At 66.7% G+C, this 54,496-nt stretch carries 47 protein-coding genes and 2 pseudogenes; 19 read left to right on the top strand and 30 right to left on the bottom strand.

The window, feature by feature from the left end; translation table 11 throughout:
• Positions 1 to 190: hypothetical protein (locus AC1DIO_RS29270; RefSeq protein WP_476854475.1), on the top strand; the 190-nt coding region annotated here is incomplete at its 5' end.
• A 353-nt stretch (positions 191 to 543) separates the two neighbouring features.
• On the opposite strand, the gene AC1DIO_RS29265 is transcribed toward AC1DIO_RS29270, so the two are convergent.
• From AC1DIO_RS29265 to AC1DIO_RS29245, 5 genes are all read right to left on the bottom strand, one after another.
• Complete coding sequence (locus AC1DIO_RS29265) at positions 544 to 1,551, bottom strand: DUF1254 domain-containing protein (RefSeq protein ID WP_476854476.1); 1,008 nt, start codon at positions 1,549 to 1,551, stop codon at positions 544 to 546.
• 634 nt (positions 1,552 to 2,185) lie between these two features.
• Positions 2,186 to 2,509 (bottom strand): DUF4387 domain-containing protein, encoded by a 324-nt coding sequence (locus AC1DIO_RS29260; protein WP_441508657.1) that lies wholly within the window; start codon positions 2,507 to 2,509, stop codon positions 2,186 to 2,188.
• A gap of 1 nt (position 2,510) precedes the next feature.
• The gene (locus AC1DIO_RS29255; protein WP_476854474.1) at positions 2,511 to 3,854 is read right to left on the bottom strand and encodes an acyclic terpene utilization AtuA family protein; all 1,344 of its coding nucleotides are present in this window, start codon (positions 3,852 to 3,854) and stop codon (positions 2,511 to 2,513) included.
• A gap of 103 nt (positions 3,855 to 3,957) precedes the next feature.
• The gene (locus tag AC1DIO_RS29250; RefSeq protein ID WP_476854473.1) at positions 3,958 to 4,881 is read right to left on the bottom strand and encodes a LysR family transcriptional regulator; all 924 of its coding nucleotides are present in this window, start codon (positions 4,879 to 4,881) and stop codon (positions 3,958 to 3,960) included.
• On the bottom strand, positions 4,878 to 5,831 hold the full coding sequence (locus AC1DIO_RS29245; RefSeq protein WP_441508660.1) for a LysR substrate-binding domain-containing protein: 954 nt from the start codon (positions 5,829 to 5,831) through the stop codon (positions 4,878 to 4,880). The genes AC1DIO_RS29250 and AC1DIO_RS29245 overlap by 4 nt, the downstream gene beginning before the upstream one ends.
• A 139-nt stretch (positions 5,832 to 5,970) precedes the next feature.
• On the opposite strand from AC1DIO_RS29245, the gene AC1DIO_RS29240 reads away from it, so the two are divergent.
• From AC1DIO_RS29240 to AC1DIO_RS29210, 7 genes are read left to right on the top strand one after another with little or no spacing between them, the layout of a single operon-like run.
• Complete coding sequence (locus tag AC1DIO_RS29240; protein WP_476854472.1) at positions 5,971 to 6,861, top strand: transporter substrate-binding domain-containing protein; 891 nt, start codon at positions 5,971 to 5,973, stop codon at positions 6,859 to 6,861.
• Positions 6,862 to 6,907: 46 nt separating this feature from the next.
• Entirely contained in the window at positions 6,908 to 8,107 is a 1,200-nt protein-coding gene (locus AC1DIO_RS29235; RefSeq protein ID WP_476854471.1) for an alpha-hydroxy acid oxidase, read from the top strand.
• Entirely contained in the window at positions 8,104 to 8,820 is a 717-nt protein-coding gene (locus AC1DIO_RS29230; RefSeq protein ID WP_476854470.1) for an amino acid ABC transporter permease, read from the top strand. Before AC1DIO_RS29235 ends, AC1DIO_RS29230 begins: the two co-directional genes overlap by 4 nt.
• Positions 8,817 to 9,614 (top strand): ABC transporter permease subunit, encoded by a 798-nt coding sequence (locus tag AC1DIO_RS29225; RefSeq protein ID WP_476854469.1) that lies wholly within the window; start codon positions 8,817 to 8,819, stop codon positions 9,612 to 9,614. Before AC1DIO_RS29230 ends, AC1DIO_RS29225 begins: the two co-directional genes overlap by 4 nt.
• Positions 9,615 to 9,616: 2 nt before the next feature.
• Positions 9,617 to 10,369 (top strand): amino acid ABC transporter ATP-binding protein, encoded by a 753-nt coding sequence (locus tag AC1DIO_RS29220; RefSeq protein WP_441493585.1) that lies wholly within the window; start codon positions 9,617 to 9,619, stop codon positions 10,367 to 10,369.
• Between the two features lie 25 nt (positions 10,370 to 10,394).
• Positions 10,395 to 11,417 carry a C-terminal binding protein gene (locus AC1DIO_RS29215; RefSeq protein WP_476854468.1) on the top strand — a complete coding sequence of 341 codons (1,023 nt, stop codon included), beginning with the start codon at positions 10,395 to 10,397 and terminating at the stop codon, positions 11,415 to 11,417.
• A gap of 37 nt (positions 11,418 to 11,454) precedes the next feature.
• Positions 11,455 to 12,108, top strand: coding sequence for an RraA family protein (locus AC1DIO_RS29210; RefSeq protein ID WP_476854467.1), 654 nt, complete (start codon positions 11,455 to 11,457; stop codon positions 12,106 to 12,108).
• A 198-nt stretch (positions 12,109 to 12,306) separates the two neighbouring features.
• Here AC1DIO_RS29210 and AC1DIO_RS29205 read toward each other — a convergent pair whose 3' ends face one another.
• Both AC1DIO_RS29205 and AC1DIO_RS29200 read right to left on the bottom strand, forming a co-directional pair.
• Positions 12,307 to 16,305: a Pls/PosA family non-ribosomal peptide synthetase gene (locus AC1DIO_RS29205; RefSeq protein ID WP_476854466.1), complete on the bottom strand. Its 3,999-nt coding sequence runs from the start codon at positions 16,303 to 16,305 to the stop codon at positions 12,307 to 12,309.
• Positions 16,306 to 16,519: 214 nt separating this feature from the next.
• Positions 16,520 to 17,935 (bottom strand): cytochrome P450, encoded by a 1,416-nt coding sequence (locus AC1DIO_RS29200; RefSeq protein WP_476854465.1) that lies wholly within the window; start codon positions 17,933 to 17,935, stop codon positions 16,520 to 16,522.
• Between the two features lie 356 nt (positions 17,936 to 18,291).
• Between AC1DIO_RS29200 and AC1DIO_RS29195 the strand changes: the two genes are divergently transcribed.
• Positions 18,292 to 19,113, top strand: coding sequence for an ATP-grasp domain-containing protein (locus AC1DIO_RS29195; RefSeq protein WP_476854464.1), 822 nt, complete (start codon positions 18,292 to 18,294; stop codon positions 19,111 to 19,113).
• Between the two features lie 422 nt (positions 19,114 to 19,535).
• Here the strand turns inward: AC1DIO_RS29195 and AC1DIO_RS29190 are convergent, their stop codons facing one another.
• The 3 genes from AC1DIO_RS29190 to AC1DIO_RS29180 form a co-directional block, all read right to left on the bottom strand.
• Positions 19,536 to 19,892 carry a hypothetical protein gene (locus AC1DIO_RS29190; RefSeq protein ID WP_476854463.1) on the bottom strand — a complete coding sequence of 119 codons (357 nt, stop codon included), beginning with the start codon at positions 19,890 to 19,892 and terminating at the stop codon, positions 19,536 to 19,538.
• Between the two features lie 425 nt (positions 19,893 to 20,317).
• Complete coding sequence (locus AC1DIO_RS29185) at positions 20,318 to 20,815, bottom strand: hypothetical protein (RefSeq protein WP_476854462.1); 498 nt, start codon at positions 20,813 to 20,815, stop codon at positions 20,318 to 20,320.
• A gap of 55 nt (positions 20,816 to 20,870) precedes the next feature.
• Positions 20,871 to 21,368 carry a c-type cytochrome gene (locus AC1DIO_RS29180; protein ID WP_441508670.1) on the bottom strand — a complete coding sequence of 166 codons (498 nt, stop codon included), beginning with the start codon at positions 21,366 to 21,368 and terminating at the stop codon, positions 20,871 to 20,873.
• 275 nt (positions 21,369 to 21,643) lie between these two features.
• Between AC1DIO_RS29180 and accD the strand changes: the two genes are divergently transcribed.
• The gene (gene accD, locus AC1DIO_RS29175) at positions 21,644 to 22,525 is read left to right on the top strand and encodes an acetyl-CoA carboxylase, carboxyltransferase subunit beta (protein ID WP_441508671.1); all 882 of its coding nucleotides are present in this window, start codon (positions 21,644 to 21,646) and stop codon (positions 22,523 to 22,525) included.
• 145 nt (positions 22,526 to 22,670) lie between these two features.
• On the opposite strand, the gene AC1DIO_RS29170 is transcribed toward accD, so the two are convergent.
• From AC1DIO_RS29170 to AC1DIO_RS29120, 11 genes and pseudogenes are all read right to left on the bottom strand, one after another.
• A complete protein-coding gene (locus AC1DIO_RS29170) occupies positions 22,671 to 23,594 on the bottom strand; it encodes a cell wall hydrolase (protein WP_476854461.1) in 924 nt (307 codons plus the stop codon).
• A gap of 322 nt (positions 23,595 to 23,916) precedes the next feature.
• Positions 23,917 to 24,186 carry a hypothetical protein gene (locus AC1DIO_RS29165; protein WP_441493575.1) on the bottom strand — a complete coding sequence of 90 codons (270 nt, stop codon included), beginning with the start codon at positions 24,184 to 24,186 and terminating at the stop codon, positions 23,917 to 23,919.
• Between the two features lie 350 nt (positions 24,187 to 24,536).
• A complete protein-coding gene (locus AC1DIO_RS29160; RefSeq protein ID WP_441508672.1) occupies positions 24,537 to 25,508 on the bottom strand; it encodes an autotransporter family protein in 972 nt (323 codons plus the stop codon).
• Positions 25,509 to 25,561: 53 nt separating this feature from the next.
• A pseudogene (locus tag AC1DIO_RS29155) lies at positions 25,562 to 26,200 on the bottom strand (autotransporter outer membrane beta-barrel domain-containing protein); the annotation flags it as partial.
• Between the two features lie 121 nt (positions 26,201 to 26,321).
• Positions 26,322 to 27,257 carry an ABC transporter permease gene (locus tag AC1DIO_RS29150; protein WP_441508673.1) on the bottom strand — a complete coding sequence of 312 codons (936 nt, stop codon included), beginning with the start codon at positions 27,255 to 27,257 and terminating at the stop codon, positions 26,322 to 26,324.
• A gap of 26 nt (positions 27,258 to 27,283) precedes the next feature.
• Complete coding sequence (locus tag AC1DIO_RS29145) at positions 27,284 to 28,252, bottom strand: ABC transporter permease (RefSeq protein WP_476854460.1); 969 nt, start codon at positions 28,250 to 28,252, stop codon at positions 27,284 to 27,286.
• A 54-nt stretch (positions 28,253 to 28,306) separates the two neighbouring features.
• Positions 28,307 to 29,884 (bottom strand): ABC transporter substrate-binding protein, encoded by a 1,578-nt coding sequence (locus AC1DIO_RS29140; RefSeq protein ID WP_476769312.1) that lies wholly within the window; start codon positions 29,882 to 29,884, stop codon positions 28,307 to 28,309.
• Between the two features lie 56 nt (positions 29,885 to 29,940).
• The gene (gene ggt, locus AC1DIO_RS29135) at positions 29,941 to 31,548 is read right to left on the bottom strand and encodes a gamma-glutamyltransferase (protein WP_476776267.1); all 1,608 of its coding nucleotides are present in this window, start codon (positions 31,546 to 31,548) and stop codon (positions 29,941 to 29,943) included.
• Positions 31,549 to 31,552: 4 nt separating this feature from the next.
• Positions 31,553 to 32,953 carry a dipeptidase gene (locus AC1DIO_RS29130; RefSeq protein ID WP_441508676.1) on the bottom strand — a complete coding sequence of 467 codons (1,401 nt, stop codon included), beginning with the start codon at positions 32,951 to 32,953 and terminating at the stop codon, positions 31,553 to 31,555.
• Positions 32,950 to 33,354 carry an AtuA-related protein gene (locus AC1DIO_RS29125; RefSeq protein ID WP_476776268.1) on the bottom strand — a complete coding sequence of 135 codons (405 nt, stop codon included), beginning with the start codon at positions 33,352 to 33,354 and terminating at the stop codon, positions 32,950 to 32,952. Before AC1DIO_RS29125 ends, AC1DIO_RS29130 begins: the two co-directional genes overlap by 4 nt.
• Positions 33,354 to 34,730: an acyclic terpene utilization AtuA family protein gene (locus AC1DIO_RS29120; RefSeq protein WP_441493560.1), complete on the bottom strand. Its 1,377-nt coding sequence runs from the start codon at positions 34,728 to 34,730 to the stop codon at positions 33,354 to 33,356. Before AC1DIO_RS29120 ends, AC1DIO_RS29125 begins: the two co-directional genes overlap by 1 nt.
• A 172-nt stretch (positions 34,731 to 34,902) precedes the next feature.
• Between AC1DIO_RS29120 and AC1DIO_RS29115 the strand changes: the two genes are divergently transcribed.
• Positions 34,903 to 35,793: a LysR substrate-binding domain-containing protein gene (locus tag AC1DIO_RS29115; protein WP_441493559.1), complete on the top strand. Its 891-nt coding sequence runs from the start codon at positions 34,903 to 34,905 to the stop codon at positions 35,791 to 35,793.
• 101 nt (positions 35,794 to 35,894) lie between these two features.
• Here the strand turns inward: AC1DIO_RS29115 and AC1DIO_RS29110 are convergent.
• Positions 35,895 to 35,996: pseudogene (locus AC1DIO_RS29110) on the bottom strand (IS481 family transposase); the annotation flags it as partial.
• Positions 35,997 to 36,056: 60 nt separating this feature from the next.
• Positions 36,057 to 37,646, bottom strand: a complete 1,590-nt coding sequence (locus tag AC1DIO_RS29105; RefSeq protein ID WP_476776269.1) for an alpha/beta fold hydrolase — start codon at positions 37,644 to 37,646, stop codon at positions 36,057 to 36,059.
• Positions 37,647 to 37,862: 216 nt separating this feature from the next.
• Here AC1DIO_RS29105 and AC1DIO_RS29100 point away from each other — a divergent pair, with 216 nt between their 5' ends.
• Entirely contained in the window at positions 37,863 to 38,459 is a 597-nt protein-coding gene (locus AC1DIO_RS29100; RefSeq protein WP_476769306.1) for an IMPACT family protein, read from the top strand.
• 152 nt (positions 38,460 to 38,611) lie between these two features.
• Positions 38,612 to 40,684: a transglycosylase domain-containing protein gene (locus AC1DIO_RS29095; RefSeq protein WP_476854459.1), complete on the top strand. Its 2,073-nt coding sequence runs from the start codon at positions 38,612 to 38,614 to the stop codon at positions 40,682 to 40,684.
• A gap of 269 nt (positions 40,685 to 40,953) precedes the next feature.
• Here AC1DIO_RS29095 and AC1DIO_RS29090 read toward each other — a convergent pair whose 3' ends face one another.
• From AC1DIO_RS29090 to AC1DIO_RS29080, 3 genes are all read right to left on the bottom strand, one after another.
• Complete coding sequence (locus tag AC1DIO_RS29090) at positions 40,954 to 41,328, bottom strand: VOC family protein (RefSeq protein ID WP_441508292.1); 375 nt, start codon at positions 41,326 to 41,328, stop codon at positions 40,954 to 40,956.
• Between the two features lie 171 nt (positions 41,329 to 41,499).
• Entirely contained in the window at positions 41,500 to 42,912 is a 1,413-nt protein-coding gene (locus tag AC1DIO_RS29085; RefSeq protein ID WP_441493832.1) for a M20 family metallopeptidase, read from the bottom strand.
• On the bottom strand, positions 42,896 to 43,231 hold the full coding sequence (locus AC1DIO_RS29080) for a hypothetical protein (protein WP_441508291.1): 336 nt from the start codon (positions 43,229 to 43,231) through the stop codon (positions 42,896 to 42,898). Before AC1DIO_RS29080 ends, AC1DIO_RS29085 begins: the two co-directional genes overlap by 17 nt.
• 161 nt (positions 43,232 to 43,392) lie before the next feature.
• On the opposite strand from AC1DIO_RS29080, the gene AC1DIO_RS29075 reads away from it, so the two are divergent.
• Both AC1DIO_RS29075 and AC1DIO_RS29070 read left to right on the top strand, forming a co-directional pair.
• A complete protein-coding gene (locus AC1DIO_RS29075) occupies positions 43,393 to 44,271 on the top strand; it encodes a helix-turn-helix domain-containing protein (protein WP_441508290.1) in 879 nt (292 codons plus the stop codon).
• A 202-nt stretch (positions 44,272 to 44,473) separates the two neighbouring features.
• Complete coding sequence (locus tag AC1DIO_RS29070) at positions 44,474 to 45,376, top strand: PhzF family phenazine biosynthesis protein (protein ID WP_476776271.1); 903 nt, start codon at positions 44,474 to 44,476, stop codon at positions 45,374 to 45,376.
• A gap of 35 nt (positions 45,377 to 45,411) precedes the next feature.
• Here AC1DIO_RS29070 and AC1DIO_RS29065 read toward each other — a convergent pair whose 3' ends face one another.
• On the bottom strand, positions 45,412 to 45,645 hold the full coding sequence (locus tag AC1DIO_RS29065; protein WP_441493829.1) for a hypothetical protein: 234 nt from the start codon (positions 45,643 to 45,645) through the stop codon (positions 45,412 to 45,414).
• Positions 45,646 to 46,016: 371 nt separating this feature from the next.
• Between AC1DIO_RS29065 and AC1DIO_RS29060 the strand changes: the two genes are divergently transcribed.
• The gene (locus AC1DIO_RS29060) at positions 46,017 to 47,819 is read left to right on the top strand and encodes a mechanosensitive ion channel family protein (RefSeq protein WP_476854458.1); all 1,803 of its coding nucleotides are present in this window, start codon (positions 46,017 to 46,019) and stop codon (positions 47,817 to 47,819) included.
• Between the two features lie 493 nt (positions 47,820 to 48,312).
• On the opposite strand, the gene rfbD is transcribed toward AC1DIO_RS29060, so the two are convergent.
• From rfbD to AC1DIO_RS29045, 3 genes are all read right to left on the bottom strand, one after another.
• Positions 48,313 to 49,206 (bottom strand): dTDP-4-dehydrorhamnose reductase, encoded by an 894-nt coding sequence (rfbD, locus tag AC1DIO_RS29055; protein ID WP_476854457.1) that lies wholly within the window; start codon positions 49,204 to 49,206, stop codon positions 48,313 to 48,315.
• Entirely contained in the window at positions 49,206 to 49,562 is a 357-nt protein-coding gene (locus tag AC1DIO_RS29050; RefSeq protein ID WP_441508286.1) for a dTDP-4-dehydrorhamnose 3,5-epimerase family protein, read from the bottom strand. The genes rfbD and AC1DIO_RS29050 overlap by 1 nt, the downstream gene beginning before the upstream one ends.
• A gap of 123 nt (positions 49,563 to 49,685) precedes the next feature.
• A complete protein-coding gene (locus AC1DIO_RS29045) occupies positions 49,686 to 50,372 on the bottom strand; it encodes a GntR family transcriptional regulator (RefSeq protein WP_476776275.1) in 687 nt (228 codons plus the stop codon).
• Positions 50,373 to 50,436: 64 nt separating this feature from the next.
• Between AC1DIO_RS29045 and AC1DIO_RS29040 the strand changes: the two genes are divergently transcribed.
• The 3 genes from AC1DIO_RS29040 to AC1DIO_RS29030 all read left to right on the top strand — a co-directional run bounded on the left by AC1DIO_RS29040 (position 50,437) and on the right by AC1DIO_RS29030 (position 54,236).
• Entirely contained in the window at positions 50,437 to 52,176 is a 1,740-nt protein-coding gene (locus AC1DIO_RS29040; RefSeq protein ID WP_476854456.1) for an IlvD/Edd family dehydratase, read from the top strand.
• Positions 52,177 to 52,255: 79 nt separating this feature from the next.
• Positions 52,256 to 53,227 (top strand): Bug family tripartite tricarboxylate transporter substrate binding protein, encoded by a 972-nt coding sequence (locus AC1DIO_RS29035; protein WP_441508283.1) that lies wholly within the window; start codon positions 52,256 to 52,258, stop codon positions 53,225 to 53,227.
• Between the two features lie 91 nt (positions 53,228 to 53,318).
• Complete coding sequence (locus AC1DIO_RS29030) at positions 53,319 to 54,236, top strand: 3-hydroxyacyl-CoA dehydrogenase NAD-binding domain-containing protein (protein ID WP_476854455.1); 918 nt, start codon at positions 53,319 to 53,321, stop codon at positions 54,234 to 54,236.
• Positions 54,237 to 54,496: the final 260 nt, after the last annotated feature.

Genomic DNA, 54,496 nt, shown 5'->3' with positions numbered 1-54,496 from the left:
CGCCTTCCTCKGCGCAGCAACGCCGTTTCAGACTTACGCCGCCCYGCTTGCCCGCAACGCCCTGGTGGCCGAGGCCGGCCTCGCCTGGCGCGCAACCGCGACCACCACGCTCGGCGTCAGCTACAGCGCCGCGATCAGCGACAAGGCCCRCGATCATGCCCTCAAGGGCAGGATCGACGTCMGGTTCTAGGGCATCGGCCCGAAAGGTGGACTGCCGTTTTCGGGAAAGCCGATGCAATCACAGATGGCTAAAGCATCGCCCCGAAAAGTGGATTGCGGCTTTCGGGGCAAAGCCGATGCAAAGACAAAGGGTTAGATCATCGGACTGGATACGATATCCGGTCCGATGATCTCGATGTGAGCTCTCGATAGGGTGTTCATCCGGTCCGGAGCGAGGACGCCGAGGTTGCGAAGCTTCAGTCTCCGTCCGAGGAGGACCGGAACGGCGGACGACCGCCGTCCCGGTTTCACCATGCGGCCAACGGCTTGAGCGGGTGGAAGGTTACCGCTGCTTGCCGGCCGGACGAACGGGGCTGATGCCGTCTACGATGCAGGCTGCGCCTCCGGCATCGTCCACTTGCCATTCAGGATCTCGGCCCGAGGACGGTAGAGCCGAAGCGTGTAATTCCACCCCTGCGTAATCGGCAGGCAATTCGCGATTTTTCCGTCGCAGCCGCCGAACTGGATGTCGATCGCGCCATCGGCACTCTTCTTGCCGGTGATGCTGTTGACCGAATAGGCGTCGTAATCGTTCTTCTGGAAGAAGCCCTTGTCGTTATAGACGCTGATCGACCAGAACGAGTCGACAGGGACATCCTTGACCTTGAGCTTGTAAACCGTTGTGCCGTCGTTCTTGGCCGGGGTGAACGAGGGGTACGATGCGTCCTTGTCGGGGTTGCCGCCCCAGCCGGCTGCCGTGCCGATCAGGTGCTTGACCGGATCGACCTTGCCCTTCGGGCCGAAAGCGTTGGTGAAGCTGCCGGATGCCGCCGACAGCGCTTCGAGCGCGTCACGGATCTTCTTCTGTTGAGCCAGGTCCCAGTTCGGGGCTTCGAACTTGCCAGCCGACTTCTGCTCGACCTTCAGCGCATCCTGCAGCGCGTGAACCTGCGCGAGGTCCTTGGCGTCGTTGGGGTCGACAAGGATACGGACCGCAACGAACACATAGCGGGTTCCGACCTTGTCCTTGGTCAGCGTCGTGCGGCCGGGCTTGTAGACCACCATCGGGGTGTAATGGTCTTCGCTGATGACCTGCATCGAGATGAAGCGCTTCCCGGCTTCGGGAAGGGTGATGGTCACCGGGCCGGCGTCGAGGTCGAAGAGCGCTTGGGAGTAGAGCGTATCCCGGTTCATCCGGACCACGGGCTGCTTGTAGATCGGTGTCGGCGTCCTGCTATGGGCGAATTTGCCGAAGCCGCCGTCAGCGGCCGTCTTTGCCATATAGAAATCGGTCTCGGCGCGCTTGAAGTTGTCGACATTGACCGGAACCGTCTGCGCATACGCCGCGCATGGCGCGAGAACCAGGAAACTCAGGCTGTAGATCGACGTCATTCGCATGGAACGGCACCTCATTGGCGTCTCTGATTCATGTGCTCATCGGGGCATGACCGAATGGGTCCGCGTCCGTGCTTCGGCTTATCGCCAGCCCAGGGGGCGGGGGAAACCCGTGATCGCCCCGCCAGGACTGTCGCCGCGGCATTTCGTGCATGGGCCGCCTGCCCGTCTTGCCATTTCGCGCCAATCGCGACCGGGTCTTCTTCACCAGCTGCGGCAACGCCGATCTGGTCGCGCCGATCCAGATGATGGCGCGGAAAGTTCATGGCGCCCGTTCGAACACGGCAGCCCCCCGCGCATCCCGCGCCGGGCTCGCGCCAAGCATGGGGCGATGATCGCAGCGCTCGAGGCCGGCGACCGGGTGAAGCTGGTCGAGCTCTGCCGCGACCATCCCGGCTCCGCGCGCGACGCCTCTATCGCCGCAGGGGAGCAGCGGTCCCGGCGTCGTCGTCGGGAAGGGCGGCGCCTGGCCCGGGGATGACGGCCCGGGCTTTCGAGGGCGGGCCAGAGCGAGATGGCGGAGACGGCGGAATCGGTCCTGTGCATGTGCGCGACCATCGCCAGGAGGCCTGGCCGTTCCACGAAAGCATCGGCCCGAAAAGTGGATCGCGGTTTTCAAGCGCAGCGTGATCTAAACTATTGGGACGAGCATGTTCATCAACGGAACGTGCTGCTGACAGCCATACATGTCGCCCTCGCCCGCGGAACCCTGGGCCCGCGGGCGCCTGATCGTGATCTTGATGGCGTTGGCCATGTCGATCTCGAAGAAGGATGAGATGTCCGAGGGGTCAAGACTGTAAGCTTTCGCGACCGTCTCCGGCGTTATCGCGCCGGAATTCCGGATGGTCTCGTAGTTCGCCTTCTCCCTGCACAGGATGTCGAAGGTGATGCGGTAGGGACCGGCATTCTTGCTGCGAACGATGTCGGCGATCTCGCGGAGCGGACGGGCGGCCATGTCACAAATCCTCCAGCGTGACTGGGAAAAGCTCGGTCGGCGACGCCACCTTCATCAGGTGATAGGCGCTGAACTCGTAGACGGGGCCGACATCGAGGTCGGACGGGGAATAGGGGAAGGCGAGGTTTCCGGAGGGGTTGATGATGCCCTCATAGTGATGGTGCAGCATGGCTCCGCTGATCTGGTGGCAGGCGGCATGCGCAAGTTCCTGCGAAGCGGCGGTGACCTCGATCACGAGGCCGATTTCCCGCGCTGGCGAATGCTCCCGCTCCAGCTCCTTCATCACGCCGTCGCGGCCATAGACATGGAACTGCACCGAAATCGGATCGGGCGCGAAATAGTCACGTGCCCGCTCTTCGAGCTGATCCAGGATGCCGTCGAGCGCCGCGATCGTGGTCGGACAGCGAATACCGGCGATCGCGATCGAGCGATAGCCGGCGAGTCGCGCGCCCTCCAGCTTGACATAGTAGTCCTCGGTCTCGGTCAGCCTGGCACCGGTGACGCGCACCTGCCTGTCGCCGAGCTGCTCGAAGGAGCAACCGGTGAGGTCGATCTCATGCCCCGGGCCGCCTTGCCTGAACGGGTTCTCGCGCTCGTAGAGCGAATGTGCGGAGACGGATTTGACGGAAGCCCGCCGCCTGATGCTGCCGGGCTCCAGCACGAAGCCGTCCTCGTCCACGGTGCCGAGCATCACATCCATGGCGAATGGCTCGGCAGAGAATGCGCCGCATTCAAGAATCTTGCCCATGTGGATGGCGAGGGCCGGATCGGCTCCCATCCAGATCGGATAGGCGGCGATGACGGAGTCGTCGCAGGCGCGGCCGGCGATGATCACGTCGGCGCCTGCGTCGAGCGCCTCACAGATCGGTTCATGCCCCATCTGCGCGACCAGGGTGACCGTTTCGTCGAGCGCGCCCTGCGTCAGGGGGTAGCCGGCCTCGAAGTCGAGCACCTCGTTCGCCGCCACCGCCTGCTTCGCGCGCTCGATCGGGATATCCGAGCGGATGGTGGCCAGCCTGAGCCGCAGCCCGTTCTCGCTGGCGATCTCGCGGACCAGAGCCGCCGTGCGATCGACCTGGACGCCGGATCCCGCGCCGCCGACGCTCCCGACGATAACCGGTATGCCAGCCGCACGCCCGGCACGGATCAGGGCGGTCAACTCGCGCTTGATGCTGACGTCCGAGACGAGGGGCTTGCCCGAGCCKAGATAATGCGGACCCGGATCGGTCGACCCGGCATCGACGGCGATCACGGCTGGGTTGAGCGACATGCCGCGCGCGAGCGCTTCCTCGCCGAAGCCATAACCTAGCGTTCCGGTGGGGGTGAGGACTGTGATGGGCGGCATTCCTGCCTCTCTTTCGCGGAGAAGTTCCTTCCATGATAGAGGCGGTCGCACGAGGTCCGCGGTCAAATCGCTTCTGCGGCCTCAGACATAACGAAAGGATATGCTAGGTCGCAGGCTCCCCGATGGCAGTCGCCATGGCGGCGAGCTTGCGGGTCAAACCGATCCTGACATGCTCGACGAGCGCGCGCGTGCCGAGCGCCGCATCGCGGAAGCTCGGCAGGGCGACCCAGATGTCGTAATCCACGGCGGGCCGGAAAGGGCGAACGACCAGTTGGCCGCTCGAAAAGCCTTCGGTGCTCAACGGATCGACGACCGACACGCCGACGCCGGCCGCGACGAATGAGCAGCAGGCCTCGGTGAGTTGTGCCGTCAGGACGACGTTGGGCCGGGCTCCGGTTTCGGCGAAGGCCTTGTCGACTTGCAACTGCGCGCGATCCTCCTCGACCATGCCGACGAAGCGTTCGCCGGTGAGATCGGTCGCATGGATCACATCCAGTCCGGCCAGCCTGTGGCCCGGCGGCAGTGCGCAGACGGCGCGCATGGTGCAAAGCTTCTCGAACCGCACGCCCGGCCTGTCAGCCGCGAACATGCCGAAGCCGACGTCGACGGCTTGCGTGGCGATGCGCTCGACCAGCAGCCAGGAATTGCGACTCGACATCTCGATCCGCAGGCCAGGCCGCGCCTCCAGGAATTCGGCCAGGATCGGCGGAAGGATGCGGGTGGCGAGCGAGGGAAAGGCCACGAGCCGGATTTCGCCATAGTCGAGCCGCTGGATCGCCCTGGCGCGCGCCTGGATCGAATCGACGCCGAGGAAGACCCGTTCGACCTCCGCATACAGCATCTGCGCCTCGGCGGTGGGGATGACGCCGTTCCTCTGACGATGGAACAGGCCGAAGCCGCATTTGCGTTCGAGCAGCAGAACGAGCTTGCTGACGGCCGGCTGAGACAGCCCGAGCCTCTCACCCGCCCGAGTGAAGCTGCCGAGTTCCATGATCGCCTTGAAGGCCTCGATCTGGCGGATGTTCATGCGCGCGGCGCCTCGGCAGGTGCAGGCATTTCATCACTCATGCCGTGTCCGTCCGCGACGTGGTCGGCGAAGCGTTCCAGCTCGGCCAGGGCATGCGCGACGAAGCTGTCGACGAGGTTGAAGGATCGCGCCGCCTTTGGGCGAATGAGCCAGATGTCGAACTCGACCGCAGGCGAGAACGGCCGGATGATGACGGCGGGGTTGGTGTTGTTGTAGGCGCTGATCGGATCGACCACCGCCACACCGGCGCCGGCCGCGACGAAGGAAAAGGCAGTCTCCGACTGGCCGACCTCGATACGCAGGCGCCGCTGGATCTTTCGCTCCTCGAAGATCCTGTCGATGACGAAACGCGAATGGTCCTGCGGCCCGAGCGAGATGAAGTCCTCGTCCGTCAGGTCGTGAGCCTCGATGGATCGGCGCGTGGCCAGGCGATGGCCGGCGGGCAGGATGCAGAGCCCGCGCAGCCGGTGAAGATGCGTGCTTTCGACTTCCGGCCGATCGCTCGGCAGGAAGCTAAAGCCAACATCGACATGCTGGGTGGCGACGGCGTCGATCAGGCTACGGGAACGCATGCTTTCGATGCGAAAACGCGTGTCGGGCCTGTCCTTGCAGAAGCCCCAAAGAATGTCGGGCACGACGCGACGGGCGATGGCGGGAAAGGCGGCGATGCTGAGCGCCCCCCAGGACTGGTCGCGCAACGCCGTCGCGACCCGGGCAATCTGACCGACGCCTACGAACATCCGTTCCACTTCAGCAAACAGCGCCTGGGCCTCTCGCGTCGGGGCCAGCTTGCTGCCCTGCCGCTCGAAGAGGCGAAAGCCGCAATGGCGTTCGAACAGGGCGATGAGCTGGCTGACTGCCGGCTGCGAGATGCTCATCCTCTCGCCGGCGCGCGTCACACTGCCCGTGGTCATGACGGCACGAAAGGCCTCGATCTGGCGGACGTTCATGTGACAGCATAAGCTCCAGTTATTCTGCAGCGATAATTTTCTATTGGAAAATTATATTCTGCAAGATGATCATCCCCTCAAGGACGCACGAGGATGTCCGAGGGACATTCCGGCAAGCGTTCGGACAACGGGGATCATCATGTTCATCGAAAACGCCCAGCGGCGCCTGCGCGCCATGATGTCCGTCTCGGCCGGCACGGTTCGCAGCGCACGCTACCTCACCGGCGCATCGCTCATCGGGCTCGGCCTCGCCGCCTCGCTCGGCGCCGCGCAAGCCGACCAACTCGACCGCGTCAAKCAGCGCGGCAAGCTCATCGTCGGCATCCGCAACGACTACATCCCCTTCGGCTATCTGGACCCCAAGGCCCAGAATGTCGGCTTCGAGGTGGATCTCGCCCGGGCCGTCGCCAAGGACCTGCTGGGCTCGGAAACTGCGATCGAATACGTCCCGGTCGTCGCCTCGAACCGCATCGAGTTCCTGAATGCCGGCCGCATCGACGTGATCTTCGCGACGCTGGGCGTCACCGCGGATCGCGGCAAGGTCATCGACTTCACGCAGCACTACTATTCCATGGCCGGTATCGTCCTGATGGCGCCGAAGGAAGCGACCTACAAGAGCTGGGACGACATTCGCGGCAAGAAGATCTGCGGCAGCCAGGGCAATCTCTACAACCGGACCCTGAGCGAGAAGATGGGCGCCGAGCTGGTGCTGTTCACCGGAACCGCCGAAATCTTCAGCGCCTTCCAGGGCGGCCGCTGCGACGCCATCGCCTTTGACGGCCCGAACCTGAACATGAAGGTCATGGAGGACGGCTGGAAGGACAAGTACAAGATCGCGCTGCAGACCTTCGAATACGTCCCGATCGCCGGCGGCGTGCGCAAGAACGAGCCCGCATTCCTCAAGGCGGTCGACACGGCCATCATCAAGGCCGAGGCCGGCGGGCTGATGGTCGAGGGCGAGAAGAAGTACAATCTCGGCGAGAGCGAATACGTCCAGAAGCGCGCTGCCGATGCGAAGAAGGCGCAGTAGCGCGAGCGCGGAGGGTCAGGCGCGAGCGAGCGGGGTTCGGCTCATCATGCATGCGTTGAAGGTCGCTCCTCGCAACAGGCGCCGCGCCATCGATGGCAACGCCGGCCTCGCCGGCCTGGATGCCGGCGTGCGACGCATGCTGCCGCCGGCGCTCTATCACTACCTCGCTGGCGCCTCCGACGACGAGGCGACGCACGCCCGCAACCTTCGTGCATTCGACGAGCTCGCCTTCCTGCCCAAGGTGCTCGTCGACGTCTCGCGGCGCTCGCTCGCCAAAACGCTGTTCGGTGTCGAAAGGCCCCTGCCCTTCGGCATCGCGCCGATGGGGCTCAGCCGGCTGATCGCCCCGGATGGCGACATTGCGCTCGCGCGGGCCGCCGCCGATGCCGACATCCCCTTCATCCTCAGCGGCGCTTCATTGACACCGATGGAAGAGGTCCGGGCGGCCGGCGCGACGAGCTGGTTCCAGGCCTATGTTCCAGGCGAAGCGGACCGCATCGCGAGGCTGATCGACCGCGTCGAGGCGGCCGGCTTCGACACTCTGGTGATCACCGCTGACACCGCCGTGCACCCCAAGCACGAGCGCGCCGCGCGGCACGGCTTCCATTCACCGGTGAAGCCGAGCCTGGGCCTCGCCTGGCAGGGCCTGTCGCGCCCGGGCTGGCTCCGGCGCGTTCTCTTGCGCGACCGCTTGGCCGCGCTGAAATTCCGCTTCGAGAACATGGATGCCGGACAGGGGCCCCCGGTCTTTTCCGCGACCCTGGTCCGCGATATCGGCCGGCGCGATGCGCTGTCCTGGCCGCATATCGAAGCGGTGCGCCGACGCTGGAAGGGCAAGCTGGTCATCAAGGGCATCATGGCGGCCGGCGATGCGGCCGTGGCCGAGAAGGCCGGGGTGGACGGCATCATCGTTTCCAATCACGGCGGTCGGCAAGTCGACTGCGCCGCCAGTTCGCTGGCGGCCCTGGAGCGTATCGCCGAGCGCGGCCTGACGCTGACCGTCATGCATGACGGCGGCATCCGGCGTGGCGCCGACGTGCTGAAGGCGCTCAAGCTCGGCGCCGATTTCGTCTTCGTCGGACGGCCGATGCTGATGGCGGCGGCCATCGGCGGCCAGCGTGGCGCCGCCGAGGCCATCGCCTTGCTGGCAGAGGAGATCGACATCGCCATGGCGCTACTCGGCATCGATGACCTGCGTGGCCTGGCGGAGGTCGAGTTGCTGCGGGATCGGAGACCTCTGTCATGAGCCTCGACTACAGCTGGCTCAGCGACGGCCTCTACCAGACCTGGCTGCTGCGCGGCCTGGGAACGACAATCCTGATGAGCCTGCTCGGCATCGCATTGATGCTGGTGATCGGCGTGGCGGGCGCGCTGTGCCTGCATTTCCGCCTGCCGGTACTGGAGACGCTGACGACCGTTCTGGTCGAGCTGTTCCGCAACACGCCGCCGCTGGTGCAGCTCTTCTTCCTCTATTTCATGCTCTCCGAAGTCGGGCTGAAGCTGACAGACCCGGCGACGGGCCGCAGCGTGCCGTTGTTCTCGGGCTTCACCTGCGTGGTGCTGTCGCTGGGTCTCTACAACGGCGCGATTGCGGTCGAGATCATCCGCTCGGGTCTGCTCGCCGTGCCGTCTCAGACCGTCGAAGGCGCGCGTTCGCTCGGATATACGCGCTTCCAGACGTTTCGACATGTCGAGCTGCCGATTGGCTTCAGGCTGTCGATGCCGGCCATGACGAACAACGTCGTCAGCCTGATCAAGACCTCGTCGCAGGCAGCGCTCGTCGCGGTTCCCGACATCATGTACGGCGCGACGCAGATCTCCCTCGAGACCTTCAGGAATCTCGAGGTCATGCTGCTGATCTGGATTCTCTACGTCGCCCTGGCGAGCCTCGCCGTCGTCATCCTGCGCCGGCTGGGCGACGTCTTCCGCATCCCCGGATACGGAGTCCAGGCGTCATGAGCCGCGAATGGCGCGCCTTCCTGCTCGGCATCATCGGCGTTCCGGCCGTGCTCGCCGMCTTGCTCTTCGCCGTGTATGGCGCCGAAACGCCGGCCATTCTCGCGAAGATCTGGCTGCGCACGCCGCTGCTGCTCTCCGGCTCGGCCGACTTCAGCGGCTCGACCGGGGGCTTCGCAGCGAACATCCTCATCAGCCTCTGGGCGATGGCGATCGCTGCAGCCGTCGGCGCCGTGCTCGGGATCGGACTGATCTCCCAGGGCAAACTCATCCGCATTCCCTCCGAATTCGTGATGAACGTGCTGCGCAACTCGCCCTGGCTGGTCGTGCTCTACGCGATGCTCTACCTGCTGCCCTTCGAGGTCACGGTCTTCGGCGCCACCGTCTTCCTGTCGCCGATGGTGAAATCGATCGTCGGGCTCGCCCTGCCGGTGACTGCGAACATCGCCGAGGTGTTTCGCGGCGGCGTCGAGGCCATCGCCAGCGGGCAGTGGGAATCGGCGCGTTCGCTCGGCTATCGCCGGCTGCAGATCCTGCGGCATATCGTGGTGCCTCAGGCGCTGCCGCTGATGACGCCGAACCTGATGACGATCTATGCGATGCTCTTCATCGGCACGAGCCTCGTCGTGGTCACCGGGACCTCCGACGTGATTTCGGTCGCGCGCACGGTCATCGGCAGCGACGGCGATCACATCGCCACGGCCGTCTACATTTTCGTGCTGCTGCTCTTCTTCCTCTTCAGCTTTCCGATCGCGATCCTGACACGCTGGCTCGAACGGCGCGTGCGAGCGAGGTGACCATGACGACCGCCATTCCGAAAACCTTCATCGAACTGCGCGACGTCCACAAGTCGTTCGGCGCCTTTCCCGTGCTCAAGGGCGTCTCGCTCTCCGTCAACGATGGCCGTGTTGTCTGCATCATCGGCCCCTCGGGCTCCGGCAAATCGACGATCCTGCGCTGCATCAACGGGTTGACGCCGATCAACAGCGGCAGCATCCGCGTCGGCGATTTCCAGGTGGAGAAACTCCGGACCGACCGCGCATTCATTCCGCTGCGTCATCAGGTTGCGATGGTGTTCCAGCAGTACAATCTCTTCCCCCATCGCACGGTACTCCAGAACCTCACCATGGCGCCCATCCAGGTGCTCGGCGAGAAACCTGCGGAGGTGACGGAGCGCGCCCGCGCCCTGCTCGCCAAGGTTCGGCTGACCGGCAAGGAGGGCGCCTATCCCGGTGAGCTTTCCGGCGGCCAGCAGCAGCGTGTCGCGATCGCGCGGGCGCTGGCCATGCAGCCCCGCGCCATCCTTTTCGACGAGGTCACCGCCGCGCTCGACCCCGAGATGGTCAGCGAGGTGCTGAGCGTCATCCGCGATCTTGCGCGCGAGGGCATGACCTGCGTGCTGGTGACTCATGAGATGCGCTTCGCGCAGGAGGTCGCCGACGAGGTGTTCTTCACCGATCGCGGCGTCATCGTCGAGCACGCGCCGCCGGCGACCCTCTTCAAGGCCCCCTCCGACCCTCGCCTAAAAGACTTTCTCGACAAGGTTCTCTGAAACGCTGCGACCAGGATTGATTGCGATGACTGCCCTCAAGGTATTGGTTCCCGACGCGCATCTGCGCGATCTCGACGTCGAGCGCGGCGTCTCGGGCGACAGGCTGGACTACATCGTTTTCGACGAGACAGATCCGGACGCGATTCCGGACGAAATCTGGCGCAGTTGTGACGCGGTGCTGGTCTGGCACCGCATGAAGATCACGGCCGACGTGGTCGCCAAGCTCGATCGCTGCAGGCTGATCGTGCGGGTAGGTGTCGGCTTCGACAATGTCGACGGCGCCGCCTGCCGCGCGCGCGGCATCCCGCTCTCGAACGTTCCGAACTACGGCACCACCGAGGTGGCCGACCATGCGCTGGCGATGCTGCTGCATCTCGTGCGGGGGCTCGGCAGCTATGAGGCGCGGCTGAAGGCCGATCCGGTCGCCGGCTTCGTCGCCGAGGACGTGCCGGTGGTGCGCCGTATCCGCGGATCGACCTTCGGCGCGATCGGCATGGGGCGCATCGGCACGGCGGTCGCCCGCCGCGCCGCAGCCTTCGACATGAAGGTCATCTATGTCGATCCCTTCCAGCCGGAGGGGCATGATCTCGGCCTGGGCATCGAGCGCGTCCGCACGCAGGAGGAACTTCTGCGCCGCGCCGACGTCGTCAGCCTGCACGTGCCGCTCTCCGACGACACGCGCAATCTTATGGGGGCAGCCCAGTTCGCCGCGATGAAACCGGGCAGCATCTTCATCAACATCGCCCGCGGCGGGCTCGTCGATGTCGTTGCCCTCCACGACGCGCTCAAGAGCGGCCACATCGCCGCCGCCGGCCTCGACGTCCTGCCCAAGGAACCGCCGGTGCCGACGCCGGCGCTGATCGAGGCCTGGCGCAGCAACGCCTCCTGGCTCGCCGGGCGCCTCGTCGTGACGCCGCACGCCGCCTTCTACTCGGAGGCCGGCTATCTCGACATGCGCACCTTCTCCGCCGCGATCCTGCTCGAATTCCTGTTCGGGGGACGGCTGCGGAACAACGTCAATCCCGGTTGGGACGCCAAGGCGAACTGACGGCCGGCAAACACCTCTCGCACACGGGAACAAGACAATGGCCTTTCAGCAGAGCGAAACCGACTTCAGGGCGCTCAGCGCCGAAGAACTCCAGGCCTGGCGGGCAATCCCGCCGGCCGTAGCCTCCGACTGCATGAACCGCACGCAGGTGATGAAGGCGGCGATCAAGCCAATCGCTGCCGACACGATCCTCTGCGGCCAGGCCCGCACCGTAACGACGATGGTCGGCGATTGCGGGCCGATCTGCTCGCTGATCGCGGCGGCCAGACCGGGGGAGATCATCGTCGTCGATGCCGGCGGCGTCGAAGACACGGCCGTCTGGGGCGGGGTCATGACGGAAGAGGCCGTTCAGCGGCGGATCGGCGGGGCGGTCATCGACGGGGCGGTGCGGGACGTCTCCGATCTGCGCAAGGCCGGCTTCGCCATGTTCTGCCGCGCCATCGTGCCGAGGGGACCGCATCACGGATTTGGCGGAACGATCGACGGCACCGTCGCGGTCGCGGGCGTGCCGGTTCGATCGGGCGATATCGTCCTCGGCAATGACGACGGCGTTGTTGTCGTACCGTTGGAACGCGCTGCGGAGGTCCTGGCCGCCGCGCAGGCGCATCTGCTCAAGGAAGTGGACTGGATCAAGACGATCCGTTCCGGCGGAACAATACCTGAAATGTTCTCTATACCGGCCGCAAAATAGCAGCGGAACGACGATTGGTTGAGGGCGGCGGCAATCGTTCTGCGCTGAAGGTCCCCATGGCCCGATAGCGAAATTCGGGTTTCGGGCGAGGCTTGAACCTCTGGAGTTGGCGCGAACGTCAGCAATCCACCCGATCGGTCCCGTGCATGAGCGCGCCCATCGCCCGAAGGCTTGGGCGCTCCGCTGGACGAGGCCGCCTCAGGCCGGTGCGGCAGGCGCGCCGGCCCATTCGGTTTGCGCTGGGATCGTCTCGCCCTTCATGACGATTGTGAGCAGGCCGAGCCGGGCGTGGTCGGCGACATTGGTGTCGTAGAGGACGGTGGTCAGCCCGCCAAGCACGCAGCCGCGGCCGATCTCGATGCGGCCGACCTTCATCACCCGGTCCTCGAAGAGATGGGTCTGGAGGTTGGCGGTCGCGTTGATCGCGGCATAGTCGCCGATGCTGACGCAGTCGAACTCGGTGATGTCGGTCGAGTCGAGATAGACGCCCTGGCCGAGCTTCACGCCGAAGAGGCGCAGCACCCAGGGCAGCATCGGCGTGCCGCGCAGCGCATTGAGCAGGATCGCGCCGGCGGTGCCCCAGTAGAGCGTCGTCATCGCCTCGGTGCGCAGCGCCCACCAGGACCAGAGGCCGCGATTGCCGGGCCGGTAGACGCCCATCACCAGCCATTTCATCAGCAGCACCGCGCTCGCCAGCGCAATCGAGGTGCCTACCGCGCAGGCGATGAAGACCGGGGCGAACTCGCTCCAGCCTTCGGCGCTTTCGAGGGCGGGGAAGAGGAAGAGCTCCGCCGTGATCGTGCCGAGCGTGATGAACATCATCGTCGGCATCGAGGCGCTGAACAGCTCGAGGACAGCGCGCAGGATGCGGCGCCAGACCGGAGGCCGGAAGGTCTTGGCGATGTCGGCATCGTCGAAGCGCTGGCGCGAGGGCAGCAGGATCGGCGGGCTGCCGAAGCGCGTCTCGCCGGGCTGCATCGCCACGTCGGCGGGCGGCTTCGACTTGATGCCGAGCAGCGAGCCCGTCGGCAGGAAGGCGCCGGGCGGGACCACGGCGTCATTGCCGATGAAGACCCGGTCGCCGGTGCGCACGGACTTTGCGGTCATCCAGCCGCGGCGGACATCCTCGTCGCCGAGCACGACCTCGTCGGCGACGAAGCAATGCGCGCCGATCTCGATCATGTCGAAGCGGCCGCCGAAATTGGTGGCGATCTCGGTGTCCTTGCCGATCTTGGCGCCCATCATGCGGTACCAGAGCCGCATGTAGACCGTGGAGAACAGCGAGGACAGGCTCTGGAGCATCACATCCGAGGCCAGGCCCACGGTCCATTTGCGCAGGCCGTAGCCGGAGGCGATGGCATGCGTGCCCTCGACCGAGCGCGGCATCACGAGCCAGCGGATCGCGGTGACGAGCAGGACGGTGGCGAACATCAGCACCATCGCGGTCGGCCAGGCGAGGACCGGCAGGACCCAGCGATAGTCGATGCCGACCAGCTCCTGCAGCGGCCCGTCGAAACGGTCGAGAATGAAGAAGGCCGGGAAGATCGGCAGCAGCGCCAGCGCCGGCATCACCAGAAGCATGGCGCCGAAGAAGACGCTCTGCAGCGCCCTGACCGGCACGGAGGGCTGCTGCGCGTGCTGGGGCCAGGACGCGGGATCGACCTGGCCGGTGCGATGGCCGGGCGAACCGTCCCAGTGCTCGAAGGCGCCGACGCGGCTGCCTGCGGCGAGCGCGGTCAGATCGGCGAGCTCGGCGCCCTCCCCGATCACCGCGTCATGGCCGATGGCGCAGGAGGTGCCGATATAGGCGTCCTTGCCGATCGTGATCGTGCCGATCACCAGCTCGTTGCCGATCACCTCGGCATTGGCGAGGCTGAGCTTGCCGCCGAGCGTGACGTCGTCCCCGATCTCGACGAGGTCGATCGCGCCGGCCTCGAAGCCGCTGACGAAGACGCCCTTGCCGACCCGGGCGCCAAGCAGACGCATGGCGACCCTGGCCAGCGGCGTGCCCTGCATCAGGTTGAGATGGACCATCCCGGTGAACTGGCGGGCGAGCCACCAGCGGAAGAAATAGACGCCCCAGAGCGGATAGCAGCCGGGCGTCGTGCGCCAGAGCACCAGGCGCTTGCCGAGGATGCCGGCGATCATCACCGAGAGCGTGACGAGCGCATAGATGCCCATCATCATCAGGATCTCGCGCAGCTCGACGCGCCCGTCGACCGTGATCAGCTCGTAGATGACATAGATCGTCAGCCAGGGGCCGGTCAGCGCCAGCAGCAGCACCGGCATGCAGGCAAGCTGCGCCAGCCCGCAGAACAGCCGGCGCCGCAGCGGCGGCGGCGTGAAGGTGAGATCGCGCGCCGGCGGCCGGCCGATATTGGCCTGCCTGCGCTCGTCGAGCCGGGCGGCGATCGCGCGCAGGGTGCGCAGGCTGTAGACGTCCTCCAGCGTGATGCTCGGCAAAGCGGGATTGGCGCGCACGCCGGCAAGGAAGGTGGCGGCCAGCAGCGAATGGCCGCCGAGATCGGCGAAGAAGTCCGCCTCGAACCCGATCGTCTGGCCCGGGAAGAGCGGACGGGCGGCGTCGAGCAGCGCGGATTCGGTCGCGCTGCGGGGCTCCTCCTGCTCCTCGGCAGACGCCGCCATCGTCAGCGGCGCCGCCTTCAGCGCCTTGCGGTCGGCCTTGCCCGAGGTCAGGCGCGGCAGGCTCGCCATCTCCTCGAAATGCGAGGGCAGCATATAGGGCGGCAGGGTCTCCTTCAGGGCGGCGCGCACCGCTGCACGGTCGAAGGCGGTCGCCGTGTCCGTCACCACGAAGGCGACGAGCCGGTCGATGTCGTCGTCGCGGCGCAGCACCACGGTCGCCTGCGCGATGCCGGGCAGGTCGCAGAGCCTGGCCTCGATCTCGCCGAGTTCGAGCCGGAAGCCGCGCAGCTTGACCTGGTCGTCGATGCGGCCGTGGAAGAGGATCTTGCCCTTCTCCGTAATGCTGACCGCATCGCCCGAGCGGTAGAGCACCGGGTCGGTGCCGTCGCCGCCGAAGGGATTGGCGATGAACTTCTCGGCGGTGAGCTCGGGACGGCCGAGATAGCCGGCGGCGACGCCGGGGCCGCCGATCAGGAGCTCGCCCTCGGTGCCGGGGCCGACGATCGCCATCTGCTCGTCGACGACATAGCAGGTGTAGTTCGGGATCGGCAGGCCGATCGTCACCGCCTCGTCCGGCGTGACCTCGTCGACGGTGGCGACGACGGTGGCCTCGGTCGGACCGTAGGAGTTGAAGACCTTGCGGCCCGGGCGGCACCAGCGCTGGCGAACGGCGGGCGGGCAGGCCTCGCCGCCGAGGATGATGATGCGCAGGCTGGGGATGTCCTGCGGCATCATCGCGAGCAGCGTCGGCACGGTGTCGAGCACGGTGATGCCGGCCTCGGTCATCAAGGCCGGCAGGCGCTCGACCTCGCCCAGCACCTGCGCCGAGGCGACCCAGAGCGTCGCACCGACGAGATAGGGGACGAAGATCTCCTCCAGCGAGAGATCGAAGGCGACGGAGGCGCCTTGGAAGGAGACGTCGTCCGCCGCCATGCCATAGACGTGGTTCGACGAGCGCAGATAGTGGCAGATGTTGCTGTGCGCGATGACGATGCCCTTGGGCTTGCCGGTCGAGCCCGAGGTGTAGATCGCATAGGCCGGGCTCGCCGGCGTCACGCCCTCAGCGCGCGGATCGACCGGCGGGGCGTCCGTGCCGGCGGCGACCAGGTCGCGGCAGCGCACGGCCTCGGCGGGCAGCTCCCGGTCGAGCTTGCCGCTTGTGGCGTCGTCCACGACGATGACCCGCGCCTCGCAATCGGCGAGGCATTCACCGATGCGCTCGGGCGGGGCGTCGGCGTCGAAGGGGATATAGGCCGCACCGGCCTTGAGGATGCCGAGCAGCGCGACATGCAGGTCGAGCGAGCGGGCCATCCACAGGCCGACAAAGGCCCCTGCCCCGACGCCGCGCGCCCGCAGCGCGCGCGCCACCTTGTCGGCCCGGGCGTCGAGCTCGGCATAGGTGATGCGCTCGGCTGCGAAGATGATGGCTATGTGTTCGGGGGTCCGCCGGACGGATGCCTCGAAGATCTCGCCGAGCAGTTCGTCGCGCAGGAGCGACGGCTCCACGGCGCCCACGAGCTTTCCGGCACCGCGCCCGACGATGGCATGCATGATCCGCTTCCCCCAGCCAGACGCCGCAAGGCTGAGCCGCCTGTGCGAGACCGGGATTTGCTAGCGATGAGAGATGTAGATTGCGTTAGGACATTGCGAAGCGTTGTTCCCGCCGTGCCCACGAACGCTGGGTCAGCGCGAGGCAGGCTCTTCAAGCTCGTGAGGAGAGCCCCCCTTGCCGGGGCGATCGATCGCAACGCTTGCGAACAGCACTCTAACGACGCGCCCGGAGCTTCATCGGCATGCCGCCCTGCGGCCGCAGCGTGATCCGCTGCTGCGGGACCGGCGGATCGCTTCCGGCATATTCGAACCGGAAGGCGCCGATCAGCTGGGTCAGGCTCAGCACGGCCTCGATCATCGCGAAATGCTGGCCGATGCAGATCCGCGGTCCGGCGCCGAAGGGCAAATAGGCATAACGATCGATCGTCTCGCGCGCTCCAGGCAAGAAGCGCTCCGGCCAGAACTGCGTCGGCGCGGTCCAGAGGGAGCGATGCCGATGCAGCACATAGGGCGAGATGATCACGAGCGCGCCCTTGGGGATCGCGACGCCCCCGACCTGATCCTCGGCGATCGCGACGCGCGACAGCGAGGGCACGGGCGGGTAGAGCCGCATCGCCTCCTCGATCACCGCGCGCGTCATGGTCAGGCGATCGCCAGCGAGCACTGCGGCGACAGGGTCGGCCGCCACCGCATCGGCCTCGGCCTCGAGGCGCTCCCTGACATCGTCGGCCATCGCGACGAGGTAGAGCGACCATGTCAGGGCGTTGGCCGTCGTCTCGTGGCCGGCGCCGATGAAGGTCACGATATTCGCGCCGACCTCTGCGTCAGTGAGGCCCGTGCCGGTTTCGGGATCACGCGCATCGAGCAGGGCATCCAGCAGATCGCGGGCATGCGGATCGGCGCTTGGCGGTTGAGACAGGCGCAGCGTTTGCCGGTCGGTCACGATCGCCTCGATCTGCCGCTCGAAGAAATCGATGGCGGACCGCGCGCGAATGCGGCCGATCCGCGGGATCCAGGCCGGTGCGCCCAGGATATCGAGCGGATCGATGCGCCCCTGCGTCGCGAAATAGCGGGTCAATGCCTGCCCGAAGGCCACGGCGCCGCCCGCGATCGCGTTCGAGAACAACGTCTCGGCCAGCACGTCATAGGTCAGCCGCGTCATGTCCTCGCCGATGTCGACGATCCTGCCGGCGCGCCGCTGCGCCATCCGCGCCACCTGGCTGGCGATCGGGGGCAGCATCCTGGCGGCAAGCGCTTCGACCCGCCTCGGCGTGAACAGCGGGGCAAGCGTGCGGCGGGCCCGCTTCCAGGCGTCGCCCTCGACCGTCAACAGCCCCTGCCCCAGGCCGGGCGCGAGAATGGTCTTCTGAAGCGCGTCCTTCGGATAATTCGCGTTGTTCTCGACGAGCACGTGCCGGATCGCAGCAGGGTCGGAGATGACGACGCCATAGCCGAGCACACTCTTGCCGGCGACGATCGGGTCCTGGAAATGCTGCTGGCGCCAGATCGTCAGCGGGTTGCGGCGCAGGCGCAGCAGCAGCTCCAGACGGCCGAGCTGGCGATCGCCCGGAATCGGCGCCGGGGGCGTCCGCCTCTTGGACGGCTCGGCGGGAACCTCTGACAGAACCATGCGATGGCGCCTTCTGAAACGAAGAACCGCCGGGCGAGCGTGGCCTGTGCGGGTGTCGTTTCAAAGGCAGGTGCTGAGGGCTGCTGAAAAGGCGATCCCCTCCGATCGAAGGGGGCGCCCGGCGAGGCAACACCCCGGACAAGGGCTGAACCCATCCCTCGCATTCAGGGAATCGTTACGTTCAGCAGCTACGCCCGGTCTTCATCGGGCACGCGGAGCTCGCCGGGTCGCGCAGGATGACAGCTCCACAAGGCGACCCTGCAGCGTCACGCGCGCTCCCGGCGCGGAAGGCTCGACCTGCGCTTGCCGTCCTCTGGACCCCCGGCCGGACGCTCGCCCCGTCCAATCGCGCTGCAATGGATCAGTTTCTCGCCAGCGCACGCAAGCTGGATCTGGATGTTACGATCGTCGCAGAAGCCGACCTCGATCGGCTGGCTGAGTTCGACGGCGTTTTTATCCGGGATCACACGCGCCTGGACGATTACACCCACCAGTTCGCGCTGCGTGCGGCCGAACTCGGCCTGGCCTCGATCGATGACCCGATCTCGATGCGGATCTGCGGCGACAAGGTGTCCCAGGTCCGTCTCTTCGAACGCCACCGGGTGCCGACGCCGAAGACGTTGCTCCTGCACCGCGGGAACATCGGCGATGCGATCCCGCTGCTCGGCCTGCCCTGTGTCGTCAAGCTCCCGGGCAGCTCGTTTTCCAGAGGCGTCTGCAAGGTGGAAGGCGAGGCCGAATTTCGGGTGCGCTGCCTGCAATGGTTCGATCGCTCCCCCGTCCTGGTCGCTCAGGAGTACATCCCGACCCGCTTCGATTGGCGCATCGGGGTGCTCGATCGCCGGCCGCTCTTCGCCTGCCGGTATCACATGGTGCCGGGCCATTGGCAGGTTGTGCAGAACGCGGGCTCACGGGACTATCGGGAAGGCTTGACCGAGGCCGTCGCCATCTCCGAAACGCCCAAATCCGTGCTGGCAGCTGCGCTGGCTGCCGCCGACACGGTCGGCGACGGCTTTTATGGCGTTGACGTCAAGGAGTGTGGAGAGCGGCCCCTCGTGCTCGAGGTCAATGACAACCCCAATGTCGATGCCGGCCATGAAGATGCGCTCATCGGGAATGCGCTCTACGACACGGTCATGGGATCGCTCGATCACCGCATCAGAGCGACGTGCCGATAATCGACAGGGCACGGCCCCGGGGCCGCGGCGTCCTCCCTCGGAGGCCTTCGAATGCCAGCCTTCAGCCGGTCCGGAGCTTTTGAGCCGGCGAGCGCCGGTCTCGCCGCTCCGGGGGCTTGCCGCTCTTCGCCCTTGCCAAGGAACGGGTCCCGATCGCGGCATAAGCGGATTCAACCATGGCCCACCGTGGCCCCGACCAGAATTGATGGCACTACGAATTAGGAACCGAAGGCGACGAACGTTCCTGTCGATGGGTTCTGGTCGGTCAGCCTCTACAACGGGGACATGGTTCGGCTCTATCGACCGCGAGCCGAAATTCTCAACGAATCGCGGACGTTTCCGGAGGCACAGCCGATGAACTCCCTGGCACCTTCTAGCTGGCTGTATCAACTCCCACCTTGGAGACGCGATGCCTTTTTCCGTCAGGGCCGCGGAATTATGCTGATCAGCACCGGGATCAGGAAGCCGAGTGCGAAGGCTGCCGACAGGCAGATCAGGCGCATCCTGCGGATGAAGGCTGATGTATCGCGGATCATCCGACCTGGATCCTTCGCGCCGTGCTCGAAGGCCAGAGCCACGCAGGCCAGCAGCAATGCCGCCGACAGGCCATGGAGCGAGACAGCGAAGCCATCCGGCAGGAGGCGCAGCATGGCCGAGGCCATGAGGATGATGGCTCCGATCAGGGCGCCTGCGGCGATCAGCACTGGAACGCGTGCAAGGATCGAAACCCTGACGTCCCGGGCAATGGATTGAGGGGCAAACGCGGTGTGAAGGGACATCGGACCGAGCCTTCCGGGGGTTCCCTCGGATCATCTCCCCTTCCCGCGCTCGCTTGCATGCGCTTGATCACACAAGCTCCGAAGCCAGCCCCAAGCCGGCGAATTCGACCGTGGCCGGAGGCCCGCAGGCGAGCATTCCCGACTGGAGTTGCCTGACAGGACCGCTTGCCTGACAGGGCCTCTTGCCCGACGGGACCTCTTGCCTGAGCGGACCGCCTGACCTCGGCTCTCGACCGCAAGCGGCCGCAGGCGACCGGCCAAGGCAACGTCCGGGTCTGGTTGGGCCGGACCTCAGTCGGTCTCTGGAAAATGCTGATAACGGACCACCCCCGTTGCAGACGCTTCTGCGACGCGACACCGTGGCGTTCAGCTCAGGCTGCCAATCGTTCGCCCGTCCTGCGCCCGCTCCCCGGCAGCCCGGCCGTTCACGGCTGCGCGGCCAACGCCTTGGCTATCGCCTGCGCAATCCAGTCCTGCGGGGTCAGCCCCGCCGCCCGCGCCCTGGCGCTGACCGCGTCGACGACGTCGGGCATCAGCGGCACGTCGAGAATGATGCGGTCCGCGATCTCGATGGCGTAGACCGCCCGCGTCGCCTGCAGGCTGAAACTCCGCAGCCGGGCGGTCTTCTGCGCGTCGGCCAGCGCCGTGTCCTTGGCCAGCAGGGCGCAATAGGCGCCGATCAGATTGTCGATGATCAGGGTCTTGCTCAGGCCCTGGCTGCGCAATGTGTCGACGGCGGCATTGAGCGAGGCGGGATGGTCGAGCGGATCGGAGACCGGCAGCAGCGCCGTGATGTCCCTGACGCCGGCCGGCGTATCGGCGGTCGGCCGTCCGCCGCACTCGAAACCGGCCGCCCAGGCGCCCGGGCCGATCAGCAGGGTCGACAGTGACAGCGCAGCCAGCAGGCGCGTTGCGGTTCGCATGATGGTCCTCCTCGAATTGGCCCGAGCCGGTGCCGGCCGCCATGGAGCCTGGCGCTCACTGCGCCTTCTCATAGGCAGCATATTGCTCTTCGGTCATGGTCGGCAGCTTCTGCACGAAGGCGACGACGGCCCGCAGGTCGTCATCGCTATGGGTGTCCGCGAAGGACGGCATGCCGGTCATCCGCACCCCGTTCTTGACGATCCAGAGGATCTCGGCGGCGCTCCAGTGCTGGATCGTATCCGGCAGGAAGGGCGGCTCCGGATTGAGACCCTTGCCGATATCGGTCGGGTCCTTCCCCGGGGCGCCATGACAGTAGACGCAGGTCTCGTTGTAGAGACGGAAACCCCGGGAAATGTCCGTGGACGGTGCCGGCGCCGGCACCTTGGCCGCCTGGCGGGCGACCGACTGGCGCATGGCGGTCTGCAGGAGGACGAATACCGGGGCGCTGTGCGGCTCGCGGGCGGCGATATTGACGAGGCCGCTGAAGACCAGGGCGAGGCCGGCGATGGCCAGGACGATGAAGGCCGTGACGAAACCCGCGATGAATCGCATGGCACCCTCCGGCGCGGGATGCCGACCGGCCGGTGCTTCGCCGCCGGGCGGCCACTCTCCTGCGGCAGGTCCATGCTACCTGAACGAAGCGGGATCGAACAGCGCCTGCCGCCTTGCGCCCAGCCGCAAGCCGGCTTTCGATCGCCGCCGGACGCCGGGCGTGGCTTCAGAACGGACGCCAGATCGCCGCGAGGGCCGCAGCGCCGGCCGGTTGCATGGCATTCCGTTCGAGCGCATCTAATGTCCGACCGACGCAACGGAGCTTGCGAACGCCCATGCGGGAATCACCGACGAATTGGATCACCGCGGTGGTGCGGCCAAAGATCAGCACTCTTTTGCGGAGGGAAACCTCCGAAAAGCTCTGGATCAAGTGCCCGGTCACCGGCCAGCTTGTCTTCCACCGGGATGTCGAGGCCAATTTATGGGTGATTCCGGGCTCGGGTCACCATTTGCGCATCACCGCAGCGCAACGCCTGGCGATCACACTCGATCCGGGCTCCCAGGAGGATGTGCCCGTGCCGGAAGGGCCGGTCGATCCGCTGCGCTTCCGCGACACGAAGCGCTATATCGACCGCCTCAAGGAGGCGAGAGCGAAGACCGGGCTGCAGGACGCGGTCAAAGTGGTCCGCGGCAGGCTCGAGGGCATGCCCGTCACGGTGGCGGTCCAGGACTTCCATTTCATGGGCGGCGCGCCTGGCATGGCAGCCGGCGAAGCCATCATCACCGCTGTAGAAGCCGCCATCTCGCATCGAACGCCCTTGATCCTGTTCGCGAGCGGCGGCGGGATGCGCATGCAGGAAGGGATGCTGGCATTGATGCAGATGCCGCGCACGACGGTGGCCCGACGGCGTCTGGCGAAGGCGAAATTGCCGTATCTCGTCGTGCTGACGGACCCGACGACGGGCGGTATCACGGCGTCCTATGCCATGCTGGGTGATGTGCATATCGCGGAGCCCGGTGCCCTCATCGGCTTCGCGGGACCGCGCGTCATCGAGCAGACGATCCGTCAAAAGCTGCCGGAGGGCTTCCAGAAGGCCGAATATCTCAAGGAGCACGGCATGGTCGATATCGTCGTGCCCCGAGCCGACATGCGCGCGACGCTCGCGAGGCTCTGCGGCCTGCTGACCCGCGAACCGCCGCGGCCCCGTCCTGAATGAGCTGATCCTTGCGGCCGTCGCCGAGACGTTGTCGGCCTCGATCGCACGTTTCGCGCATGGCTGCGGCAACACCGCTCCCCAGCTTGTGGGGATGCAAGACTGGCGGTCGATCGCCCTGCGTCCAGACGCAGGCGGCCGCTCGCGGTCAGTCCAGCGACAGGCCGCCACGAAGGCCGCGGGTCTCGGGCGGCAGCGCAGCCACGCGGACGCCGCTCGCCGGCGGCGCGTTGAGGGCGCGCAGGGTCTTCTTGGGCAGGTCGAGATCATAGGGCCGGCTGGGCGGCAGCCGCATCGTGCTGACGAGCGTCAAGGTCGGGCTTGCCGGCGCAGAAACGGCCGGCGCGGGAGCCTCCGGGGCGAATGCCAGCGGCGCGGCGGCAAATGAGGTCTGCACGGTGGAGGTGGTGGCGGGAGCCGCAGGCAAGTTGAGCGCAGCCAGCTGATAGTTCGGCTCCTCGATGCGGCGCCGCTCGGGCCGCTCGCCCTTCACATAGAAGGCGTTCCCGCCTGCCAAGGTCACGTAATGCATGTTGGGATAGGAAAAGCGCATGCCGGCCATGTGGAAATGCTTGGCCGCTCCGACAGGCTCGTGGCGCTTTCCATTGAGGATGTCTTCCGCGATGGCCTCGACCCTCGGCAGGTCGCGTGCAGCCATCGGGCGGGTCAGCACGCCCGCGGCGAACTGGCGCGGCGCGCCGACGACGCCGCAGATCGTCTCAGGGTAACGCGGCGATTCCACCCGGTTCATCACCACCGTGCCGACGCTGAGCAGACCCGCATCGCTCGACCGGTTCGATTCGAAATACATCGCGCGGACGAGGCATTCCTTCTCGCGCGGATCGGCCTTGGCCAGGGTAACCGCGCGCTTGCGCGCCTCACGAGGATCCTTTGTCGCCGGTGCCACCGTCGAAGCGGTCTCGACAGGCGACATGCTGCAGGCGCCCAGCGCCGGTGCAGCCAGTGAAATCAGAAGCGGGATCGCCTTGCGGCCGGAGCGGCTCTTGCCGATGGGACGGCCAACATTGCCGACGGGACGGACAGCATTTGCAGCGATCACGGCGCGCTTCATGCGGCAACCTCCTGATTACGGGCTCCGGGCTGCCGCAGGCGGCGGACCGTCATCCCTGGAAGGGACCCTGAATACGTTAACAGAACGTTAACGCCAGATGAACGGAGCGAAGGTGCCCGACCGCGCTTCGGCCGTCAACACGGCGCGGCCGTCCAACGACCGCCATGGCGGCGCCATGCAACATGCGGCTCTTCGCCCGTGCCAATGGACTGGTGTCGCTCGCGATGGATCCGGAACATGGACCTCGCCCGGACGCGCATCTTCACCGTCCGGGGCCAGGCAGCGTCCCGCGAAAGCCGGTCGCCGTGCCGGAGTTTCGACCCTAGTGCACCGTCGCTTCTTCGTCCCCTTCCGGGTCGATCAAACCAGCGAGTCCGAGTTCCTCCAGCCCTTCATTGAACTCAGCCAAGGCTGCAGCGTCGCTGGCGAACGTCTCTTCCCAGACGGTCGACCCTCCATCTTCATCGACAAGCTCGAGCGTCCAGCCCTCGCTGTCCGCGAGACGGTAGATCTCGACCTGCACCGTCACGCCATCGCGAGTGACGGTCTGGCAGAGCGGCGAACGGAGAATGTCAGGGAAGTCGTCGGTCATGTCGCCGAATGTACCCCCGGGACAGTGGGGACTCAATCAGCGACGGCGCCCTGACGCGCTCCCGGTCGAGATCGGCCGCACCCGACGCTGACGACGGGATCGAGCAACGGCGCGAGGCGCTCCGTCACGAGCATCATCGAGGCGCGGACGCCAAGCGCGATCTCGTCGCCGAACAGGGCCAAGAGCCGGGTGGCCAGGCCGCATTGCCGACAACGGGCGCGGCAAGGTCGCCATACGCGCCTTCGAGCCGGCCGTTCAGCTCGACTTCCAGCGCTGCCGCATCCGCGACAGGCGCAGAGCAAGCCGTGGCCGGGATTTCGCGAACGATCCTCCCCGGCCAGGATTGATCGTCAGGCCAGGATTGGTCCAAGCCAATATCGATCCAAGTCAGGACGAAACGCCGAGCTTACCATGACACCGAGCCGGCAGTCATAGATATGCGAGCGGCCATCGAGGCCGACCGAGTAGCCCACGCTGGCGTAGAGGGTGGTGTTCCTGGTCAGCTGTGCGTCGGCGCCGACCTTGAACTCGGCCCAGTTGCCGCCGAGATCGGCCCGGAACGGGATAAAGCCGGTGGCCGAGAAGAACGCGGTCTTGGGATTGCCCATGAATTCGTTCCAGAGGCTGGCCTTCAGCCAGGCAGTCAGCATCCGCGGTCTGGCGCCGAGCGTGGCCTCGTACAGCGTCCAGCTCCGCGCAAGGCGAGCGCCGATCCGGCCGGCGAGTGAGTCCGCGTCGGAGAAGCGCACCAGGGCTGCCGAGCCGTTCGAGAGCGTCTGGTAGATGATTTGCGCCTGCGGCTCGAAGACGACGCCGTAGCCGAGCTGGAGCGGATAGCCGCCTTCGAGCGAGGCGGCAAAGCCGAACGCGTCGCGGTTGAGGGTGAAGCCGCGCCTGGAATCGGCCTTGGCATCATACCAGGTGCCCTGGACGACGCCGTCGAGATACCAGCCCGACGGCCCGAAATGCGTCCAGTATCCGCCAAGCGAATAGACATCGATGGTGTTGTGGCCGGCCTTGATGCCGTTGAAATGGGTGACGTCGCCCTCGATCCGGCCGATCGCGGCATAGATCCCGGCATGATCGCGTGAGCCGTCGGAGTTCTGGCTGCGATAGAGGTCGAGACCGGCCTGGAAAGCATAGAGGTCATAGTCGTAGTTCGGGCCGTTACGGTAGATGCCCCAGGGGCCGCCATCCTGGTTGCCATGTGTGCCGATGATCCGGGCCAGCCGGCCGAGGCATAGGAGTGCCCGGGGGCGGCTGTGCCGGCCGGCAGCCGCACGGTCGTGGTGCAGCGGTCGTTCTTCTCGGGGTTCGCGCACCCGATCGTCCGCTCCTCCGTGACTTCGGGCGCCTCGAGGGGCGCAAGCTCGCCGACGCGCTCATGCAGACTGTCGATCAGGGTGCGGCCATAGATCAGCTGCATCGCCGGCAGCGCCGCATAGAGCGAGGTCTCGCGGCGAAAATCCGGGATGCCGGTCGAGGGCGGTGCCGGCGACGGCCCGGGGCCGGGAGGCGCAGGCGGCACTGGAGCCAGATCCGAACGCAGATACCAGCTCTCCAACCCCGACGCATCACGGCTGGACCGATAGAGCGAGTACTCATAGGGACCGGCAACCACAGGGCCAGCCAGTGCGAAGGCGCCGACCGCCGTCGTGGCGCCATTGATCGCATCGACCACAAGGATGCCGTTGCCCACGGTCAGGTCTCCGTGGCCTGTCGTGTTGGCGACCTGGAGCGAGGAGAGGCCCGTCGCGCTGCCCCCGTTGATAACCAGCCGGTCCGACGGCGAATTGTCGTTTCCAAGGAAGGTGTTGAGGCCCAGCCTGCCGCCCACGCCGGTATAGTTGACCGCTGTCAGCGTCTTGTAACTGGCCAGCCCCCCCGGATCGCCGGCGGGCGCCGAAAAGGCGACCAGGCTTGCGTCATTGGTCAGGTTTGTGAGGTTTGAATTGCCGGTCAGATTCCATACCGTGGCGTTGGTCAGGACATGGGCATCCTGCCCTTTCGCCATGTGTTCGAAGCGCAGGATTTCGGCCCCAGGCGCATTCAGGGGAGCGGGATCGTTCGGGGGCGACGTTGACAGGGAGCGGTCGTCTTCCCCTTCGTCGTCGCGCCATGCCCGGGTTCTGCTCTCAGGCCTGCGCGCGCGGATTGAGGACGTCCCTGAGCTGATCGCCGATCAGGTTGATCGCGACMACCGTGATCAGGAGCGCCACGCCGGGATAGAAGCTGATCCAGAACTTTCCCGATAGCATGTGCTGATAGCCATTGGAGATCAGCAGGCCGAGGCTGGGCTCGGTGATCGGCACGCCCAGCCCGAGGAAGGACAGGGTCGCCTCCAGCGCGATGGCGCGCGCGATCTGGACGGTGGCGATCACCATCAGGGGCGGCAGGCAGTTCGGCAGCAAATGGCGAAACAGGATGCGCAGCGATGACGCGCCCTGGCAGATTGCCGCCTCGATATATTCCTTGCGCCGCTGCACCATCGCGCTGGCGCGGGCGATGCGGGCATAGGCGGCCCATTCGACGATGACGAGCGCCAGGATGACATTGACGACGCCCTTGCCGAGAAAGGCCAGGATCATCAGCGCGACCAGGATCGTGGGGAAGGAGAGCTGCAGGTCGACGATGCGCATGATCGCGGTGCCGGTGCGGCCGCCCGCATAGGCTGCGATGAGCCCGAGCGTCGTGCCGATGGCGGCTGCCGCCAGCGCCGATGTCAGGCCGACCAGCAAGGAGATGCGCAAGCCGTAGAGAATGCCCGACAGCATGTCGCGGCCCTGATCGTCGGTGCCGAGCCAGTAGGTCATGCCCGTGGGTGAGACCGATCCGGGCGGCAACTGGCCGTCCATGATGTCGAGCTGCATCAGGTCATAGGGGTTCTGTGGCGCGATCCACGGCGCCAGGAGCGCGAGCGCGATGATCGCGCAGAGCAGCACGAGGCCGAGCACGGCCAGGCGCGAGGCGGCAAAGGCCCGCAGGAAGCGCAGCAGCGGCGTGCGCCGCGTCGCGGGCGCCGCTTCCGGAGCGGCCGCTTCCGGGGCGGCGGAACGCGAGGAGGTTGGCATGGTGTTCACCTGCAAGGCCCGGTCGCTCAGTTCTCGAGCCGGACGCGCGGGTCGAGAGCCGTGTAGATCAGGTCGACCACGAGATTGATGACGACGAACAGCACGACGATCACCATGAGATAGGCGACGATCATCGGGCGATCGAGCAGGTTGATGCTGTCGATGATCAGCTTGCCCATGCCCGGCCAGGCGAAGATCGTCTCCGTCACCACCGAGAAGGCGATCACCGAGCCGAATTCCAGCCCGACGATGGTGACGACGGGGATCAGGATGTTCTTGAGGAGATGGACCCGCAGGATCGCGCCCTCGCCAAGGCCCTTGGCGCGAGCGGTGCGGATATAGTCCTGCGGAACGATCTCGCGGGTCTCGGCCCGCACCAGCCGCATCACCAGCGAGATCTTGAACAAGGCGAGGTTCAAGGCCGGCAGAATGAGATGGCGCAGGCCCTCCAGGGTCAGGAACGACCATTGCAGGCCGAGCAATTCGCGCGTCGGCCCGCGGCCGCCGGCCGGCAGCCAGCTCAGTTGCACCGCAAAGACCATGATCAGCAGCAGCCMGACCCAGAAGCTGGGCAGCGAAAAACCCAGGATCGAGCCGGCCATCATCGTCTTCGCCACCGGCGAGTTCGGCCGGACGCCGGCATAGAGGCCGAGCGGAATGCCGATCACCACCGAGAGCAGCATGGCGGCGAGCGCCAGCTCGAGCGTTGCGGGCATGCGCTGGAGGATGACCCGCAGCGCCGGCTCGTTGAAGACGAAGCTGCGCCCTAGATCGCCCCTGACCGCGCCGCCGAGGAACGAGAGATATTGCTGCCAGAGCGGCCGGTCGAGCCCGAAGGCCGCGACCACGCGCAGGCGTTCCGCCTGGTCGGCATCGGGCGGAACCAGAACGGCAACCGGATCGCCGATCACGTTGACGCCGACGAAGACGATCACCGTCATGGCGAGCACGACCGCCAAAGCCTGCAGAAGTCGTTGGGCGAACCAGGCAATCATCTCATGTCCCCGGGCGACGGACCGGACCGGTCCGTCGCGTTGTCGATACTCGTGTTACCTGGCGCTGCGGGCATCCACCGCCAGCGTGCGTTCGTCGCGGCGCGGGTCGATGACGATGCCCTTGCGGGTGACCCAGGCGTTGTCGAGGATGAAGAGCGGGATGATCGGCACCTCGCGCGCCGCGGTCTCGACCGCGCCGACGAGCAGTTGCTCCCGCTTGCCGTCGTCGATCGTCGCCAGCGCCTGGACGATCTGGGTATCGAGCGCCGGATTTGCATAGCGCCCGTAATTGAAGACGCCGAGGCCCTTGGAGGGATTGTTGCTGGCGAGCACATTCGAGAGCAGATAGCCGGCCTCGCCCGTCGGGCTGCCCCAGCCCCAGAGCCCGGCACCGAATTCCTGCTTGCCGCCGCGCGTCGCATAGGCGCTCCAGGGCAGCGTCTCGACCGCGGTCTTGACGCCGATCCGCGTCCACATCTGGGCGACCGCCTGGGCGGTCGCCGCATCGTTCGGGTAGCGGTCATTGGGCGTGAAGAGCGTGATCTTGAACCCGTCCGGGAAGCCCGCCTCCTTCAGCAGCGCCTTGGCCTTGTTGGGGTCATTGGCGGGAACCGTGACGCTCTTGGCATAGGAATAGGTGCCGGCCGGCAGCCACTGGCCGGTCGGCCGGGCCGTCTTCTGCATGATCCGGTCGGCGAGGCCGTCGCGGTTGATCGCGATGGACAGCGCCTGGCGCACCTTGAGATCGAGCAGCGGGTTCTTCGGCAGCGGCTTGCCGTCATTGTCGGTGATGGTGGCGGCACCCGGCTCGAGCGAATTCAGCGCGAGATAGATGACGCGCAGCCCTTCCGTCGTGGCGACGGTGACGCGCGGATCCGCCTTCAGCTTCTCGAGATCGCCGACGGGCGGCGTGTCGATGATGTCGACATCGCCCGCCAGGACCGCGGCGACACGTGCACCGGAATTGGTGATCATCCGCAGCGTGACCTTGTCCCAGTCCTGCTTTGGCCCCCACCAGGCGTCGTTGCGGACGAGCTCGACCCGGTCGCCCGGGGTCTGGCTGACGAATTTATAGGGGCCGGTGCCGATGGCGGCCTTGCCGGAATTGTAGTCCTCGGTCGTGGCGCTCTCGCCGACATGGCGCGAGATGATCGGCACGAAGGCCAGCTCGCGCGGCAGGTTGGGGGCCGGCTCGCCGGTGTCGATGCGCAGCGTCAGCGGGTCGACGACCTCGACCGTCTTCACGGCGCGCAGGAAGCCGCCGAAGCCACCGGGACTGTTGGGGACGTTGCGGGCGCGCTGATAGGTGAAGGCGACATCGTCGGCGGTGAAGGGCTTGCCGTCATGCCAGGTCACGCCGGGGCGCAGCTTGAACTCCCAGACGGTGTCGGAGACCGGCGTCCAGCTCAGGGCGAGACCGGGCTTCAGGCTGACATCGGGCGCGCGGTCGACCAGGCGGTCGAAGACATGCATCGCGACGGAATGATTGGGCGTGGCATTGTAGAAATGCGGGTCGATCGAGGTGAAGGCGCCGCCGATCGCGATCCGCAGCGGGGCCGCCTGTGCAGGAGCGAGGCCGAGCCCCGTCGTCAGCAGCGTCGCCGCAAGCCAGGTTTTGAGTGATGCGCTCATCGGGGTCCTCATGATCGAATGACTGGAATTAGGTCTGTTGGCCGCTTCATTCCGGCTCAGCCGCTCAGCCACATGCCGTCGCGCTGCGGGTCGGCGCCGGCCGATAGGCGGCCGGCATCGGCGAGCACCGCATGCAGCGCCGCGAAGGCGAAGCCCTGGTAGGAGCGCGCGACGCGATAGCCCTGGCGCTCCAACTCCGCGGCGACATAGCGTGGGATCCGGTTCGAGATATCGATGCTGTTGCTGGTCACGCTGATCCGTGGCGCCGCGACCGCATCGAAGACCGGCATGCCGAAATCGATGATGTTGCTGATTCCCTGCGCCATCGCCGGCAGGATCGCGGTGCCGCCTGGCGCGCCGATGACGATGAAGGGCCTGTCATCCTTGAAGACGATGCTCGGCATCTGCGAGCTGGTGCGGCCCTTGTTAGGCGCCAGCGAGCCCGGCCGGCCGGGCCGCGGATCGAAGGCGCTCATCAGCCCGTTATACATGAAGCCCAGCCCATCGCTGATGACGCCGCTGGGGATATTGAGCGTGTGGGTGAGCGTCACCGCGTTGCCCTCGCCGTCGACGACGCAGACCTGCGTGGTGTCGTTGGCCTCGGGCTTCAGCTTCAAGCGCTCGATGGCGCCGCGCTCGCCCCGGCGGATGCTCTGCGCCAGCGTCGCGGCATAGTCCTTCGCCAGCAGCCGGTCGGTCGGCACCTCGACGAAATCGGGGTCGCCGATATGCGCGTCCTTGTCGGCCGTCACCCGCATCAGCGCCTCGGTCAGGATGCGCAGATGCTCGCCGCCATTATGCTCGAGTTCGCCGAGCGGGAAGTTCTCGAGGACATGCAGCAGCTGGATCAGCGAGACGCCGCCGCCGGGCGGCTGGACGCTGGCGACGCGGTGGCCGCGATAGCTGCCCCAGACCGGCTTCGACCGCCGCAGCTGGTAGTTCGCCAGGTCCTCATAGGCGAGCAGGCCGCCATTCGCCTTCATGTCGGCGGCGATCTGCTCGGCGATCTCGCCGCGATAGAAGATCTCGGGGCCGGCTGCCGCGATCCGCTCCAGGGTGCGGGCGAGATCGGGATTGGCGACGGTGTCGCCGGGGCGCTTCAGGCTGCCATCGGCCCGGAAATACAGCTCCCGGCCGGTCGCGCTGAAGCGGAGCAGGTCCTCATTGGGCACCCGCCCCTGCTCCGACTGGTTCAGTGCCATGTAGTAATGCATGTAGGGCCGGATCCTGAAGCCGCCCCGCGCGTAGTCGATCGCCGGCTGCATGATATCGGCGAGATCCATGGTGCCGTATTCGGCCAGCGCCGTGGTGTATCCCTTCAGGTTGCCCGGCGAGCCGACGGCCTGATAGCCGATCTCGTTGACATGGCCCTTGACCACGAAGGAGAAGCCGTCCGGCGCCTCGCCGATGATCGCGTCCTGCCACATGTCGGCACGGGTCGCCGCCGGGCTGCGGGCATAGAATTCCAGCACGTCATGGGCATTGCGGCCGGGCATGTAGATCTGCATCGAGCCATAGCCGGCGATGCCGGTCATCTGCGGATCGACGACGGATTGCACGAAGGCGCAGGCGATCGCGGCATCGACGGCGTTGCCGCCGCGCCTGAGAACCAGCGCTCCGGCCTCGACGGCCTCGGGCTGGGCCGCGACGATCATCCCGGCCATCGGCTCAGCCCTTCCCGCCAAAAGCTGCCGCGGGAAAACGCCCGAGCTCCTCCAGCAGCATCGGCCAGGCCTGCAGGCCGAGCGGGATCGACGCCAGATGGAAGAACTCGTTGGGCGCGTGCACGTCCTCGTCGGGCAGGTTGAAGCCGAACATCAAGGTGTCGAGACCGAGCGTCTCCTTGAAGATCGCGGTGATCGGCACCGTCGCGCCGAGCCGGACATGGACCGGCTCCTGTTGCGATGTCGTCCTCAGGACGCGCGTGGCGGCCTGGACCAGGGGGTGGTCGGCAGCGAGCGTCGAGGCCGGCGAGCCGCCGCCTATCGCCTCGAAGCTGACCGCGACGCCGGGCCGCGCCATCGCCAGGATATGTCCCTTGAGCGCCTGCGCCGCCTGGTCGGGGTCCTGCCCCGGGGCGAGACGGATGGTGATCTTCGCGCGCGCCTCGTCGGGGATCACCGTCTTGCTGCCGGAGCCGGTATAGCCGCCCCACATGCCGTTGACGTCGATGGCGGGGCGCAGCGTCAGTCTCTCGCGGATGCTGTAGCCCGGCTCGCCGGCCGCGATGCCGCCGATATCGCCGACAAAGGCCGCCTCGTCGAAAGGCAGGGCGGCGGTGTCCTGCCGGTCCCGCTCACTGAGCGGGCGCACGGCCTCCATCAGCGCCGGGATGGCGATCGCGCCATTCCTGTCATGGAGCGTCGCGATGATCGCGGCGAGCTCGTGCAGGGCGTTGCGGACCGCGCCGCCATAGCGGCCGGAATGCAGCTCCTTGTCGGCGGTGCGGACCACGAGTTCGAGCTTGGTCAGCCCGCGCGCCCCGACATTGATCGTCGGCACGGTCGGGCTGGCGCGGCCGCCATCGGCGGAGATCATGGCGTCGGCCTTGAGCAGCGGGCCATAGCGCGCGACGATGGCATGCAGGCTCGGGCTGCCGGTCTCCTCCTCGCCTTCGATGAAGAGCTTGATATTGACCGGGCAGCGGCCCTTGACCGCCAGGAAGGCCGCGACCGTCTCGATGGCGATCGTGGTCGAGCCCTTCACATCCGACGCGCCTCGCGCATAGAGTCTGCCGTCACGGGTCGTCGGCTCGAAGGGCGGTGTCTTCCAGAGCGCCAGCGGATCGGGCGGCTGCACGTCGTAATGGCCGTAGATGATGATCGTCGGGGCGCCGGGCGCGCCGAGCCAGGTGCCGTAGACCGCCGGCTGGCCGCCGCCATCGAGCAGCTGGACATCCGACAGCCCGATCTCCTTCAACCAATCGAGCAGGAACGTCCGTGTGTCCTGCATGCCCTGCGCATAGGCCGGATCGGTGCTGACGCTCGGCAGCCTCAGGAAGGCCTTCAGCCGGTCCAGCACGGCATCGTGCCGGGCGAGCAGATGATCGACGACGGGCTGGGCGCTCATCGCGGGCCTCCAGGAGTTTGGGGATGGCGGGTCGAAGCGAGGATCGGGGTCTCGTCGGCGACAGCGTTCAGCACGGCCTTGGGGACCGGGACGGAGGCCGCGAGCAGCAGGAAGGACAGGGTCTTGCCATGGCCGTCGAGGCCCAGGCTGGCATTGACGCCGCCGTCCAGAACATCGTCGAGGACGAAATTGAAGGCAGCCAGCCGGGGCAGTTCGTAGCGCACGACCCGGGAGGGCACCCTCGCCCGAAAGATCTCCGCCACGAGATCGGCCGTGAGCTCTGCGGCCAGCACCGGGAAGAGCGCCGGGTGGCGGCAGACCACCGCGATATTCAGGCGGTTGCCCTTGTCGCCGGAGCGGGCATGGGCAAGCGCATGGAGCGGCGTGCGGATCAGTTCCATCATGCCGCCTCCTCCATGAAGGTGACGCGGGGCGTGACCCTGTCGCGCGCGACCAGGCAGGACGCGCTGCGCAGCCGCGGCGTCAGGCGCTTGCGCACCCCGCCCCCGCCCGCCGGCCCGGCGCAGTACAGCGCCTCGACCTCGTCCAGCAGGCACTCGGCGGCGGCACGATCATCGGTCTCGGCCGCGAAGCGGATGCGCAGATCGGCCGGCAGCCTGTCCCAGACGAGGTCGGAAATGCCGGAGCCCGCGCTGTCGCCGAAGACGCTGACGGCGCCGATCAGATCGACACGAATGGCGAGAGCAGGATGGAAGCGGCGCATCCGAAGCTGCACGGTCTCGATTGCGAGTTTTGCCCGCGCCCCGGCATTGGGGCCGGCATAGGAGATTTCGGCCTCGGCGAGATGGCCGCCATCGACGCAGATCGTCGCTTTCAGGGTGGGCGGCAAAGGGTGGCCCCTGGCGCCGCTGACGCGCACCCGGTCGGGGCCGACCTGCTCGATCTCCACCTCAGTCAGGTCGAGCACGACATCGGGCGTCAGATAGGCGGCCGGATCGTGGATCTCATAGAGGATCTGTTCGGTCACGGTGCGCCGGTCGACCAGCCCGCCGGTGTCGTCGGGCTTGGTCACGACGAAGCTGCCATCGGCCTCGACCTCGGCAATGGGATAGCCGATCCGGTCCATGCCCGGCACGTCCTTGATGCCCGGATCGGCGAAATAACCGCCCGTGACCTGCGAACCGCATTCGAGCAGATGTCCCGCCAGGATGCCGGCGGCAAGCCGGTCCCAATCGTCCCAGGCCCAGCCGAAGCTGTGGATCAGCGGCCCCAGCACCAAAGCGGGATCGGCGACGCGCCCGGTCACGACGATGTCGGCGCCGCGCGACAGGGCCTCGGCGATCGGGCCCGCGCCAAGATAAGCGTTGGCGGCGATGATCTCGGGCGCCCGCGCCAGGATCGTGCCATCGCTCTCGCAGGCGGCGAATTCGGCCGGGCTCATCAGGCCGAGAAGGTCATCGCCCTCGACCACCGCGATCTTCAGGCGGGGATATCCGGCCTCTGCGGCCCAGCTGCGGATTTTCGCGGCAGCGGCCCGCGGATTGGCCGCGCCGAAATTGCCGATGATCCTGATGCCGTGCCGGGCGGCGTCCCCGAGAGCCGGGCGCAGCAGGCGCTCGAGCGCGGGCACCTCGCCGCGGGCAGGATTGGCGATCCGGTCGATCTGCGCGAGCGCCAGCGTGCGTTCGGCCAGTGTCTCGAAGATCAGGAAACGGGGCCCGTCATGCTGCGCCAAGGCTTCGATCACCGGCCCGGCCGAATCCGATCGGTCGCCGGCAAAGCCCGCCGCAGCACCGATCCGAACCTGTGTCGCCATGCCGAACCCATCCGTTGCCGCCAGCCCGGCCCATGGCCGCGCCTGATGCATTGGTGGCGACGCATTCAGAAAGTCAAATAATGGGAATTCATTATTCCATAGGATGAGCCTATGACTGAGCTGCACGGGAGGCGACAGACCGCCGGCCCGGCCGATCGACCACCGAGGCGCCATGAATCTGACAATCCGGCAGTTGGAGATCCTGGTCGCGATCGGCGAAACGCTGAATCTCACGGCCGCGGCCGAGCGCCTGGGCATCACGCAGCCCTCCGTCAGCGAGACGCTGAAGCGCATCGAGGCCGAGCTCGGCTATCGGCTGGTGCACCGGACGACGCGCGCGCTGACGCTGACCTACGAAGGGCGGCACGTCGTCGCCAGCGCGCGCGATGCCGTGCGCAGTCTGCACCAGACCTTCGAGGCGATCGCCAGCCGGAACGAAGGCGTGCACGGCCGGGTCTCGATCGCCGCACTTCCATCCGTGGTCTGCACGCTGCTACCCCCGGCGATCCGCGCCTTTCGCAGCAGCTTCCCCGGTATCGATGTCCAGATCCGCGACGCGCCCCAGGACCGGGCGACGGAGCTGCTGGAGGACGGTATCGTGGACCTCGCGATCGTCGGCCACCCGGCCTCGCTCGGCGCCTTCGCCTTCGATCCGGTGACGTCGGACCGCATGCACCTGGTCTGTCACCGCCAGCACAGCCTCGCCACGCGCGAGAGCGTGACCTGGGCGGACCTCGCCGGCCATGACTTCATCGCGATCTCGCCGGCTTCGTCGGTGCGCAGGCTCACCGATGCCGGGTTCGTCCACGGCAACCTGTCGATCGAGCCGAGATACGAAGTCGACCAGATCCCCTCTGCGGCAGCGCTCGCGGCGGCCGGCCTCGGCATCACCGCGCTGCCATCGATGACCTTTGCGATGTTCCGGAGCACGGACCTGGCCATGGTGCCGATCACGGCGCCCAGCATCGAGCGCCGGATCGGCTTGCTCTGGGTCAAATCCCGGCCGCTCTCGCTCAGCGCGACCCGGCTGGCGGACGCGATCCGGACGCATGGCGGCGCCTGACCCAACGGCGCGTCGACGAGCCCCCTCGCCGTCTCAAGGTGCAACCGCTCTTCGCCGAAGGGCTGGATCATCGGACCGGAAATCGTGTCCGGTCCGATGATCTAGCTGTGGAGCGTCAACAGGTTGTCCTCGTCGAGAGCGAGTCTGCTGATGGGTGTCTTGGCCTGGATTCCGCCGTGGGGGCGATGCCAGTTCTGGGGATGCGTTCCGGCCGCAGGCTCGGCAGAAGCCCGCGGCCGGAACCGTGCACTTTGTGCGACGCCTCAATGCAGCGAGCGGAATGTCGCGCGCAGATCGTCCGTCAGGGCTTGCGGCTGCTCCCAGGCCGCGAAATGCGTGCCCGTGTCGTGGCGCCTGTAGAAGACCAGGTTCGGATAGGCCTTGCGCGTCCAGCTTTCCGGCGCCTGGTAGATCTCGTCGTGGAATGCGCTGACACCGGTCGGCAGCGGCACCCCCTTGGGCGCGAAGAACGCGAGCTTGCTTTCCCGGTAAAGCCGCGCCGATGAGACCGCCGTGTTCGTCAGCCAGTACAGCGTGATGTTGTCGAGGATATCGTCCCGGGTCAGGCCCTCCTTCGCGCCATCGAAGACGCGCGCGATGAGGTTGTAGCTGCGGATGTCGTGGTCGATGATCCAGGCTGCCAGCCCCACCGGCGAATCCGCCAGCGCGTAGAGAGTCTGCGGCCGGCCCGCCATTTCCTGCGCGTAGCCGAGCCCGTTCGCATAGAAATCGACGAGCTGGTCCCAGGCATGCTTTTCCTCGGCATCCAGGCCCGCGGGCTCGGGGCCGTTGGGAAGCAGCGGGGCGATCTCGGCGGGAACGGTCGCCGGCATGTTGGTGTGGATCCCGGCCAGCCCGGCCGGGCGCTGCAGCGCCATCTGCTCGGTGACCGCATTGCCCCAATCGCCGCCTTGCGCGACATAGCGCGTGTAGTCGAGCCGCTGCATCAACACCGCCCAGGCGCGTGCGACATGCTGCGGATCCCAGCCGTTGACGGCCGGCTTGCCGGAAAAGCCATAGCCCGGCAGCGACGGGATCACGACATCGAAGGCATCGGCTGCAGTGCCGCCAAAAGCGGTCGGATCAGTGAGCGGGTCGATGATCTTCAACTGCTCGATGATCGACCCGGGCCAACCATGCGTGACGATCACCGGCAGCGCGTTCGGGTGTTTCGACTTCACCTGGATGAAGTGAATATCCACCCCGTCGATCGTCGTGACGAAGTTCGGGTAGCTGTTGATCCGTGCTTCGACGTCTCGCCAGTCATGCTGGTCCGCCCAATACGCGGCGAGCTTCTCGATGGTCGAGAGGCTGACGCCCTGGGTCGGGTCGTTCTCGCGCTCGGGCCATTTCGTCGCCTTGATGCGGCGCTTCAGCTCGGCGAGTTCTTCGTCGGTCGCGTGGTAGCGGAATGGCCGGATCGAACGGTCGCCGCTCGCCTTCGGGTCTGCGGCCTCAGTCTCCTGCGGCGAGCGCGAGGGAGACGGCGCTGCTATCGCGTTCACGGCGGGAAGCATCGCGCCGATCGTTCCCACGACGGTTGATGCGATGAAGCTCCTGCGGCCGATCAACGGGTGCGGACCAGGCATGGCGGTTCTCCTCGGGGTTAAGGCGGAGACGTGGACGGACTGTGCGATGATCTGGCGTGCCGCATCGACATAGTCGCGCCCCGCATCGGTGAGCTGGACATTCCGACTGGTCCGGACGAGCAGGCGCGTACCGAGATGGCGCTCGAGCTCCGCGACTTTCCGGCTGACGCTCGGCAGCGGCGCGTTCAGCTTGCGGCTTCCCGCAGACAGGCTGCCGGCATCGACGACCGCCAGAAAAACCTGCATCGCATCGAAGCGGTCCATCAGGCCCCACACTCCTTTGCGCCGGCGGCAGAGACGTTGTCCGCGCCCCCGGTCCGAAGCTTCGCACCGGCCTCGGCCAGCCCGATCGATGGGCCGGCTTCAGTCTAACGCGCGGTCGGCCTTGCTGCCATGGGTGACGCACCAGTCCCGGTCGCGCCCAGGCGGAGATCTGTCATTGGCTTTGCCCAGGGTGCTCCTGAGCCGGTACATGAGCGCATGGAAAACCGCTTCACACTCCTTGGGCTCAACTCATTCCGGCAGGAGATCAAGAAGAGCCGCTTCATTGCGACCGCCGCTCCCGTTGCGGATGAGGCGGCAGCCAAGGAGTTCATCGCTGCCCACTCGGACCCGGCGGCCAATCACAATTGCTGGGCCTGGCGTTGCGGACAAGGCTATCGCTTCAACGATGACGGAGAACCGAGCGGCACAGCGGGAAAGCCGATACTCGCGGCCATCGACGGGCAAGCGCTGGACGGCGTCGCCGTCGTCGTGACGCGCTGGTTCGGCGGGGTCCTGCTCGGCAGCGGCGGCTTGATCCGCGCCTATGGCGGCACGGCCGCCCTCTGCTTGCGCGCGGCCGAGACGGTGGCGCTGGTCGAGGCGGCATCAGTGACGATCACCTGCGCGTTCGGCGATCTGGCGCGCGTCCAGGCGCGGCTTGGTGATCTGCCGGGGGTGCAGCTGCGCGATCAGGTCTTCACGGATACCGGCGCAGTGCTGTCGGTGTCGGTTCCAAAGCTGGAGGCCGATCTGGTCTCCAAACTGGTCAGGGACATCACCAGCGGACGCGCGGCGATCAGATGGGACGACTAGGTTCTCGATCTCCGGGCGGGTGCTGGCCCGGCGACATCGCGCTGGCATGGAGATGGCGACAGAGCACTTTGTCTGCTGGTCTTAGTTGCGCCAAGACCCGATGTCAGAAGCGCCCGATTGCACCGGCTGCACGGATTGGGGGCTGACCACAGGTGGCGAACGGATGTGACCGGCGCGAGCCGCTTGTCGACGCGCTGGCGACGGACGCGCATGAGCTGGATTTTCGCCCCTCCTCCGAGGATCGGGAGGGCGAGACCACGGCGCGCGGGCCGGCCTCTCAGACCAGCGATGACGCGTCCAGCCAGCCCGGGAAGGCCCGACGCGCGGGCGGCGGCTCGGTCCTGAGAAAGCTGGCCTATGCCGGGCACCTGCTCTGCCTGGGGGGCCTCGTCGGCCTGGGCGGCGGCGTCGCCTACTACGCCGCGCAGCTGCCTCCGCTCAGCCAGCTCACGGTGCCGAAAAGGCCCCCGAACATCGCCATCCTGGCGAGCGACGGCTCGCCTCTCGCCAATCGCGGCGAGACGGGCGGCCGCGAGGTCTCGCTGCGGGAGCTGCCGCCCTCCCTGCCCAAGGCTTTCGTCGCCATCGAGGACCGGCGCTTCTACGACCATTGGGGCATCGACCTGATGGGCATCGTCCGCGCAGCCTACCGCAATCTGGCCCATGACGGAGGCCTCCAGGGCGGCTCGACGCTGACCCAGCAGCTCGCCAAGAACCTGTTCCTGACCCAGGAGCGCACGGTCTCGCGCAAGATCCAGGAAGCGATCCTGTCGCTCTGGCTGGAGCGCAGCTACAGCAAGGACCAGATTCTCGAACTCTATCTCAACCGGGTCTATTTCGGCGCCGGTGCCTATGGTGTCGAGGCCGCGGCGCAGCGCTATTTCGGCAAGTCGGCCCGCAACCTGTCGCTCTCGGAAGCCGCCCTGCTGGCCGGCCTCGTCCAGTCCCCCTCGCGCCTGGCCCCCAGCCGCAACCGGGAAGCCGCACAGGCCCGCGCCGAACGCGTCATCGCGGCGATGAAGGAGCTCGGCTTCATCACCCCCGACATGGCCAGCACGGCTCTTGGCGCACCGGCGCAGATCGTGCGTCCCAAGGCGGCCGGCTCCGCCAATTATGCCGCCGACTACGTGATGGAAGCGCTCGACGACACCGTCGGCGCCATCGATTCCGACATCGTGGTCTCGACCACCCTCGAGCCAGCCCTGCAGGCGGCGGCCGAGCGGGTGCTCGTGGACGAACTCGACGCCAAGGGCCAGAAATTCAATGTGAGCCAGGGCGCCTTCGTGGCGATGCGGCCGGACGGGGCCGTGACAGCGCTGGTGGGTGGCCGCAACTACGAGACGAGCCAGTTCAACCGGGCGACCTCCGCCCGCCGCCAGCCGGGCTCGGCCTTCAAGCCCTTCGTCTATCTGACGGCGCTCGAGCGGGGGCTTCGCCCCGACACCGTGCGCTCGGATTCGCCGGTCAACATCAACGGCTGGAAGCCCGAGAACTATGACCGCGGCTATCGCGGGCCGATCACGCTGCGCAATGCTCTCGCCCTCTCCCTCAACACGGTGGCGGTGAAGCTCACCATGGAGGTCGGTCCTCAGGCTGTCGTGCAAACGGCGCAGCGCCTGGGCATCGCCTCGCCGCTCCAGGCCGACCCCACGATCGCGCTCGGAACCTCCGAAGTCACGCCGCTCGAGCTCGTCGGCGCCTATGCCAGCTTCGCCAACGGGGGCGTCGGGGTCGTGCCCTACGTGATCACCGAGGTGAAGGCTGCGGATGGCAGGCCAATCTTCAACCGCCCGGCGCCGGACGATGCGGGCCGGATCATCGATCCCGCCACCGATGCGATGATGAACGCGATGCTGCACAACGTCTTCGTCATCGGTACGGCCCAAAGGGCGCGGATGCCCGGCTGGCCCATGGCCGGCAAGAGCGGCACCACCAACGACTACAAGGACGCCTGGTTCGTGGGCTTCACCGGCAATCTGGTTGCCGGCGTCTGGCTCGGCAACGACGACAGCACACCCACCAAGGGCGTATCCGGCGGCAACCTCCCGACCGATATCTGGCACAATTTCATGAAGATCGCCCTCAAGGACCAGAAGCCGGTCGGCCTGGCGGGCGTGGCCGGCGCCGGACAGGATCCGCGCTACGCCAATGAAAGCGGCAAGGGCCAGCCCCGGCAACGCACCAGGCGCCAGAAGAATTTCTTCGAGAGGCTGTTCGGGCTCTGAGGTTCGGTCGTTCGGCCCAGAGCTGAGCCCGTAGTTGTCACAGAGCCGCTCCGAGGCTGCGCCAGGAGCAGACTCTGGCTGGTGGCCTGGAAGCAGAGATTGCCAATCGTCTCGCCTGAATTCCGTTCGCGACCCATCTGGGACTGCGGGGAGGTACGCTTCCTGTCGGGCCGATTGCCCCGAAAGGAGAGGCCGAGATTGGACCGTCCGCTTGCCGGCGGATCTCCCGAAAGGCGGGATGATCTTGGGAGCGGCTGTTGCCGGTTGTGTTACTTCGTCGGCTGAGAGCGCGCGGTGAGCTTATTTCCGTCCGGATCGCGAAGGTAGGCGACGAAGGCTCCGTTCGGGCGCTCGCTGGGTGGGCTCTCGATCGCCGTCCCACCATGCGTGGTGCCGGCCTTATGCCACGCGAGAACATGGTCGCGGCTTGCAGCGGCGATACCGATAGTCCCACCGTTGGCCGCGGTCGCTGGATTGCCGTCGATCGGCTTCGTGATCATCAGCCGACCGCCCTTGTGGGCATAGATCAGCCTGCCTCTGGCATCTATCTCGCCAGGCTCGCCTCCCAACGCGGCGAATGTGGCGTCGTAGAAATCTCTGGCCCGCTCCAGGTCGTTGCTGCCGATCATGACGTGAGTGAACATAGTCTTATCTCCAAATAGGGCCTGCGCGAGATAGTCGCGCGCGGTCCGCAAGCGCCCCCCAGAATGCCGTCGCGGCACAGGCGATTGTGGGGCTTGGGAGGCTCGGTGAGCGAGCGCGAGCTCGCGGCCATGGCCCGACCATTCGTCGGCCGGGCCATGGCCCTCCATTCGTCAGAACATGTGGAAAGGTGGCTTGGCGTCGTCTGGCAGGAGCGCCTTATAGGGCGTCCGGACCAGGCGCTCCTCGAAGTCGGCCTTGGCCTTTTCCAGCAATCCCGGTTCGACGAGCACGTCCGCGGCTACGCCCGCCATGACCTTCGCAACGTGAACCATGCCCTTGTGCGCCAGCGGCGATTGACCATGGGCCGTCAACTGCCAGGAATGCCCCGGCGTGCCGATCGTATATGTCGCGCCCCGCGCCTGTACCGTCGGCACGGCCCAGGAGACATCACCGACATCGGTCGAGCCCATCATACGCGGCCCCGGCACCTCCTTGGGTGCGATCGCGTTGCACAGGGGAAAATCCGTCACCGGCAATCCCGAGCGGCGAAATGCGCTTTCGATATGCGCGGGCGTCACGCTCTTCTGCATGCGCCTGGCGAAGGCGACGTCGTCTGCATCGAACGGAGGCGGGCCAAGCCGATCGAAATTGCGCTGCATGGCATCCTCCAGGGGCGTGTTCGCCAGCAAGCTGCTCATCGCGCTGACGACTTCGCTGGTGACCGTGGTCTCCGTCATCAGTGCCGCTCCTTCGGCGATTTTCCGGACCCGGGCGAGGAGTTCATGGACCTGGGAGACCATCGTCGCCCGCACGACATATCGGAGCTTGGCCTTGGCTTGGACAACGTTCGGCGCGATGCCGCCTGCTTCGAGATACGCGTAGTGGATGCGCGCATCGCTCGGCATGTGCTCGCGCATGTAGTTGACGCCGACATTCATCAACTCGGCGGCGTCGAGCGCTGAACGGCCGAGATGCGGAGAAGCGGCGGCATGGCTGGCGCGCCCGGAAAACTCGAAGTCGATCGTCGTGTTGGCCAGGGATATGGCTGCCGTCACCGCCGCAAAATCCGCGGGATGCCAGGAAATCGCGATGTCGACGTCCTTGAAGGCGCCCTCCTTGACCATGAACGCCTTGCCTGCCCCACCTTCTTCCGCCGGGCAACCATAGTAGCGGACGCGGCCCTTGAGCCCACGCTCCGCGAGGAAATCCTTGACCGCCGCGGCCGCCAGCATGGCGCCGGCCCCCAGCAGGTTATGGCCGCAGCCATGGCCGGCCGGCTGGTTCGGAAGCGGTTGATGCTCGGACATGCCGGGGGCTTGCGAGAGCTCAGGCAGCGCGTCGTACTCGCCGAGGATAGCGATCACCGGGCCGTCCTCTCCCGCCTCGCCCATGACGGCGGTCGGCAATCCGGCGATGCTCGTCTCCACGCGAAATCCCTCGCGCCGAAGCTGCTCGGCGTGGGCCGCAGCCGACTTAACCTCGCGGTAGTTGAGTTCGGGCATTTCAAAGACGCGGTCGCTCAACTCGATGTAGTCCGCCTGCTTTGAATCGACGATCGTCCAAATCTTATCGGTATTCTGCACAGCCTTCTCCCGAGATTGCATTCGCGCCATAGAGGCGGCTGAAGGCCGCCGTCATCCGCAATCGCCGGATATCGACAGCCACAGCCTTCGAGAGGCTACTACAAGGCGAACGGCAGAATGGCCGAATTTTACTCAGAAGAATCGGCAATTGTTGCAGACTGATCGAGGTTTGCTTGTGCGCTCCGAAATTCGCGATGCTTGCCTTTGTCCGTTCCCGCTTTCGGCGCCTCTCTTCAGCGCCAATGGCGGATGCCGGCGCGGAGATCACGCTGCCATCGCGTTTCGCGCGGTCCTTGATGGATTCTTCGCTGCGGGTCATCGCCTTCGAAATCGAGTGGCAAGGCGGATCGTCTCCAAACCCTGACGCCCCCTGGGGGATAATCCTGTCGGGCTCGCGCGCAGAGACCGCCGGTGCTTGCCGGACGCGAGTGCAGGAGCCAATCATTTTCCGATCTCGCTTCTGATGCTAGGCATGCCAACATGCTCCGGTCGATCCAACAGCTTCGGGACAGCTCCGCGGTAGGCGCGCTGCTTGCCGACGGCGATGAGCAATTGACGCTGATGGGCGGCGGCTCCGAATACCGCATGCCGTGGCATTGGCACGACTGCCTGATGATATTCCTGCCGCATGTCGGAGCGGTCGATTTCCGCGACGAGACCAGACAATCCGGCGCCTGGCTGAGCGAGGACCGTTTCGCGGTGGTTCCACAGGGTCTCGCGCACCAGACCTCGGCAGCCCGACCGATCCATCGCCATGTGGCGATCTACGCTGCAGATGGACAACTGGCGAAGATCGAGGCCCGCATCGGCTCATTGCATCGTGTGCGCAGCAAGCTCGGACGAACAGGCTTTTTCCCAATGACGTCCGAGATCCGGTCGCTTCGCGGGCTGTGCCAGAGTGGACAGGCCGACGACGCCGTTGCGCAGGTCACGCGCAGCCACCTCGCTGCGGCATTGCTGATCAATTGCCTCGCGCAGATCGAGCGAAGCGATGAACTGTCCGGCGCGCGCCCTGAGGGTCATGGCGAGATGCTCGTTTCGGAGATCAGGTCGTTCATCAGCCAGAACGCCAGCCAGGACCTGCCGCTCGACCTCATCGCCGACAGGTTCGGCTTGTCCAGACGCCATGCAACCCGCTTGTTCCGCGGCAAGACAGGCTTCTCGATCGCCGCCTTCCAGGACCATGTGCGGATCAGGCAGGCGCAGGAGTTGCTGGTCGCGACCACGCTTCCGATTGGCGAGATCGCCTGGCGCGTCGGCTTCGAATCCGGCTCCGCCCTGGCGCGGGCGATGAAGCGCCTGACCGGGCTGACACCGACGACCGCGCGGCGGGACCTGGCCCGATCCGACAAATCTTGAGGCCCGCTCGGTCGCGCAAGGGGCCGCCCCGCCCCTTATCCTGGCGGGATGCTTCAAGAGCCAGGCGAGGACATGCGATGCAGGGCGCTCAACCAAATGGCTTCGTCATCCGTTCGGATCTGACGAGGACGATGCCGATCGGCTTCGGGGCTGCCGTCGTCGACGCCATCGCGCCGTCCATGACGTGAGCGAGGCTGCGACGATGAACGACATCAGGCTTGTCAACGTCTTCACCCATAGGGGAAGCGGCGGGAATCCTTGCCCGATCGCGATCGACGCGTCGGGATGGCCGGAAGCAGGAATGCAGGCGGAGGCCCAGCGCTTCGGCCACGAATCCGGCTTCGTCCTGCCGGGGTCCAGTGCCGATTTCGATTATGCCTTCCGCTTCTGGGTGCCGCGCCACGAGATGGAAATGTGCGGGCACGCCACGATCGGTGCGCTGTGGTGCCTGGCCATGGCTGGCAGGCTCCGGGCCGATCAGCTGCGCATCGAAACGCGCAGCGGACCGGTGACCGGCTATGTCGATCTGACGGATCCCGATGACCCGTCGGTCGAGATCAGCCAGCCGGCCGGCAAGGTCGTCGACCTGACAGCGGCCGAGGAGGAGGAGGTTCTGGCGACCCTCAACCTCTCGCGCCGTGATCTCCTCGACCTTCCCATCCAGAATGCGGTGACATCGCGCGTCAAGACGCTCATCCCCATGAAAAGCACCGCGCTTCTGAATGGCCTCTCGTCGAACATGAGGCGGACGGAAGACTGCTGCGGGCGCATCGGCTCCACGGGCCTGTATCCCTACGCGATCGAGGATCGGGGCGCGCGGCGTTTCGAGGCGCGGCAATTCCCGAAATCCTCAGGCTATCCCGAGGATGCAGCAACCGGCATCGCGGCTGCGGCCCTGGCCTTCGGCTTGCTCAGGAACGGGCTAGTGGGTCGCGACAGCCAGCGCATCACCATTCTTCAAGGGCGGGCCATGGGTTCCCTGTCCGAGATCGGCGTGCGCCTGGGATTTGCCGATGACAGGCCGGTCGGCTGTCTTCTTGGAGGCTCCGTCAAGCCAGCGGAACCGCACGAATGGCATCAGGGCAGCGAGCGCTTTGCCGTCTAGGGGTTTCGCGCCGACGCTTCTCCTGGTCGAGCCCCCTATCGCGCCTGATCGCGGCCCTGCCGTGGCTCGACTGCGGCGATAGAGGCGTCGCGCGAGGGGCCGGGCTGGTCGCGGCAGAGCTCGACCAGCCCTGCCCGGTCGCCGGCCTCGAACGCTGCGATCATCGCCCCCTGCCCGGCGCAGGCCTGCGCCAGATGGGCCGGTTTGCTGCCGTGTTCGATCGGTCGCGATTGGCGCGAAATGGCAAGACGGGCAGGCTGTCCACGCACGAAATGCCCGCCGCGGGACTCGCGGGCCGATTCGTCCGCGATTGCGTGCTGCAGCGAGCCGGAGCGCTCACGCAGGAGCCGGCACGGCAGGGGACAAGCAGCAATGTCAGGCGCAACGGCGCGCGATCTCGCCTTTCCGCAGTCTGCCGACACAGTCTCCTGCGCGACGGTTCTCAGGATCGACAGCAGGTGGCCCCCGCGCCAGGCCAGGGGGGCAAGCCCTATGCCGGATTGCGCCGCGAAGGCCGCAGCCCTATCCCGGCAGTATCGGGGCGTCCCTCCCTTGCAAGGCGTTCAGAACGTTCTCCGTACCGGACAATTGTCTGGCTTGGACGGACTGGTGTCGTCGACTTCCACGCGAGACTGAGACCATGGCTGCTGTTTCAACGACCGACGAGCTCGAGGTTGCATCCGGGATGCTCCATCGGTTCTCCATGCTGATCGAGGACGGTCTGACGAGGAGGCTGTCAGGCTGGCTCTCGTCCGGCGGTGCGTGGCACGATTTCGTCCAAGGTCTGGAGGCCGCCGGCTATCGTCCCGCGCTGCTGGCTCTCGGCATTGCAGCGGTTTGCCTGATTGCCGCTGTTGCAACGGCAGCTTTTGCCAGCGCGATCATCGGCAAAGTGAAGGCCCGGCCGCTTCTGTTCGGGGCCGCCTGGTTCGCGGCCGCCTTGCTCGCGGTGCTGGCGGCCTGGGTCCTGCTCCTCGGTCTTATCACCGATACGGTGCTCCGCCGCGCCTTGCTCAACTGCGTCGTGATCTCGGCCGTGGCGACAATGATCTGTTTCCCGCTGGCCACCGGTCGCCGGTCGATCTTCTGGCCTTGGCGACGCGATCTCGCGGTCGCCATTGGCATCGCGGCCGGCGGCCTGGTGGTCCTTGCCTGTCTGCGCATATGGAATGCGGCCGATCCGCTACGCGATCTCTTCGCGACATTCGCGGTGTCCTTGCCGTTCACCATTCTGGTCGCAGCCGCGTATCTTCGTCATCGCGGGCTGGTGACCAGGGTTCTGTCATTCGGCAGCCGGGCAGGATCGCTCCGCCGGAAGCTGGCTGCACTCTGGCCCGGGCTGGTGGTGGCGGTCGTCATCGCCGCCTTCCTCTTCATCCAGCTGGACCTGACGATCGGAAGGCCGACGCGGGGCGGATTGTTGCTGCTTTCGCTTCTTCTGGTTCTCGCTGGTCCTCATCTCGACGTCGCCATCGAAAGACGCGGCTGGCAGGCGGTTCGCTCGCAGGGCGGAGAACTGACGGGCGCGCTGTGGCGCACCTTCCGCATCGTGGTCGCCGCATCGATTCTCGCGGTCTTGGCCACGCTCTGGCTCCTGCCGATCCTGGATGTCGTCGGTATTCCGCGGGGCACCGTCCTGCTGAAAGCCGGCGAGATCCTGATGCTCGTGCTGGTCATTGCCTTCTGCTGGAACTGGGTGGCCATCATGGCCGCGCGCATCAGACCTCAAACGCCGGGCGATCCGCAGGTCCCCGCCGCCATGATCGGCACGCGGCTGACCACTGTCGGCCCATTGCTCGTGGGCCTCACCAAGGCCGCGCTTCTGACGCTGGGGGCTCTGACCGTCCTGGTGATGCTCGGCATCAATGTCTGGCCGCTGATCACCGGCCTCTCGATCTTCGGCCTGGCGATCGGGCTGGGCTCCCAGACACTGGTCAAGGATGTGGTGGCCGGTCTGTTCTTCCTCGTCGATGATGCCTTCCGCCTGGGCGAATATATCGAGACCTCGGGAGCCAAGGGCACTGTCGAGAGAATTTCGTTGCGATCGGTCTCCCTGAGGCACCCGCGTGGTCCGGTTGCGACCATTCCTTTCGGGCAGATCGGGAAGATCCAGAATTTCAGCCGCGAATGGGTCATCGAGAAGATGATGTTCCGAGTTGCCTTGGACACCGATGTCGAAGCCGTGCGGAAACTGTTCAAGAAGATCGGGCAGGAGATCGAAGCGGATCCGGAGCTGAACGCCGATCTGCTTGAGCCGTTCAAGAGCCAGGGCATTGCAGCCCTCGAGGAAGGCACTCTGGTGATCCGCGCCAAATACAAGGCCCTGGCCGGGCGTCAATTCCAGATCCGCAAGGCTATCCTGTCCAAGGTGCGGATCGTGCTGGCGGAGAACGGCATCAAACTGGTGCCCAAGCCCCTTCATGTCCCCGAGATGGGTGGGTGAGCCCGCCTGTTCGCCTTCGTTTACCGGGCATCGGGGCCTTGCGCCACAAGAACCGGTCCAGCCAGAAGCCCCGACCGCTCATCTGCGACGGGGCGCTAGGGCGACCCAGCAGGTCAACGAATAGACAACCGATCCCATGGCGACCATCGCGATCTCAGCCATATCGCGCTCCATCGATCCTCCGGCCGTCAGCCAACCGGACACCGGGCGTATCTCGGGCGGGGCTTTAACCTGTCGGCACGGCCTGACAGTCGAAGCCTTCATCCGATCGATCGCTGTCCGATCAGCAGACGAAACCTATCGGGATCATTTCGCGCATTGCCCGGTCGCCGGGTCTTGCCATTTGGCGCCAATCGCGTCGGCAATCGTTCGATCCCGTCAGGGAAGACGCCCCGGCCGAGCACGGCGATATCTGCGAGATCGCCCGCTTCTTCCGCGTCACGGCGGAGATCGCCATGGTGCGTGAGGCTCATCCGCCGCAGTTGGACGTGGTCTATCCCTGATCCTTGAGGAGACGCTCGACGCAGGTCGCCAGCGAGCCGCGCCATGCGGGAAGCGTAACGCCGTGCCGCGCGGCGAGCTTGCCGCAGTCGAGCCGTGAATTGGCCGGCCTCCGCGCTGGCGTCGGGTAATCCGTCGTGGCGATGCGCTTGACCGCGACCGGCTTGCCGCCGAGCCGCTCCCGGTCTGCGAAGATCGCCTCGGCGACATCGGCCCAGACCGCTTCCCCCGCAGCACTCATGTGAAAGATGCCGCGCAGTGTCTCGTCCTGGGGGCGGGCGACCAGATTGCGCGCCACCGCCAGGACGGCGTCGGCGATGTCGAGCGCGCTGGTCGGGCAGCCATGCTGGTCCGCGACCACGCCGACCTCGTCGCTTGTTTCGGCCAGGCGCAGCATGGTCTTGACGAAATTCTTGCCGAAGGGGCTGTAGATCCAGGCCGTACGCAGGATCGCGTGGTTGTCCGAGGCGGCCGCGACCGCCCGCTCGCCGGCCAGCTTGCTGGCACCATAGGCTGAGATCGGCCCGGTCGCATCGTCCTCGCGATAGGGCCGGTCGAGCGCCCCGTCGAAGACGTAGTCGGTCGAAATCTGGATGACGGGGACGCCAAGTGCGGCAGCCGCGCGCGCCGCTTCACCGGCCGCCTCGCCGTTGACGCGCATGGCGAGGTCGGGCTCGCTCTCAGCCTGGTCCACCGCCGTATAGGCCGCCGCATTGACGATGACATGGGGCCTGGCCGCGCGCAGTGCTGGCGCGATCATTTTGGGGATGGCGAGATCCAGATCCGGGCGGCGGAGCGCGACGACTTCAACACCGGCCGGCACGCGCTCCAGCATGGCGCGGACGACCTGGCCGGTCCAACCGGTGACGACGATGCGCAGACCCATCAGTCGAAAAACCGCAGCATCTCGGCGAGCCGCGGATGCTTGCGATCCCTTTCGGAGAGGGGCAGCGAGGACAGGGGCAGAGCCTCGGCGATGCCGAGGGCCGGATCATCGAAGGCAAGCCCATGATCGTTCTCGGGCGCGTAGGGCCCGGTGGTCTTGCAGAGCACTTCGGTGTCCGGCTCGTGTGTGACGAAGGGCATTGTCATGTCTCCGGCCTGCTTGCGCGGCACGATATGACCGCTGGCCCTGATGTTGTCCGCTTGAACCGATCCCCCACGTAGATCGACGAATTTTCGCGGCTCGTCTATGGACGCGAGCGGGGCCCGAGTCCGCAACACCTCCCGGCTCATGATCATAGTGACCTCCAGTGCTGAAGATCAGCCTCGTCTTCGCCAAATTGAATGGCCGAAAAGCGGACGTACCCAACGTCAGAAAAGGCAGTTCCGGACATTGTCACCCGCCCCCCGGCCAAAGCCCCCCTATCGCGCCTGATCGCGGCCCTGCCTCTGCTCCACGGCGGCGATATAGGCGTCGCGCGAGGGGCGGAGATGGTCGCGGCAGAGCTGGACCAGCCTCGCCCGGTCGCCGGCCTCGAGCGCGGCGATCATCGCCCAATGCTCGGCGCAGGCCAGCGCCAGATGCGAGGGGCTGGCCGCCGTGATCGAACGGGCGCCATGAACCTTCTGCGCCATCATCTGGATCAGCTCGACGAGATGCGGATTGCCGCATGCGGCAAAGAGCGCCTCGTGAAACGCCATATTGGCGCGGAAGGCCGCGCGCGCGTCGGCGTCAGTGACCGCGGCCGCATGGACCTCCTGAATGGCTTTCAGCCGTGAGACGATCTCGGAGCCCGCCGGCAGCGGAATCTGCTCAGCCGCCAAGGTCTCCAGCGCCTCGCGCACCGAATAGATCTGGCGCACCTCTTGCGGCTCCAGCAGCCTGACGGCTGCGCCCTTGTTCGGCACGCGCTCGACCAGCCCGACCCGCTCCAGCTCGGCCAGCGCCTCGCGCACGACATGGCGCTTCACCTCGAGCCGAGCGGCGATGTCCTCCTCGATCAGGCGCTCGCGCGGCAGGAGCCAGCCAAGCACGATCTCCTCCTCGAGGGCATCGGCCACCATGCGGGTGCGGTCGGCGGTGGCAGGCTTCAGCGCGAGGACGGACATGCGGCTTATTCCAGTTCCAACATAATTGTTGACAATCCTGCCAACGGCAACGCCTCATCATGTCATGACGAGCACCGATGACAAGACTGCCTCCGCCAAACCGGCCCCGCGCGGCATGCGCCGCAATCTCGCCAGCTATGGCGATCCCGGCTTTTCGCTGTTCCTGCGCAAGGCGTTCATCAAGGCGGCCGGCTTTTCCGACGATGCGCTCGACCGGCCGATCATCGGCATCACCAACACCTTCAGCGACTTCAACCCCTGCCACGGCAATGTGCCGCGCCTGATCGAGGCGGTGAAGCGCGGCGTCATGCTCGCCGGGGGCCTGCCGATGGAGTTCCCGACGGTCTCGATCCACGAGTCGCTCTCGAACCCGACCTCGATGTTCCTGCGCAACCTGATGGCGATCGACACCGAGGAGATGATCCGCGCCCAGCCGATGGATTCGGTCGTGCTGATCGGCGGCTGCGACAAGACCGTGCCGGCGCAGCTGATGGGCGCGGTCTCGGCCGATATCCCCGCGATCCAGCTCATCACCGGCCCGATGCTGGTCGGCCACCACAAGGGCGAGATCCTCGGCGCCTGCACGGATTGCCGCAGGCTCTGGGGCCAGCACCGGGCCGGCACGATCGACGAGGCCGAGATCGAGGTCTTGAGCGGCAGGCTCGCACCGACGCAAGGCACCTGCATGGTCATGGGCACGGCCAGCACCATGGGCTGCCTCGTCGAGGCGCTCGGCATCGCGCTGCCCGGCACCGGCACGATTCCGGCAACCCATGCCGACCGCATCCGCGCCGCCGAAGCCAGCGGCAAGCAGGCTGTTGCGCTGGCCAAGGGGGGCGAGAGCTCACGTGGATTGCGGCCGAGCGAATTGCTGACCGAGACCGCCTTCCGCAACGCCATGGTGGTGCTGCAGGCGATCGGCGGCTCGACCAACGGGCTCGTCCATCTCGCGGCCATCGCGCGGCGCGCAGGCTTGAGCATCGATCTCGAGGAGTTCGACGCGATCGGCCGCGCCGTGCCGGTGCTGATCGATCTGAAGCCGTCGGGCGATCATTACATGGAGCATTTCCACTGGGCCGGCGGCGTGCCGAAGCTGATGAAGGAACTGCGCGCGCATCTGGCGCTCGACGCCATCACCATCAGTGGCCAGACCATCGGCGAGATCGCGGAGGCCGCCGAGGAGGTGCCGAACCAGACGATCATCCGCAGCGCCGCAAACCCGCTGAAGCAGACCGGCGGCATGGCCGTGCTGCGCGGCAACCTGGCGCCTGGCGGCGCGGTGATCAAGCATTCGGCCGCCTCTCCTGCCCTGCTCCAGCACACCGGCCGGGCCGTCGTCTTCGACTCCGTCGAGGACATGGTGACGCGCATGGACGATCCCGCGCTCGATGTGACTGCCGATGACGTGCTCGTGCTGCGCAATGCCGGCCCCAAGGGCGCGCCCGGCATGCCGGAGGCCGGTTATCTGCCGATCCCGAAGAAGCTCGCCCAGGCCGGCGTCAAGGACATGGTCCGGATTTCGGATGCCCGCATGAGCGGCACCGCCTTCGGCACGATCGTCCTGCACATCACGCCTGAATCGGCGGTGGGCGGCCCGCTCGGGCTGGTCCGCGACGGCGACCTGATCAGGCTCGACGTGCCCGCCCGCCAGATCGAATTGCTGGTCGAGGCGGCCGAGCTCGACCGCCGCAGGGCAGAATGGCAGGCGCCCGCCCATCTCAGCGAGCCCTCGCGCGGCTATCGCGGGCTCTATCTGAAAAGCGTCCTCCAGGCCGATGAAGGCTGCGATTTCGACTTCTGCTGACTGGCCGCAGCGCGGCTCAAGACACGTGATGCAGGGCCGGACGAACCGGCCCGCAGCCCAACCCGGAGGACAATGCCCGATGCTGAAACGCGCCTTTCTCGGCGGCACGCTCGCCGCTCTCTCACTTGCCGGTCTGTCACTTGCCGCGCAGGCCTATCCGCAAAGGCCGGTCACGCTGCTCGTGCCCTATGCGCCGGGCGGGGCGACCGACATTATCGGCCGCGTCATCGCCGAGGAACTCTCGCAGACGATCGGCCAGCGCGTCATCGTCGAGAACCGCGCCGGCGCGGCCGGCAGCGTCGGCGCGGCTGCCGTCGCCCGCTCCCAGCCCGATGGCTATCTGCTGCTGATGGGCGCGCTCACCAGCCACTCGATCAATATGGGGCTGCAGGCCAAGCCCGGCTTCGACCTGAAGAAGGATTTCGCGCCGGTCACCATCGCCGGCACGGTCGGCCTGGCGCTCGTCGTCCACCCCTCGGTGCAGGCGAAGACCATCCCCGAGCTGATCGCGCTCGCCAAGGCCAAGCCCGAGGACTTCAACTACGCCTCCTCCGGCAACGGCTCGCCGCAGCATCTGGCCGGCGAGATGTTCAATGCGCGCGCCGGGACGAAGCTCGGCCATGTGCCCTATCGCGGCAGCGGCCCGGCGATGACCGACATGATCGGCGGCCAGGTCAAGGTGATGTTCGACACCATTCCCTCCGTGCTCCAGCATGTGAATGCGGGCTCGCTGAAGGCGATCGCGACCACCGGCCGCGAGCCCTCCCCCTTCATGCCGGATTATCCGACGGCGATCGCGCAGGGGCTGCCCGATTTCGAGATCGGCTCCTGGTTCGGGGTGCTCGCCCCGGCCGGCACGCCGCAGCCGATCATCGACAAGCTCAACGCCGAGATCGTCAAGGCGCTGAAAAGCCCCAAGGCGCTGGAAGCGATGAAGCTGCAGGGCGTGACGCCCAAGCCCGGCACGCCTGCCGAGGCGGCCGCGCTGATCGACAGCGAGATGACGAAATGGAGCGACCTGATCAAGGCGACCGGGCTGAAGCCGGAGTGATGGAATTTGGCTCCGCGCTGCGCTAGGCCGGAGCGGTGGCACCGGTGAGATCCTGCGCTCATCGACGCCAGCCCTTGGGAGCGAGAGCATCATGACAAACCCCATCGAGCGCATCGCCATTGTCGGCGCCGGCATGATCGGCGCGAGCTGGGCGGCGCTCGCCTGTGCTCATGGCGTCGCTGTCGCGGCTTACGACCCCTCGCCCGCAGCCGAGGAGAAATTCTTCACTTACGTCGCGCGGGCGCGGGCGCAGCTCACCGAACTGGGGCTTGACGGGGCGGGGGCGCTCAGCTTTTCGACCAGGCTCGGCGCGGTGCTTGAAGGCGCGCAGTTCATCCAGGAGAACGGCCCAGAGAACGAGGCCGTGAAACGGCAGTTGCTGAGCCAGATCGACGCCCAGACGGCGCCGGATGCGATCATCGCCAGCAGCACCTCGGCCCTGCTGCGCAGCGCCATCGTCGCCGAGTGCCTCCGGCCCGAGCGCATCATCGTCGCCCATCCGTTCAACCCGCCCCATCTCGTGCCCCTGGTCGAGATCATCGGCGCGGATGAGGCCGTCATTGCCCGCGCCAGCGCCTTCTATCGCGCGCTGGGGCGCAAGCCCGTGGTGCTGAACCGGGAAATGCCGGGCCATATCGCCAACCGGCTGGCGTCGGCGCTCTATCGCGAGGCGGTCCATCTGGTCGAGCAGGGCGTCGCCAGCGTCGCCGATATCGATGCCGCCCTGTGCCATGGGCCGGGTCTGCGCTGGGCTCTGATGGGCCCGCATATGACCTATCATCTCGGCGGCGGCGATGGCGGCATCAAGGGCTATCTCGCCCATCTCGGGCCGAGCCAGCTCAGGCGCTGGGAATCGCTCGGCCACCCCTCCCTCAGCGATGAGGTGCAGCGCCGGATCGTCGAGGGGGTGGCAGAGGAGAGCGCCGGCCGCTCGATCGCCGAGCTGGAAGCGCGCCGCGACGAGGGCCTGCTGGCGCTGCTGAAATCGCGCAAGCTGGTGAGCGAGTAGGCGGGGTCACAGGCCTGAGTGGGCGCGCAGCAAATCGCGCGCGCAGTCCTTTCGCGGATCAGGCGGCGGCACGCCCCTCGGCCCTGACAGGTGCCCTACAAATCGGTGATCGGCCCCGTGCCCTCGCGGAAGGTTCTCTCCTGCCCCCGCGTCCGCGACGCGTCCCGGCGCTCGATCTGGACGGAGAGGCTGAAGTCAAGCGCGCCGGAGCAGCGGCCACTCAGGGTGATCCTCGTTTCCCCCTGGTCGTGGCTGAAGCT

The sequence above is a fragment of the Allobosea sp. 05T439 genome, assembly GCF_056396005.1.
This window is presented reverse-complemented; position numbering and strand designations above follow the sequence as displayed.

Bases quoted from the DNA above. Each gene is read 5' to 3' on its own strand.
- AC1DIO_RS29185 (WP_476854462.1), bottom strand. From the start codon at position 20,815: ATGCGAACCGCAACGCGCCTGCTGGCTGCGCTGTCACTGTCGACCCTG.
- AC1DIO_RS29230 (WP_476854470.1), top strand. From the start codon at position 8,104: ATGAGCCTCGACTACAGCTGGCTCAGCGACGGCCTCTACCAGACCTGG.
- AC1DIO_RS29140 (WP_476769312.1), bottom strand. From the start codon at position 29,884: ATGAGCGCATCACTCAAAACCTGGCTTGCGGCGACGCTGCTGACGACG.
- AC1DIO_RS29250 (WP_476854473.1), bottom strand. From the start codon at position 4,881: ATGAACATCCGCCAGATCGAGGCCTTCAAGGCGATCATGGAACTCGGC.
- AC1DIO_RS29045 (WP_476776275.1), bottom strand. From the start codon at position 50,372: ATGTCCGTCCTCGCGCTGAAGCCTGCCACCGCCGACCGCACCCGCATG.
- AC1DIO_RS29265 (WP_476854476.1), bottom strand. From the start codon at position 1,551: ATGACGTCGATCTACAGCCTGAGTTTCCTGGTTCTCGCGCCATGCGCG.
- AC1DIO_RS29070 (WP_476776271.1), top strand. From the start codon at position 44,474: ATGAACGACATCAGGCTTGTCAACGTCTTCACCCATAGGGGAAGCGGC.
- AC1DIO_RS29260 (WP_441508657.1), bottom strand. From the start codon at position 2,509: ATGGCCGCCCGTCCGCTCCGCGAGATCGCCGACATCGTTCGCAGCAAG.
- rfbD (WP_476854457.1), bottom strand. From the start codon at position 49,206: ATGGGTCTGCGCATCGTCGTCACCGGTTGGACCGGCCAGGTCGTCCGC.
- AC1DIO_RS29215 (WP_476854468.1), top strand. From the start codon at position 10,395: ATGACTGCCCTCAAGGTATTGGTTCCCGACGCGCATCTGCGCGATCTC.
- AC1DIO_RS29200 (WP_476854465.1), bottom strand. From the start codon at position 17,935: ATGGTTCTGTCAGAGGTTCCCGCCGAGCCGTCCAAGAGGCGGACGCCC.
- AC1DIO_RS29165 (WP_441493575.1), bottom strand. From the start codon at position 24,186: ATGACCGACGACTTCCCTGACATTCTCCGTTCGCCGCTCTGCCAGACC.
- AC1DIO_RS29075 (WP_441508290.1), top strand. From the start codon at position 43,393: ATGCTCCGGTCGATCCAACAGCTTCGGGACAGCTCCGCGGTAGGCGCG.
- AC1DIO_RS29195 (WP_476854464.1), top strand. From the start codon at position 18,292: ATGGATCAGTTTCTCGCCAGCGCACGCAAGCTGGATCTGGATGTTACG.
- AC1DIO_RS29125 (WP_476776268.1), bottom strand. From the start codon at position 33,354: ATGGAACTGATCCGCACGCCGCTCCATGCGCTTGCCCATGCCCGCTCC.
- AC1DIO_RS29115 (WP_441493559.1), top strand. From the start codon at position 34,903: ATGAATCTGACAATCCGGCAGTTGGAGATCCTGGTCGCGATCGGCGAA.
- AC1DIO_RS29090 (WP_441508292.1), bottom strand. From the start codon at position 41,328: ATGTTCACTCACGTCATGATCGGCAGCAACGACCTGGAGCGGGCCAGA.
- AC1DIO_RS29080 (WP_441508291.1), bottom strand. From the start codon at position 43,231: ATGACCCGCAGCGAAGAATCCATCAAGGACCGCGCGAAACGCGATGGC.
- AC1DIO_RS29040 (WP_476854456.1), top strand. From the start codon at position 50,437: ATGACGAGCACCGATGACAAGACTGCCTCCGCCAAACCGGCCCCGCGC.
- ggt (WP_476776267.1), bottom strand. From the start codon at position 31,548: ATGGCCGGGATGATCGTCGCGGCCCAGCCCGAGGCCGTCGAGGCCGGA.
- AC1DIO_RS29180 (WP_441508670.1), bottom strand. From the start codon at position 21,368: ATGCGATTCATCGCGGGTTTCGTCACGGCCTTCATCGTCCTGGCCATC.
- AC1DIO_RS29170 (WP_476854461.1), bottom strand. From the start codon at position 23,594: ATGAAGCGCGCCGTGATCGCTGCAAATGCTGTCCGTCCCGTCGGCAAT.
- accD (WP_441508671.1), top strand. From the start codon at position 21,644: ATGCGGGAATCACCGACGAATTGGATCACCGCGGTGGTGCGGCCAAAG.
- AC1DIO_RS29050 (WP_441508286.1), bottom strand. From the start codon at position 49,562: ATGATCATGAGCCGGGAGGTGTTGCGGACTCGGGCCCCGCTCGCGTCC.
- AC1DIO_RS29105 (WP_476776269.1), bottom strand. From the start codon at position 37,646: ATGGACCGCTTCGATGCGATGCAGGTTTTTCTGGCGGTCGTCGATGCC.
- AC1DIO_RS29100 (WP_476769306.1), top strand. From the start codon at position 37,863: ATGGAAAACCGCTTCACACTCCTTGGGCTCAACTCATTCCGGCAGGAG.
- AC1DIO_RS29190 (WP_476854463.1), bottom strand. From the start codon at position 19,892: ATGTCCCTTCACACCGCGTTTGCCCCTCAATCCATTGCCCGGGACGTC.
- AC1DIO_RS29035 (WP_441508283.1), top strand. From the start codon at position 52,256: ATGCTGAAACGCGCCTTTCTCGGCGGCACGCTCGCCGCTCTCTCACTT.
- AC1DIO_RS29120 (WP_441493560.1), bottom strand. From the start codon at position 34,730: ATGGCGACACAGGTTCGGATCGGTGCTGCGGCGGGCTTTGCCGGCGAC.
- AC1DIO_RS29030 (WP_476854455.1), top strand. From the start codon at position 53,319: ATGACAAACCCCATCGAGCGCATCGCCATTGTCGGCGCCGGCATGATC.
- AC1DIO_RS29130 (WP_441508676.1), bottom strand. From the start codon at position 32,953: ATGAGCGCCCAGCCCGTCGTCGATCATCTGCTCGCCCGGCACGATGCC.
- AC1DIO_RS29060 (WP_476854458.1), top strand. From the start codon at position 46,017: ATGGCTGCTGTTTCAACGACCGACGAGCTCGAGGTTGCATCCGGGATG.
- AC1DIO_RS29245 (WP_441508660.1), bottom strand. From the start codon at position 5,831: ATGAACGTCCGCCAGATCGAGGCCTTTCGTGCCGTCATGACCACGGGC.
- AC1DIO_RS29210 (WP_476854467.1), top strand. From the start codon at position 11,455: ATGGCCTTTCAGCAGAGCGAAACCGACTTCAGGGCGCTCAGCGCCGAA.
- AC1DIO_RS29220 (WP_441493585.1), top strand. From the start codon at position 9,617: ATGACGACCGCCATTCCGAAAACCTTCATCGAACTGCGCGACGTCCAC.
- AC1DIO_RS29205 (WP_476854466.1), bottom strand. From the start codon at position 16,305: ATGCATGCCATCGTCGGGCGCGGTGCCGGAAAGCTCGTGGGCGCCGTG.
- AC1DIO_RS29235 (WP_476854471.1), top strand. From the start codon at position 6,908: ATGCATGCGTTGAAGGTCGCTCCTCGCAACAGGCGCCGCGCCATCGAT.